Origin of the sequence: Rhizomonospora bruguierae, from assembly GCF_018397995.1 — a bacterium.
Classification (GTDB): Bacteria; Actinomycetota; Actinomycetes; order Mycobacteriales; family Micromonosporaceae; genus Rhizomonospora; species Rhizomonospora bruguierae.
In genome coordinates, this window is the sequence record NZ_BBQH01000080.1 from 1 (window position 1) to 56250 (window position 56250).

The 56250-nt window shown below is 72.8% G+C and carries 59 protein-coding genes and 3 pseudogenes (1 of these 62 only partly in view); 34 read left to right on the top strand and 28 right to left on the bottom strand.

The genetic code is table 11. The annotated features are described in order from the left end of the window. Window positions 1-190: pseudogene (locus KJS59_RS26230) on the top strand (glutamate--tRNA ligase); the annotation flags it as partial. 9 nt (window positions 191-199) lie between these two features. Here KJS59_RS26230 and KJS59_RS26235 read toward each other — a convergent pair. After that, window positions 200-1420 (bottom strand): hypothetical protein, encoded by a 1221-nt coding sequence (locus KJS59_RS26235; RefSeq protein WP_213455794.1) that lies wholly within the window; start codon window positions 1418-1420, stop codon window positions 200-202. Window positions 1421-1552: 132 nt separating this feature from the next. After that, entirely contained in the window at window positions 1553-1762 is a 210-nt protein-coding gene (locus KJS59_RS32350) for an AAA family ATPase (protein ID WP_213455796.1), read from the bottom strand. Between the two features lie 330 nt (window positions 1763-2092). Here KJS59_RS32350 and KJS59_RS26245 point away from each other — a divergent pair, with 330 nt between their 5' ends. Next, window positions 2093-2329: a helix-turn-helix domain-containing protein gene (locus KJS59_RS26245; protein ID WP_213455798.1), complete on the top strand. Its 237-nt coding sequence runs from the start codon at window positions 2093-2095 to the stop codon at window positions 2327-2329. A gap of 242 nt (window positions 2330-2571) precedes the next feature. Here KJS59_RS26245 and KJS59_RS26250 read toward each other — a convergent pair whose 3' ends face one another. Together KJS59_RS26250 and KJS59_RS26255 are read right to left on the bottom strand one after the other, a co-directional pair. After that, a complete protein-coding gene (locus tag KJS59_RS26250; RefSeq protein WP_213455800.1) occupies window positions 2572-3159 on the bottom strand; it encodes a DedA family protein in 588 nt (195 codons plus the stop codon). Beyond that, window positions 3156-3929 (bottom strand): MBL fold metallo-hydrolase, encoded by a 774-nt coding sequence (locus KJS59_RS26255; RefSeq protein WP_213455802.1) that lies wholly within the window; start codon window positions 3927-3929, stop codon window positions 3156-3158. Before KJS59_RS26255 ends, KJS59_RS26250 begins: the two co-directional genes overlap by 4 nt. Before the next feature lie 211 nt (window positions 3930-4140). Between KJS59_RS26255 and KJS59_RS26260 the strand changes: the two genes are divergently transcribed. The 12 genes from KJS59_RS26260 (at window position 4141) to KJS59_RS26315 (ending at window position 16664) form a co-directional block, all read left to right on the top strand. Next, window positions 4141-5328 carry a lytic polysaccharide monooxygenase gene (locus tag KJS59_RS26260; protein WP_213455804.1) on the top strand — a complete coding sequence of 396 codons (1188 nt, stop codon included), beginning with the start codon at window positions 4141-4143 and terminating at the stop codon, window positions 5326-5328. A 135-nt stretch (window positions 5329-5463) separates the two neighbouring features. Then, window positions 5464-5871, top strand: a complete 408-nt coding sequence (locus tag KJS59_RS26265) for a VOC family protein (RefSeq protein ID WP_213455806.1) — start codon at window positions 5464-5466, stop codon at window positions 5869-5871. Between the two features lie 332 nt (window positions 5872-6203). Continuing rightward, complete coding sequence (locus KJS59_RS26270; protein ID WP_213455809.1) at window positions 6204-8156, top strand: DUF1800 domain-containing protein; 1953 nt, start codon at window positions 6204-6206, stop codon at window positions 8154-8156. 7 nt (window positions 8157-8163) lie between these two features. After that, window positions 8164-9357, top strand: coding sequence for a DUF1501 domain-containing protein (locus KJS59_RS26275; protein WP_213455811.1), 1194 nt, complete (start codon window positions 8164-8166; stop codon window positions 9355-9357). Next, a complete protein-coding gene (locus tag KJS59_RS26280; RefSeq protein WP_213455813.1) occupies window positions 9354-10763 on the top strand; it encodes a ferredoxin reductase family protein in 1410 nt (469 codons plus the stop codon). Before KJS59_RS26275 ends, KJS59_RS26280 begins: the two co-directional genes overlap by 4 nt. Window positions 10764-10809: 46 nt before the next feature. Beyond that, window positions 10810-11304, top strand: coding sequence for an FMN-binding protein (locus tag KJS59_RS26285; RefSeq protein WP_213455815.1), 495 nt, complete (start codon window positions 10810-10812; stop codon window positions 11302-11304). A 43-nt stretch (window positions 11305-11347) separates the two neighbouring features. Further along, window positions 11348-12064: an FAD:protein FMN transferase gene (locus KJS59_RS26290; RefSeq protein WP_213455911.1), complete on the top strand. Its 717-nt coding sequence runs from the start codon at window positions 11348-11350 to the stop codon at window positions 12062-12064. A gap of 103 nt (window positions 12065-12167) precedes the next feature. After that, on the top strand, window positions 12168-13172 hold the full coding sequence (locus tag KJS59_RS26295; RefSeq protein WP_213455817.1) for a phosphotransferase: 1005 nt from the start codon (window positions 12168-12170) through the stop codon (window positions 13170-13172). Between the two features lie 128 nt (window positions 13173-13300). Then, window positions 13301-14506 (top strand): phosphoglycerate dehydrogenase, encoded by a 1206-nt coding sequence (serA, locus tag KJS59_RS26300; protein ID WP_249714915.1) that lies wholly within the window; start codon window positions 13301-13303, stop codon window positions 14504-14506. Between the two features lie 73 nt (window positions 14507-14579). After that, window positions 14580-15938: an FAD-binding oxidoreductase gene (locus KJS59_RS26305; RefSeq protein ID WP_213455822.1), complete on the top strand. Its 1359-nt coding sequence runs from the start codon at window positions 14580-14582 to the stop codon at window positions 15936-15938. A 166-nt stretch (window positions 15939-16104) separates the two neighbouring features. Next, window positions 16105-16353 carry a hypothetical protein gene (locus KJS59_RS26310; RefSeq protein ID WP_213455824.1) on the top strand — a complete coding sequence of 83 codons (249 nt, stop codon included), beginning with the start codon at window positions 16105-16107 and terminating at the stop codon, window positions 16351-16353. Further along, window positions 16347-16664, top strand: a complete 318-nt coding sequence (locus tag KJS59_RS26315) for a type II toxin-antitoxin system PemK/MazF family toxin (protein WP_213455826.1) — start codon at window positions 16347-16349, stop codon at window positions 16662-16664. The genes KJS59_RS26310 and KJS59_RS26315 overlap by 7 nt, the downstream gene beginning before the upstream one ends. Before the next feature lie 299 nt (window positions 16665-16963). Here KJS59_RS26315 and KJS59_RS26320 read toward each other — a convergent pair whose 3' ends face one another. Continuing rightward, window positions 16964-17287 carry a LamG-like jellyroll fold domain-containing protein gene (locus KJS59_RS26320; RefSeq protein ID WP_249714917.1) on the bottom strand — a complete coding sequence of 108 codons (324 nt, stop codon included), beginning with the start codon at window positions 17285-17287 and terminating at the stop codon, window positions 16964-16966. 486 nt (window positions 17288-17773) lie between these two features. Next, on the bottom strand, window positions 17774-17980 hold the full coding sequence (locus KJS59_RS26325) for a hypothetical protein (protein WP_213455925.1): 207 nt from the start codon (window positions 17978-17980) through the stop codon (window positions 17774-17776). Between KJS59_RS26325 and KJS59_RS26330 the strand changes: the two genes are divergently transcribed. Then, entirely contained in the window at window positions 17903-18664 is a 762-nt protein-coding gene (locus tag KJS59_RS26330; RefSeq protein ID WP_249714927.1) for an SDR family NAD(P)-dependent oxidoreductase, read from the top strand. The genes KJS59_RS26325 and KJS59_RS26330 overlap by 78 nt on opposite strands. A 122-nt stretch (window positions 18665-18786) precedes the next feature. Here the strand turns inward: KJS59_RS26330 and KJS59_RS26335 are convergent, their stop codons facing one another. Then, window positions 18787-19233 (bottom strand): SUKH-3 domain-containing protein, encoded by a 447-nt coding sequence (locus tag KJS59_RS26335; protein ID WP_213455832.1) that lies wholly within the window; start codon window positions 19231-19233, stop codon window positions 18787-18789. Between the two features lie 60 nt (window positions 19234-19293). Beyond that, window positions 19294-20538 (bottom strand): hypothetical protein, encoded by a 1245-nt coding sequence (locus tag KJS59_RS26340; RefSeq protein ID WP_213455927.1) that lies wholly within the window; start codon window positions 20536-20538, stop codon window positions 19294-19296. Window positions 20539-20619: 81 nt separating this feature from the next. Here KJS59_RS26340 and KJS59_RS32355 point away from each other — a divergent pair. The 3 genes and pseudogenes from KJS59_RS32355 to KJS59_RS26350 all read left to right on the top strand — a co-directional run. Beyond that, a pseudogene (locus tag KJS59_RS32355) lies at window positions 20620-21153 on the top strand (DUF4132 domain-containing protein); the annotation flags it as partial. A gap of 133 nt (window positions 21154-21286) precedes the next feature. Further along, window positions 21287-21829 carry a DUF7737 domain-containing protein gene (locus KJS59_RS26345; protein ID WP_213455929.1) on the top strand — a complete coding sequence of 181 codons (543 nt, stop codon included), beginning with the start codon at window positions 21287-21289 and terminating at the stop codon, window positions 21827-21829. An 85-nt stretch (window positions 21830-21914) separates the two neighbouring features. After that, window positions 21915-22103, top strand: a complete 189-nt coding sequence (locus KJS59_RS26350) for a hypothetical protein (RefSeq protein ID WP_213455931.1) — start codon at window positions 21915-21917, stop codon at window positions 22101-22103. 12 nt (window positions 22104-22115) lie between these two features. On the opposite strand, the gene KJS59_RS26355 is transcribed toward KJS59_RS26350, so the two are convergent. Genes KJS59_RS26355 through KJS59_RS26370 form a run of 4 tightly spaced genes read right to left on the bottom strand, consistent with a single transcriptional unit; the run spans window position 22116 to window position 25439 of the window. Continuing rightward, window positions 22116-22916, bottom strand: a complete 801-nt coding sequence (locus tag KJS59_RS26355) for a TrmH family RNA methyltransferase (protein ID WP_213455834.1) — start codon at window positions 22914-22916, stop codon at window positions 22116-22118. 3 nt (window positions 22917-22919) lie between these two features. Further along, on the bottom strand, window positions 22920-23822 hold the full coding sequence (locus KJS59_RS26360) for a hypothetical protein (protein ID WP_213455836.1): 903 nt from the start codon (window positions 23820-23822) through the stop codon (window positions 22920-22922). Window positions 23823-23830: 8 nt separating this feature from the next. Beyond that, window positions 23831-24949 carry an SPFH domain-containing protein gene (locus tag KJS59_RS26365; protein WP_213455913.1) on the bottom strand — a complete coding sequence of 373 codons (1119 nt, stop codon included), beginning with the start codon at window positions 24947-24949 and terminating at the stop codon, window positions 23831-23833. Between the two features lie 52 nt (window positions 24950-25001). Beyond that, window positions 25002-25439, bottom strand: a complete 438-nt coding sequence (locus KJS59_RS26370) for an NfeD family protein (protein ID WP_213455838.1) — start codon at window positions 25437-25439, stop codon at window positions 25002-25004. 259 nt (window positions 25440-25698) lie between these two features. On the opposite strand from KJS59_RS26370, the gene KJS59_RS26375 reads away from it, so the two are divergent. Further along, on the top strand, window positions 25699-27021 hold the full coding sequence (locus KJS59_RS26375) for a serine hydrolase domain-containing protein (RefSeq protein ID WP_249714929.1): 1323 nt from the start codon (window positions 25699-25701) through the stop codon (window positions 27019-27021). 11 nt (window positions 27022-27032) lie between these two features. Here the strand turns inward: KJS59_RS26375 and KJS59_RS26380 are convergent, their stop codons facing one another. Further along, window positions 27033-27848 (bottom strand): DUF3097 domain-containing protein, encoded by an 816-nt coding sequence (locus tag KJS59_RS26380; RefSeq protein ID WP_213455842.1) that lies wholly within the window; start codon window positions 27846-27848, stop codon window positions 27033-27035. Window positions 27849-27960: 112 nt separating this feature from the next. On the opposite strand from KJS59_RS26380, the gene KJS59_RS26385 reads away from it, so the two are divergent. Together KJS59_RS26385 and KJS59_RS26390 are read left to right on the top strand one after the other, a co-directional pair. Continuing rightward, window positions 27961-28749, top strand: coding sequence for a hypothetical protein (locus KJS59_RS26385; RefSeq protein ID WP_213455844.1), 789 nt, complete (start codon window positions 27961-27963; stop codon window positions 28747-28749). Between the two features lie 50 nt (window positions 28750-28799). Next, window positions 28800-29474, top strand: coding sequence for an FKBP-type peptidyl-prolyl cis-trans isomerase (locus KJS59_RS26390; protein WP_213455846.1), 675 nt, complete (start codon window positions 28800-28802; stop codon window positions 29472-29474). 88 nt (window positions 29475-29562) lie between these two features. Here the strand turns inward: KJS59_RS26390 and KJS59_RS26395 are convergent, their stop codons facing one another. The 9 genes from KJS59_RS26395 to KJS59_RS26430 form a co-directional block, all read right to left on the bottom strand. Continuing rightward, window positions 29563-30366, bottom strand: coding sequence for a phosphoribosylaminoimidazolesuccinocarboxamide synthase (locus tag KJS59_RS26395; RefSeq protein WP_249714931.1), 804 nt, complete (start codon window positions 30364-30366; stop codon window positions 29563-29565). Further along, on the bottom strand, window positions 30269-30895 hold the full coding sequence (locus KJS59_RS31475) for a hypothetical protein (protein ID WP_249714919.1): 627 nt from the start codon (window positions 30893-30895) through the stop codon (window positions 30269-30271). Before KJS59_RS31475 ends, KJS59_RS26395 begins: the two co-directional genes overlap by 98 nt. A gap of 91 nt (window positions 30896-30986) precedes the next feature. Further along, on the bottom strand, window positions 30987-31766 hold the full coding sequence (locus KJS59_RS26400) for an HAD-IIA family hydrolase (protein ID WP_213455850.1): 780 nt from the start codon (window positions 31764-31766) through the stop codon (window positions 30987-30989). Further along, window positions 31763-32806: a ferrochelatase gene (locus KJS59_RS26405; protein WP_213455852.1), complete on the bottom strand. Its 1044-nt coding sequence runs from the start codon at window positions 32804-32806 to the stop codon at window positions 31763-31765. The genes KJS59_RS26400 and KJS59_RS26405 overlap by 4 nt, the downstream gene beginning before the upstream one ends. A 57-nt stretch (window positions 32807-32863) precedes the next feature. Continuing rightward, a complete protein-coding gene (gene fabI, locus KJS59_RS26410) occupies window positions 32864-33634 on the bottom strand; it encodes an enoyl-ACP reductase FabI (protein ID WP_213455854.1) in 771 nt (256 codons plus the stop codon). 13 nt (window positions 33635-33647) lie between these two features. Further along, entirely contained in the window at window positions 33648-34352 is a 705-nt protein-coding gene (fabG, locus tag KJS59_RS26415) for a 3-oxoacyl-ACP reductase FabG (RefSeq protein ID WP_213455856.1), read from the bottom strand. 411 nt (window positions 34353-34763) lie between these two features. Continuing rightward, complete coding sequence (locus tag KJS59_RS26420) at window positions 34764-35714, bottom strand: VWA domain-containing protein (protein ID WP_213455858.1); 951 nt, start codon at window positions 35712-35714, stop codon at window positions 34764-34766. Next, the gene (locus KJS59_RS26425; protein ID WP_213455860.1) at window positions 35711-36640 is read right to left on the bottom strand and encodes a DUF58 domain-containing protein; all 930 of its coding nucleotides are present in this window, start codon (window positions 36638-36640) and stop codon (window positions 35711-35713) included. Before KJS59_RS26425 ends, KJS59_RS26420 begins: the two co-directional genes overlap by 4 nt. A 7-nt stretch (window positions 36641-36647) precedes the next feature. After that, window positions 36648-37766, bottom strand: coding sequence for an AAA family ATPase (locus KJS59_RS26430; protein WP_213455861.1), 1119 nt, complete (start codon window positions 37764-37766; stop codon window positions 36648-36650). Window positions 37767-38035: 269 nt separating this feature from the next. Between KJS59_RS26430 and KJS59_RS26435 the strand changes: the two genes are divergently transcribed. The 8 genes from KJS59_RS26435 to KJS59_RS26470 all read left to right on the top strand — a co-directional run bounded on the left by KJS59_RS26435 (window position 38036) and on the right by KJS59_RS26470 (window position 45321). Continuing rightward, window positions 38036-38233: a hypothetical protein gene (locus tag KJS59_RS26435; protein ID WP_213455864.1), complete on the top strand. Its 198-nt coding sequence runs from the start codon at window positions 38036-38038 to the stop codon at window positions 38231-38233. A 22-nt stretch (window positions 38234-38255) separates the two neighbouring features. Then, window positions 38256-38771: a PH domain-containing protein gene (locus tag KJS59_RS26440; protein WP_213455866.1), complete on the top strand. Its 516-nt coding sequence runs from the start codon at window positions 38256-38258 to the stop codon at window positions 38769-38771. Then, complete coding sequence (locus tag KJS59_RS26445; RefSeq protein WP_376771276.1) at window positions 38768-40291, top strand: PH domain-containing protein; 1524 nt, start codon at window positions 38768-38770, stop codon at window positions 40289-40291. The genes KJS59_RS26440 and KJS59_RS26445 overlap by 4 nt, the downstream gene beginning before the upstream one ends. A gap of 126 nt (window positions 40292-40417) precedes the next feature. Beyond that, window positions 40418-40813 carry a thioesterase family protein gene (locus tag KJS59_RS26450; protein ID WP_213455868.1) on the top strand — a complete coding sequence of 132 codons (396 nt, stop codon included), beginning with the start codon at window positions 40418-40420 and terminating at the stop codon, window positions 40811-40813. After that, window positions 40810-41643 carry an MBL fold metallo-hydrolase gene (locus tag KJS59_RS26455; protein WP_213455870.1) on the top strand — a complete coding sequence of 278 codons (834 nt, stop codon included), beginning with the start codon at window positions 40810-40812 and terminating at the stop codon, window positions 41641-41643. The genes KJS59_RS26450 and KJS59_RS26455 overlap by 4 nt, the downstream gene beginning before the upstream one ends. A gap of 135 nt (window positions 41644-41778) precedes the next feature. After that, entirely contained in the window at window positions 41779-43317 is a 1539-nt protein-coding gene (locus tag KJS59_RS26460; protein ID WP_213455872.1) for an aminopeptidase P family protein, read from the top strand. A gap of 97 nt (window positions 43318-43414) precedes the next feature. Next, window positions 43415-43666, top strand: a complete 252-nt coding sequence (locus KJS59_RS26465) for a hypothetical protein (RefSeq protein WP_213455874.1) — start codon at window positions 43415-43417, stop codon at window positions 43664-43666. A 257-nt stretch (window positions 43667-43923) separates the two neighbouring features. Further along, the gene (locus KJS59_RS26470; RefSeq protein ID WP_213455877.1) at window positions 43924-45321 is read left to right on the top strand and encodes a stress response protein; all 1398 of its coding nucleotides are present in this window, start codon (window positions 43924-43926) and stop codon (window positions 45319-45321) included. 181 nt (window positions 45322-45502) lie between these two features. Here KJS59_RS26470 and KJS59_RS26475 read toward each other — a convergent pair whose 3' ends face one another. Next, on the bottom strand, window positions 45503-45925 hold the full coding sequence (locus tag KJS59_RS26475) for a CBS domain-containing protein (RefSeq protein ID WP_213455878.1): 423 nt from the start codon (window positions 45923-45925) through the stop codon (window positions 45503-45505). 380 nt (window positions 45926-46305) lie between these two features. Between KJS59_RS26475 and KJS59_RS26480 the strand changes: the two genes are divergently transcribed. Further along, complete coding sequence (locus KJS59_RS26480) at window positions 46306-48381, top strand: glycosyltransferase family 4 protein (RefSeq protein WP_213455880.1); 2076 nt, start codon at window positions 46306-46308, stop codon at window positions 48379-48381. On the opposite strand, the gene KJS59_RS26485 is transcribed toward KJS59_RS26480, so the two are convergent. Next, window positions 48338-48721 carry a VOC family protein gene (locus tag KJS59_RS26485; protein ID WP_213455882.1) on the bottom strand — a complete coding sequence of 128 codons (384 nt, stop codon included), beginning with the start codon at window positions 48719-48721 and terminating at the stop codon, window positions 48338-48340. The two genes, KJS59_RS26480 and KJS59_RS26485, sit on opposite strands and share 44 nt — an antisense overlap. A 139-nt stretch (window positions 48722-48860) precedes the next feature. Here KJS59_RS26485 and KJS59_RS26490 point away from each other — a divergent pair, with 139 nt between their 5' ends. After that, window positions 48861-51683, top strand: coding sequence for an aconitate hydratase (locus tag KJS59_RS26490; RefSeq protein ID WP_249714922.1), 2823 nt, complete (start codon window positions 48861-48863; stop codon window positions 51681-51683). Here the strand turns inward: KJS59_RS26490 and KJS59_RS26495 are convergent, their stop codons facing one another. Then, window positions 51684-52454, bottom strand: a complete 771-nt coding sequence (locus tag KJS59_RS26495; protein WP_249714923.1) for a helix-turn-helix domain-containing protein — start codon at window positions 52452-52454, stop codon at window positions 51684-51686. A gap of 76 nt (window positions 52455-52530) precedes the next feature. Here KJS59_RS26495 and KJS59_RS26500 point away from each other — a divergent pair, with 76 nt between their 5' ends. Both KJS59_RS26500 and KJS59_RS26505 read left to right on the top strand, forming a co-directional pair. Beyond that, a complete protein-coding gene (locus tag KJS59_RS26500) occupies window positions 52531-52893 on the top strand; it encodes a nuclear transport factor 2 family protein (protein ID WP_213455886.1) in 363 nt (120 codons plus the stop codon). Between the two features lie 24 nt (window positions 52894-52917). Further along, window positions 52918-53163 (top strand): DUF2630 family protein, encoded by a 246-nt coding sequence (locus tag KJS59_RS26505; RefSeq protein ID WP_213455888.1) that lies wholly within the window; start codon window positions 52918-52920, stop codon window positions 53161-53163. Between the two features lie 84 nt (window positions 53164-53247). On the opposite strand, the gene KJS59_RS26510 is transcribed toward KJS59_RS26505, so the two are convergent. The 3 genes and pseudogenes from KJS59_RS26510 to KJS59_RS26520 all read right to left on the bottom strand — a co-directional run bounded on the left by KJS59_RS26510 (window position 53248) and on the right by KJS59_RS26520 (window position 56094). Then, the gene (locus KJS59_RS26510; RefSeq protein ID WP_249714925.1) at window positions 53248-54213 is read right to left on the bottom strand and encodes a serine protein kinase RIO; all 966 of its coding nucleotides are present in this window, start codon (window positions 54211-54213) and stop codon (window positions 53248-53250) included. Window positions 54214-54502: 289 nt separating this feature from the next. Continuing rightward, a pseudogene (locus KJS59_RS26515) lies at window positions 54503-55144 on the bottom strand (HAD family hydrolase); the annotation flags it as partial. 98 nt (window positions 55145-55242) lie between these two features. After that, on the bottom strand, window positions 55243-56094 hold the full coding sequence (locus KJS59_RS26520; RefSeq protein ID WP_213455892.1) for a carbon-nitrogen hydrolase family protein: 852 nt from the start codon (window positions 56092-56094) through the stop codon (window positions 55243-55245). Window positions 56095-56183: 89 nt separating this feature from the next. Between KJS59_RS26520 and KJS59_RS26525 the strand changes: the two genes are divergently transcribed. Further along, window positions 56184-56250: the 5' end (the start) of a TetR/AcrR family transcriptional regulator gene (locus tag KJS59_RS26525; RefSeq protein WP_213455894.1), read on the top strand. It continues 506 nt past the right edge of the window; only the first 67 of its 573 coding nucleotides appear in the window; its start codon is at window positions 56184-56186; its stop codon lies off the right edge, out of view.

Sequence of the window (56250 nt, forward strand, 5' to 3'; positions counted from 1 at the left end):
CGAGTCGCTGAAGCGCGCCGTCGAGGAGATCGGCACGGCGCGGGGGCTGAAGCTGGGCAAGGCGCAGGCACCGGTACGGGTTGCGGTCACCGGCCGTACCGTCGGCCTGCCGCTGTTCGAGTCGCTGGAGGTCCTCGGCCGGGAACGGACGCTGGCGCGTATCCGAGCCGCGATCGCCCGGCTCGGATAGCGGCTCCCGTCACGCGGCGCCGCTCCGCCGGGCGGGGACGGCGCCGCGTGCGGCACGGGGCGGTTCCAGGCGGCCGAAGCCAGTGCCGAGCAGTCGGTCGGCCGCCGCGAGCGCGGCCACCGCCACCCGCTGAAGTACCACGTCCGCTGGAAGGTGGGTCCGGTGGAGACGGATCGAGGCCACCATGCCGCGGGCACCCTGGTTGAGCTCGATGACCCCGTGGTGGCCACCCCGCGCTGCTGGTTCCAGCACACTGCCGTTCCAGCGCACTCCCAGCTCCGCCGCGTTCGCGGACTGGGGCGCGGGCAGGCGTAGCACGAGTTCCTCCGGTTCGTCGAAGACCTGGCCGAACCACCGTTCCGACGCACAGCCGTCGACGCCGGGTAGGTTGGCCCGAGCGACGATCGCGGCCGTATGGGCGGCGACGCGCACCATTGGCGGGAGCGCCTCGAATACGGAGGTGATTCGGGTGTTCAGGTCGGTCGGGCGGAAGCCGTTCCGGGTGAGGATGCCGTCGACGGAGAAGCCTCCCCGGTAGGCGAGACGGTCCCGTAGCCGATCACCCAACCACCTGGTCTGCGCGATCAACCCGGCCGGATCGGGAAGCGGCCAGGCCCCCGCACACAGGTACACACCGTCGTCGGGCCGGTGCGGCACCAGCAGTTCCAGCGGCGGAAAAGCCACGGTGGCTTCCGGAAGGACCAGCCCGTGCAGGCGGCACGGCGTCCCCCGCAGCGCTGGCAGCAGGCGTACCCGCAGCCGCTCGTGGCCCGCGTGAGGCTGACGGCCGCCCGTCCAGCGCCGGACGTCTCCACCCCCGGCCGATGGTGCCGCACCCCGACGCTGGCTGGATGCCACGCCGCCGACGCCGGCGAACTGACCACCGCTGAGCAACCGGCCTGGTTGGTCGAAGACGATCGACTCGGCCCGGGCCAGACCAATCGCGTCCCACAGGGCGTCAACCGTGCTCTTGTGCTCGAACATCGCCCAGCTCGGATGCTTGCCGCCGAGGTGCCGGCGGCTGCCCAGTACCGGTGGGTCGAGCGGGTCGGTCACCACCAGCCACGCGCGGCGGTCCGAATCGAACCGGTCGAGCAGCCGCGACAGTGACGAGTCGCAGGCGAGTGTGGCGAGTAACTCGTGCCGCGCAGTAACGAGCTGGGCCGCGCTCCTGCTGGCGGAGGCCGGTAGGAGGCGGGTGAGTTCCGGGCCGTCAAACGCGAGGACCAACGAGCATCGGGCCTAAGAATACAAACCACGCGTGAGTTCCCAAGGATTCTTCCGTTTGGAAGTCCAGCGATACCCCGCCGCCGTTCGGCGTACGGTGCCACAGCCGAATCTCACCGGTCTCAGGGTCTGTATCTAGGTGTAACGGACACGGTCACGACCCAAGACAAGATCCGCCTCAAACAGACTCGTCTCCTCACCGGAGGTGTCGTCAAGCTTGAAAGACTGCCGGGGAACCACCCCCGGCGTCTTGGCCCAATCGGCGAAAGAATCTTGTACCGCGTCACGCATGAGTCGGAACCCGCTGAGCAGGTTAGATTTCCCCGAGGCGTTGGCTCCGAACAAGCCCAGGACGGGTTGTACCGAAATATCACGACCTCGGTACCGGAGACCGATCTCTCGTCCCGCCCCCTCGTCTCTCTCGTCCCGCCCCCTCGTCGAATTCGGTCGTGATCAGCGACAGCTCATGCTCGTCACGGATAGACCGGTGGTTTGCTAGCCGGAACCGGATCAACACCGAACACCTCCTATCGAGACAGGGCCCTCCGTCCTGTCATCTACGCTGTGGCGCACAGAACCTGCGCGAAGAAGCCTATGACGCCGCCGCGCGGCGGACGCCAGCAAAGAACGAGGGACGGGCCGGCGGCGGGTACAAGCTGATCATGATTCGGACCGATGGGGGCGACCATGGCGACGGCGGATGTTGGGACACTGATCGAGCGCGCCAACCTGGCGGCGGGCCTCGGCCAGCGTGCCCTTGCGGACGCGACCGGGATCTCCCAGTCCACCCTGTCGCGGATCATCGGCGGCGAGCGGCGAGCGAAGCTCCCGGAGGTCGTGGCGATCGCGTGGGCGACTGGGCAGACCGTTGCCCAACTCACCGGCGCCGGGACGGCGGCCGACAGCGTTTAGTACGCGGCCCGGGCTACCGACGGCTCGGGCATGGAAGGCATGTGTCAGGCGCTTCTGCGCTTCATGGAACTGGACGACTACCTGGACGACCAGGCCATTCCTGCCACGATCTGACACGCGTGGAAGAGTGTGAACGCTGAAGCCGAGAGTCCCGCCATGCCGGCCCGGCGGGATCGTACGGATCGGCGGTCTATCCTCCCACGGGCGTCGCGCTCGGGAGGCGCTCGCGGCTACGGCGGGTGTCAGCTGGCTTCGGCGGAGGAGGGCTCGCGGTCGGCCCGGCGGCGGTTGATCCAGGAGACGAGTTGGCTGACGGCCACGATGAGCACGAGCGCCGCCACGATGCCCTCCCACGGCTTGGGGAAGATGGCGCCGCCGAGCAGCCCGATCGCGGCGTAGGTGGCGGACCAGAGCAGGCATGCGGGGATGTTGGCGATGACGAACCGGCGGGAGTGCACACCGGCGATGGCCGCGGCCAGCAGGACCGGGATGCGGCCGCCCGGGAGTAGGCGGGAGACGAGCAGCACGCTCACGTCGTGGTCGCGCAGCCGCTCGGCGGCGGGCTTGACGCGCTCCGGGTCGCGCAGCCAGCGCAGGGTGTGGGCGAGGCGGACGCCGCCCCAGCGGGCGAGCGCGAACGTGACCAGGTCGCCGAGGTAGGCGCCGGCCGCGCCGGTGAGGATCACCAGCAGCGTGATGATGCGCCCCTCCTCGTGGTACGCGAGGACGCAGGCGGCGCTGACGGCGGCGCCGGTGGGGACGATGGGCAGGACCGCGCCGAAGGCGACCACTCCGAGCAGCGAGGCGAGCGCGTCGAGGGGAAGGGTCACGGGGCGCGCCCGGTGGTGGCGTCCAGGGTGAGGCTCTCGCCGGGTGCGAGCACGCGCACCTGGGTCTGCGGGACGATCTGGCCGGCGTGCCGGGCGAAGTCGGTGCCCGGGGAGTGGAACAGGTCGGGGCGCATCCGTTCGCAGCCGACCGGCCAGAGCGTGCCGTAGTGCACGGGCACGGCCCAGGTGGCGCCGCAGCGGCGGACGGCCTCGGCGGCCTCGCGGGGGCCGAGGTGGCCGTCGCCGAGGGTGGGGCCCCAGCCGCCGACGGGGATCAGGGCCAGGTCGACGGGGCCGAGGCCGGCCATGCCGTCGAACAGGCCGGTGTCGCCGGCGAACCAGGTGGTGGAGGTGCCGTGGACGAGGTAGCCGAGGGCGGGTGCCCGGTGCCGGGACCAGGGGCCGCGGGAGCCGTCGTGCGCCGCGGGGACGGCGGTGACCCGTACCCCGTTGATGTCGGTCTCCTGGCCGGCCCGCAGTTCGACGCAGCGGGCGGCGGCCGCGGGGCCGAGGCGGCGGCCGATGAAGGCGGCGGCGCCGGCCGGGACGATCAGCCGGGTCGTGGGCGGCAGCAGCCGGATCGAGCCCAGGTGCAGGTGGTCGGCGTGCAGGTGGGAGACGAGGACGGCGTCCGGGCCGGGCACGGCGGGGCGTGGGCCGCGGCGGCGGCGCAGGTGGGCCACGCGCATGCCGAGCACCGGGTCGGTGAGCAGCCGGACCCCGGACTCCTCGATGCCGACCGTGCTGTGCCCCCACCACGTCACCCGCACCGCACCACCGTAACCCGGTGATCAGGGCGTCGCCGATCGCCACCTGTTAGTTGGAGTTCCAAACTATTGACAGTTCACATTTGCATGTGTGAATCTCTGCCCACGGCGTTGCCTCGCGCGGCGGCGCCGAGCGCCGCGGAGCCACCCATCCCTACCGGCGCGGCCGCGAGGGCAACGCGCCGCGCACGTTCACCCCTGACCAGGAGGCTCCATGCTCACCTACGTCCAGCGACCGACGGTGTACCGGCCGCTGACCGTCGTGGCCGCGATCCTGTTGCTGCTGGCCACCGCGCTGTCCACCGCCGCCTTCGCACACGGCTCGACGATCGACCCCATGTCGCGCAACTACGGGTGCTGGAAGCGCTGGGGCAACGACTTCCAGAACCCCGCCATGGCCACCCAGGACCCGATGTGCTGGCAGGCGTGGCAGGCCGACCCGAACGCCATGTGGAACTGGAACGGCCTGTACCGCGAGGGCGTCGCCGGCAACCACCAGGGCGCGATCCCCGACGGGCAGTTGTGCAGCGGCGGGCAGACCGGGGGCACCCGGTACGCCGCCCTGGACACCCCCGGCGCCTGGAAGGCGACCAACGTCAACAACAGCTTCAACCTGGTCGTGCACGACCAGGCCCGGCACGGCGCCGACTACTTCATGATCTACGTGACCAAGCAGGGCTTCAACCCGCTCACCCAGAAGCCCCGGTGGAGCGACCTCGAACTGATCACCAAGACCAGGAAGTACGCCCCCGGCGAGGGGCAGACCACGAACGACCCGGTCCTCAACGGCGTCTCGATCACGATCCCGGTCAGCGCGCCGGGGCGGACCGGCCGGCACATCGTCTACACGATCTGGCAGGCCAGCCACGCCGACCAGTCGTACTACTGGTGCAGCGACGTGATCTTCCCGGGCGGCCCAGCGGAGCCGACGACCCCGCCGACCACCCCCACGACGCCGCCCACCAGCCCGACCACGAGGCCGCCGACCACCCCGCCGACCACCAACCCGACGACGAGGCCGCCGACCACCCCGCCGACGCAGCAGCCGACCACCCCGCCCACGACCCCGACCCACGGCCCGACGCCGCCCCCGGGTGGCAACGCGTCCTGCTCCGTGGCGTACTCGATCGTGAACCAGTGGGAAGGCGGCTTCCAGGCGGACGTGAAGGTGACCGCCGGCGGCGCGCCGATCAGCGGCTGGACCGTGAAGTGGACGTACGCCAACGGGCAGCAGGTCAGCTCGTCCTGGGGCGCCACGCTCACCTCCAGCGGATCCAGCGTGACCGTGACCAACGCCGCCTACAACGGCAGCCTCGCGGCCGGCACCAGCACCACGTTCGGCCTGCTCGGCTCATGGGCCGGTAGCAACACCGCACCCACGCCCACCTGCACCGCCGCGTGAGGCGTCCGGGGACCGCCCGCCCGGCCCGCGGGCGGTCCCCGGATCAGGGCCACCCGGATGGCGGGTTGACACGATGGGGTACCCCTGGCGACGGTGTTGTGCGGACGGGGTGCTCGATCGTTGGAGGTGGCGGCGGTGGGCGTGCGGCGCGTGATCCTGGATATCCAGTCGGACGCCATCGAGGCCAGCCGCGACTTCTACGCGCTGCTCGGCCTGCGCCAGGTGGTCGACCGGGGCTGGGTGGTCACCCTGACGGCCCCGGAGAACCCGGAGGCGCAGGTCACGCTGATCGGCCGGGACGCGAACGCGCAGGCCCAGCCGGACGTCAGCATCGAGGTGGACGACGTGGACGCCGTGTACCGGGCGGTGCTGGCCGACGGCGCGGAGATCATCTGGCCGATCCAGGAGGACGAGAGCGGGGTGCGGCGCTTCCTGGTCCGCGACCCGAACGGCATGGTCGTCAACGTGCTGAGCGCGACGGCCGCGGGCACGCCGCCACCGGCGCCCGCCGAGCCGCCCCACCTGGGCCCGCCGTCCGCCTGATACGCGCGCCCTGCGGAAGCCGGCGTTATAAGCGCACGAAGGCCCCTCTGCCGTTACACCCGTTCGGCTTAATTGTTCCTTAAGTCTTTCGCGGCGCCGATCCGCTCGCACGGGCAGCGCCGGGCCGGGGCGGTTTCGCCGGGCCGCGCTTTCCGCCCGGATCGCCCCAATTCAAGATCACGCGGGAGCGCTTCCATAGAGATCAATCAAATTTAAGCGCCCCTTTGCGGCCCGGCCGACCGCATTGAATCCCGCCGCCGCGATGGCTACTTTCCGGTACCGGCACCGGCCGGGACGGGACCGCCGGTCCGTCGAGGTGGGGATCGATATCGATGGTCGAGCGCAGCGCGCCGCGCCGTTCACGGGCCGGGCGGGGCTGGCGCCCGGCGCACCGGGCGCCGCGGCGCGGCGGCCACGCCGGGTACGACTACGCGACCGGCACCACGCGCGTCATCGACCCGCACACCAGCCTGCACACCGACATCGAGGACGAACCGGGCGACGGGCCGAGCCGCCGCCGCGCCGTCCTGGCGCTCGGCGGCGCGGCAGCGGCCCTGCTCGGCGGGGTCGCGGCCGGCACCACGCCGACCGGGCGACGGGTGGCGGGCTGGATGGTCGGCGGCGCTCCCGACCCGACCGACGCGCTGGCCGCGCCGAAGTCGCGGGACACCGGCACCGGGGCCGAGTCCGACCGCCCGGCCGGGCAGCAGGCCAGCCTGGTCCGCACGTACGCGGCCGAGAACGAGAGCTACATGGGGTCGACCGCGGGCGCCGGGGTCGCCAAGAACACCCCCGCCGACGGGCGCGAGTACCCGAGCCCGGCGGCAGCCGCGGCGGCCACCAAGGTCACGGCGAACACCGTGCTGGCCAAGCACCCCGTGCGGCACCTGGCCGGCCGGGCGACGTTCGGGGCGACCCCGCAACTTCTCGCGGACATCCAGACCATGGGCATCGACGCCTGGCTGGCCCGGCAACTGGCGCCGGAGACCATCCCGCCGACCGAGGCCGAGGTGAAGCTGCCCGAGCTGGGCACGCTGCGGATGGGCGTGGCGGACCTGCGCCGCGACCGGCAGAAGCTCGCCGACCGGGGCATCCGCGCCGACGAGGAGGCGGCCGAGGCGACGATCGCCCGGCAGATCTGGTCGGACCGGCAACTGTTCGAGGTCATGGTCGACCTGTGGAACGACGTCCTGCCCGTGGGGCGGGACTTCGAACGGTCCGACGTGGTGCGCGCCGCGTTCGACCGGGACGTGATCCGCCGGTACGCGTTGGACAACTACCCGGACATGCTGGTCGCCGCGAACCGGCACCCGGCCCTGCTACGCGCCCTGGACCAGGCGTACTCGCGGGCCGAGGCGGTCAACGAGAACCTGGCCCGGGAGAACCTGGAGCGCTTCTCGGTCGGCGTGGACGGTGGCTGCACCGAGGTCGACGTGCGGCAGGCCGCGCTGATCCAGACCGGACGGACCGTGGTGGACGACCGGTACGCGTACCGGGCGGAGGACCACCACGTGGGTCCGATCAAGGTCATGGGGTTCGCGCACCCCAACCACACGGCCGGGGGCGGCGAGGAGGCGGGCGACGCGTACCTGCGCTACCTGGCGCTGCACCCGTCGACCGCGCGCGCCGTCGCGGTCGCCCTCGCCACCCGCCTCGTCTCGGACGTGCCGCCGCAATCCATCGTGGACCGGCTGGCGAAGCGGTACCTGGCGGCCAAGGGGCATATCCAGCCCGTCCTCATGACGCTGTTCTGCTCGTCGGAGTTCTGGGGCTCGGTGGGCCAGAAGGTGCGCCGGCCACGGGAGTACGTGGTCGCCACGTACCGGACGCTCGGCGTGCAGGCGAGGACGCCGGCCGCGTTCGAGGCGGACACGGGCAGCCGCACGGCGTTCGGCACCGGCCTGCGCGAGGTGCGACTCAAGCTCGCCGACCTGGGGCACGAGCCGATGACCGGCCCGGCCCTGGACGTGTTCGTGCCGTGGGCGACCGCCGGCGCGCTGGTCGGTCAGTGGAACGAGGCGCTGACCGCGGTCACCGGTGGGCGCGCGATGTTCACCTACACCGCGCCGGAGCGGCTCGTCGCCCGACCGCCCGCCACGGCGGGCGCGTACCTGGACGCGCTCGCCCGGCGTCTGGTCCACCAACCGCTGTCTGCCAGGCAGCGGGCGCTGATCCTCGGCGTGGCCGGCCTGCCGGAGAGCGCCCGGGTCGACGCGACCTTCAACGGCGCGATCGCCGCCGTGGCCCGCGCCATCCTCGCCTCCCCCCTGCACCACCTGCGATGAGGTACCGATGATTTCTGCGACCCGGCGCCAGTTCATGGCCGGCACCGCGGCGGCGGTGACCGCGGTGGCCACCGCCCAGGTCGCCGGCGCGCGGGCCGCGGCCGGCGCGGCGACCGGCGGCACGCTCGTACACGTGTTCCTCCACGGCGGCCTGGACGGGCTGAGCCTCGTCGCGCCCGCGAAGGACCCGGTGCTCGCGACGCTACGGCCGAACCTGCTGCTCGGGAGCGACTCGCTGCCGCTGCCCCGGGGCTTCCGGCTGACCGGCGCGTTCAAGCCGCTGGCGAGTTACCTGGGATCGGGGCACCTGGCGTTCATCCCGGGGGTCTCGGATCCGCGCATCTCACGCAGCCACTTCCAGGCACAGGATGTCTGCCACCTCGGCGGGCTGCCGGGCGAGACCGACGGCCGGGGCTGGCTGGACGCCCTGGTGAACCTGCTCGGCGGCGGTACCGTGCTGCGCGGCGTCGCCATCGGTGCCACGCTGCCCCGATCGCTGGTCGGCACCGGGAACGCCGCCGCGCTGACCGCTGTGGACTCGCTGCGGCTGGACGGTGACGCCCGGTACGCGGACGCGACCGCCGAGGCGCTGCGGGGCCTGTTCACCGGCATCGACCACCCGGCGGAGCACACCGTGCGCTCCGCCCTGGCCGCCGTGGAAACGGCCCGGCGGGTCGCCCCGCCGGCCGATGCGGCCGGGTACGACGGTGCCGCGGGTGCCGCACTGCGGCAGGTCGCCCGGCTCATCAAGGGCGGGGCCGGCGTGCGGGTGGCGACCGTCGCGGTCGGCGGCTTCGACACCCACGAGAACCAGGGCACCGGGCCGGGCGGCTACCTGTACGGCCGGCTGAACGACCTGGCCACGGCGCTGGCGGCGTTCTTCGACGACCTCGGCGACCGGCGGGCGGAGGTGACCGTGATGATCTCCAGCGAGTTCGGCCGGCGGGTAGCGGAAAACGGACGCGGCTGCGACCACGGCCACGGCGGCGTGATTTCCGTACTGTCCGGCAGGAGGCTGGCCGGACCGCTCCTGGGCGCCTGGGACGGCCTGGCCGAACTGGACAATGGAGACGTTCCGGAGTTCACCAACATGTTCGACGTGTTCGGATCCGTCGCGCAGGGCCGGTTCGCGTTGACCACCGGTGAGGTGCAGCAGATGTTCCCGCACCGCAGGTTCACACCGATCGAGCTGTACGCGTGAGCGCGGCCCGCCGCACCACCCGGCAGAGCCGGCGCGCCGCCACCGGCGTGGTGGCCCGCGCCGCCCGGCCGGCGGAGGTGCCCGCGCAGCGCGGCAGCGTGCCCCGGCACGCCGTCACCGCGATCCTGTGGATCGGGCTGGTCGCCGCCGTCGCGCCGTGGTGGGTGCAGACCAGGCCGGAGGATCTGGCCGGCTCCGGCGCGCTGCTGACCGCCGGCGGCCGGATCACCGGCCTGGTCGCCGGCTACCTGCTGCTCACGCAGGTGCTGCTGATGAGCCGGCTGCGCGTGCTGGACCGCTGGGTCGGCGAGGAGCGGCTGGTTCGGCTGCACCGCGAACTCGGCGGCGCGCTCGTGGTCGCGCTGATCTTCCACGTGGTGCTCACCGTGTACGGGTACGCCGCGCTGGACCGGGTCGGCCCGGTCCGGGAGAGCGTTACCCTGCTCACCGACTACGAGGACATGATCAGCGCCACGGTCGCCGGCGGGATCATGGTCGCCACCGGGCTGCTCGCGATCCGGTTCATCCGCAACGCCATGCCGTACGAACTGTGGAAGCTGCTGCACGCCACCACATACCTGGTGCTGCTGTTCGGGTACGGGCACCAGTTCGCGCTCGGCCAGCAGCTGTTCCGCCCCGGGCCGTCCCGAACGTTCTGGATCGGCCTGTACGGGCTGGTCCTGCTGTGCCTGTTCTGGGGCCGGGTGGTCGTGCCGCTGGGGCTGAACCTGCGCCACCGGTTCCAAGTGGCGGACGTGGTGGCCGAGAGCCCCGGCGTCATCTCCATCTACCTGACCGGGCGCCGCCTGGACCTGCTCCACGTGCGCGCCGGCCAATACTGCCGGTGGCGGTTCCTCACCTCCGGGTGCTGGTGGCAGGCGCACCCGTTCTCGCTGTCGGCCGCCGGTAACGGGCGCTGGCTGCGGCTCACCGTGAAGATCGTCGGCTCGCACACCGAGGATCTCCAGGACCTGCGCCCCGGCACGCGGGTCTGGACCACCCCGCCGGCCGGCGAGTTCACCGCCGAGCGGCGCACCCGCCCGCGCGCCCTGCTGATCGCCGGCGGCACCGGCATCGCGCCGATCCGGGCGCTGCTGGAGGAGTTGCCGGAGGGCGCCGCCGTGATCTACCGGGCGAAAGCCGTCGAGGACATCCTGTTCCGCCAGGAACTGGACTGGCTGGCCGACGCCCGCCGCGCCGACCTGTGGTACGTCCTGGGCGACCGCGACGATCCCGGGCCGCGCTCGGTCTTCACCGTCAAGGGACTGCGGCAACTGGTCCCCGACCTGGCCGCCCGGGACGTGTACCTCTGCGGCCCGGACGGGCTGATCCGCTCCTGCCAACGGATCCTGCGCCGGGCCGGGGTGCCCCGCCGGCAGGTCCACACGGCCGCCTTTGAATTTTGAGCCCCCGAGACCCGGCCGCTTTCGACCCTTCTAGGAGTCCACCCGCATGCGTCGCGCAGTTCTCGCCATCACCGGCCTGGCCGTCGGCACGCCGCTACTGGTGGCGCTGAAGCTCGGGGCGGCGGCCCCGCCGGCGACCGCCGACGCCACAGCCGCTTCGAACACGCAAGGGCCCACACCCACCGGCACCGGGAAGGGCGCCAAGTCGACGCCCACCAAGGCGGCCCCCACGAAGGCCCCCGCCAAGAAGCCGGCCGGCACCCGCACCGTCGCGGGCACCCCGCAGGACAGCCCGTACGGCACCGTCAAGGTTCAGGTGGTGCTCGACGGCAACAAGATCACCGACGTGCAGGCGGTCCAGCTGCCGCAGACCGAGCCGCGCTCGATCTCGCTGAACGAGCGGGCCATCCCCCAGCTGCGCAAGGAGGTCCTGGCGAAGCAGAGCGCCGACGTGGACACCGTCTCCGGCGCCACGTTCACCAGCGAGGGATACCTGAACTCGCTCCAGGCCGCCCTGGACGCGGCCGGGGTCGGTGCCTGAGGCGCGCCTGCTGCGCCCGGGCCTGCGCCGGGTGGAGCAGGTGATGGGCACCGCGATCAGCCTCGACATCGCCGACCCGCTGCCGCCGGAGCGCCTGGAGCGCCTCGCCGACCAGGTCTTCACCTGGATGCGCGAGGTCGACCAGCGGTTCAGCACCTACCGCGACGACAGCGAGGTCAGGCGCCTGGACCGGGGCGACCTGCGGGCCGAGGACGCCTCCGCCGGGCTGCGTCACGTGCTGGACCGGTGCGCCGCCCTCTGGCGCGAGACCGGCGGGTACTTCGACGCGCACGCCGGCGGCCACCTCGACCCGTCCGGCTACGTGAAGGGCTGGGCCGTGCAGGTGGCCTCGGACCGGCTGGCCCGCCTGGGCGCCGCCAACCACTGCCTGAACGCGGGCGGCGACGTCCGCGTCCGCGGCGTGGCCGAACCGGGCCGCCCCTGGCGCGTCGGCATCCGCCACCCGTGGGACCCCCGGCACACCTGCCTGATCGTCACCGGCACCGACCTGGCCGTGGCCACCTCCGGGGTGTACGAGCGCGGCCATCACGTCCTCGACCCGCACCCCGGCGAGCCGGCCACCGGCCTGCGCTCGGTCACCGTCGCCGGCCCCGACCTCGGCGACGCGGACGCCTACGCCACCGCCGCCCTGGCGATGGGCGTCCCCGGTCTGGACTGGGTGAGCCGGCTACCAGGGTACGAATGCGCCGTGGTCACGGACGACGGCGAGCTGTACCGCTCCCCCGGCCTGCCCACATAGGACTGGGGCGTGCGGCGGGGCGCCGGCATGCCCCGCCGCACGCCCCGCCCCGCCCCGCCGAAACCGTTGGCGGCGGCATCGTCCAAGCGCTTACTGTCGCCGGATGGCGCGGGGGACGGTGGACGTGGCGGATCTGGGCGGCCTGGTGCGGGAGGCGTTCGGGGCGGGGCGGCGGGCCGAGACGGTCGAGCGGCTGCGGGGCGGTACCGCGAAGGGCGTGTACCGGGTCCGGCTGGACGACGGCGGCACCGCGATCCTATACGCCTGGGGCGCCGCGGAGAGCTACTGGCCCGGCGCCGGCAACGAGGACCCCGCGCTGCCGTTCTCGGGCGCCAGCAGCCTGGACCTGTTCGTTGCCGGCCGGGCCGCGCTGGATTCGGCCGGGGTGCGCACGCCACGGGTGTACGCGGCGGACCGGGAGCGGAGCCTGGCGCTCGTCGAGGACGTGCGGGGCGGCACCCTGGAGGCGCTGCTCGAGCGGGGCCGGCATCCGGCGCTGGACGGCCTGGCCGCCGCGCTCGCGGCGATGCGGCAGCATCGGTCCGGCCGGCTCGGCAGGCCCAGCTACCCGGCCGGGCCGGCGGCGTCCTGCGCGCAGATCATCCTTGAGCGGGCGCTCAGGCAGCTCGGCGAGGCCGCCCGCCGGGTCGAACGGATCCACGCGGTGCGGGAGCGGGTGGTGGACACCCTGCACGCCCTGGCCGACGACATCCAGCCCCGCGACCGGTACGGGTTGGTGCACGGCGAACTGGGGCCGGACCACGTCCTCATCGACGCCGCCACCCAGGAGCCGGTCCTGATCGACCTGGACGGGGTGCTGTTCTTCGACGTGGAGTGGGAGCACGCGTTCCTGGAGCTGCGCTTCGGCGATCACTACCCGACCCTGCGGCTGCCGGGCCTGGACGAGGCGCGGCTGCGGCTCTACCGACTGGCGCAGGCGGTGTCGCTGGTCGCCGGGCCGCTACAGCTGCTCGACGGGGACTTCCCGGACCGCGCCTTCATGCTCCAGGTCGTGGAATGGAACATCGCCCGGGTGCTAGGGCTCTCGGACGGCGTCCAGGGCCAGATACCCGCGGGACGCCGTGCCGGGCCGGGTCCGACGCGATGACCTCGCGGACGGCCGGGAACAGCGCCTAAATTACCCGCCGTTACGGACGCCACAGCGGTACCACCGGGACCGGTATGTGGGAGCCGGTACCGTTGATCCGGCTCTGTCAAGCGAGTGATCGGGAAATCATGGACAAGGTACGTGTCCTGCTGCTGGAGAACATCCACCCGGACGCCGTCGCCCGGCTGGAGTCCGAGGGCTACCTCGTCGACACGCTGCCCGGGGCGCTGGACGAGGACGAGCTGATCGCGCGGATCAACGGCGTCCAGCTGCTCGGCATCCGGTCCAAGACGAAGGTGACCGCCCGGGTGATCGAGGCCGCGCCGCAGCTCGTGGCGATCGGCGCGTTCTGCATCGGCACCGACCAGATCGACCTGGCGGCGGCCTCCCGGTCCGGCGTGGCGGTGTTCAACGCCCCGTTCTCGAACACCCGCAGCGTGGTCGAGCTGGCCCTGGCCGAGATCATCGCGATGACCCGCCGGCTGACCGAGAAGAACAAGGCGATGCACGAGGGCGTCTGGGACAAGGCCGCCGACGGCAGCCACGAGGTCCGCGGCCGCAGCCTCGGCATCGTCGGGTACGGCAACATCGGCACCCAGCTGTCGGTGCTGGCCGAGGCGCTGGGCATGCGGGTCTACTTCTACGACACCGCGGACAAACTCGCCCTGGGCAACGCGCAGCGCTGCGACACCCTGGACGAGTTGCTGGAGATCGTGGACGTGGTGACCCTGCACGTCGACGGCCGCCCCGGCAACAGCGGCTTCTTCGGCGAGGCGCAGTTCGCGAAGATGCGCCCGCAGAGCCTGTTCCTGAACCTGTCCCGTGGCTTCGTCATCGACCACGCCGCGCTGCGCGAACACATCGCCTCCGGCCACCTGGCCGGCGCCGCCGTGGACGTGTTCCCGAAGGAGCCGAAGGGGCGCGGCGAACAGTTCCACTCGCAACTGCGCGGCCTGCCCAACGTCATCCTCACCCCGCACATCGGCGGCTCGACCGAGGAGGCCCAGGCGGACATCGGTGGCTTCGTGGCGAACAAGCTCACCATGTACGTGCGCGAGGGCAACACCACGCTGAGCGTGAACCTGCCCCCCATCGCGCTGCCGATGCAGGGCGCCCAGCACCGCACCGCCTACCTGCACGCCAACACCCCCGGCGTGCTGGCGCAGGTCAACAGCGTGCTCGCCGAGCACCGGGTCAACGTCGAGGGCCAGGTCCTGGCCACCCGCGGCGAGTACGGCTACCTGCTGACCGACATCGGCGCCGACTACGCCGACGAGGTGGTCACCCGGCTGGAGGCGATGCCGCAGACCGTCCGCCTGCGGGTCCTCTCGTGAGCGCGCGCAGCGCCCGGCGCCTGTCGGCCGGGGGCCGGCGGTCGCGCCACAGCCGCGAGCGCGGGCGGGCCCAGTGAGCGACCTTGTCGAGCGGCTGCGCGAGGTGGTCGGCGCGGCCTTCGTGCTCACCGACCCGGACCTGCGCGCCGGCTACGAGACCGACTGGACGGGCCGGTTCACCGGCGCCGCCCGCTGCGTGGTCCGCCCGGCCGACACCGCCGAGGTGGCCGCCGTGGTGCGGGCGTGCGCCGAGGCGGGCGTCCCGCTGACCGTGCAGGGCGGCAACACCGGCCTGGTCGGCGGCGGCGTCCCGGCCGGCACCGGCGACGTGCTGCTCAGCCTCACCCGCCTGACCGCCCTGGACGACGTCGACCCGGTCGAGGCCCAGGTGACCGCCGGCGCCGGCGTCACCCTGGAACGCCTCCAGGCCCACGCCCGCGCCGCCGGCCTCGACTTCGGCGTCGACCTCGCCGCCCGCTCCGCCGCCACCATCGGCGGGATGGTCGCCACCAACGCCGGCGGCATCCGGGTGCTGCGGTACGGCAGCATGCGCGAGCAGCTCACCGGCATCGAGGCCGTCCTGCCGGACGGCTCCGTCGTCAGCCGCCTCGCCGGCCTGGCCAAGGACAACACCGGGTACGACCTCACCCACCTGCTCACCGGCAGCGAGGGCACCCTCGCGGTCATCACCCGGGTACGGGTACGCCTGGTGCCGCTGCCGCCCGCGCGGGCGGTGGCGCTGGTCGCGGTGGACGGCACCGAGGGCGCCCTGTCCCTGCTCGCCGCCGCCCGCTCCCGGCTCGCCGCGCTCGCCGCCCTGGAGCTGTTCTACGCGGACGGCCTCGCGCTCGTACGCGCGCACGGCAACCTGTCGGCACCGTTCGCGCAGGAGTACCCGGTGTACGTGGTCGTCGAGGCGGCCGGCGCCACCGACCCGACCGACGACCTGTTGGAACTGCTCTCCGACTGCGACGCCGTCCAGGACGCCACCGTCGCCTCGGACGCCGCCGGGCGCGCCCGCCTGTGGGCGTACCGGGAAACGCACACCGAGGCCATCAACGCGGCCGGAGTGCCGACGAAGCTGGACGTGTGCGTGCCGCTCCGGGAACTACCCGGGCTGGTCGAGGCGCTACCGGCAGCGGTTGCCGCGGCTGCCCCCGAGGCCCGGACGATCGTGTTCGGGCACCTCGGCGAGGGCAACCTGCACGTGAACGTGCTCGGCGCGGGTGACCGGGCCGAAGAGGTCACGGACGCGGTGCTGAAGCTGGTGGCCGACCGGCGCGGGAGCATCAGCTCCGAGCACGGCGTCGGGCGGGCCAAGGCTCGGTGGTTGGGACTGTCGCGGGCGCCGCAGGAGATCGCGGCGATGCGTGCCATCAAGGGTGCCCTCGACCCGGCCGGCCTCCTCAACCCCGGCGTCCTGTTCCCCTAGGAGCGTGTCTGGGTCTGCCGGTTCATAGACGTTGGTCTCGATACCGTCGCGGCTCGACCCTGCCCTGAACGCGCTCGACTCATACCGGGCCTCGCAGGCGTAGGGCCGCCACCTTCCAGCCGAAGTAATCGGACCGGACGAAGGCGCCCACCGGTAGGATGAAAGTATGACCGTGAAGCTCAGCATCAGCGTGCCGGACGATGTGGCCGCCTACCTGCAGAATCAGGGCAACGCCTCGGCAGCCGTGACCGAAGCCGTCCGCCGCGTCCTCCCCGAGGCTCGGCGCGCGCGCCAGCGGGCGGCGGCGCAGGCATACGGGGAATACCTTCGCCACAGAACCGAACGGCGACTCGCGGACGATCAGGCATTGATTGAAAGCAGCAATGACATCGCGCTGCGTGACGCCCAGTGGTGAAGCGGGGCCAGATCTGGACCCTGCTGCGCGGAGGTAGCCAGTACCGCCTACTCGTCATCAGCAACGACGAGTACAACAGCGTCGAAGAACTGGCGATCTGGGCCCTCACAATCGTTCGCGACGTGCCGCACCCCAATCAGCTGGCCGTCCGCCTCGACCACGCCGATCCCCTCGCCGGCGCCTTCGTCAGAATCCATAGCGTCGTGCAGATCCTCGACCGCAGCACACTACGTGACAACCACGGCTTCGTCTCACACGAAACGATGACCGCAGTCGAGGAAGCCCTACGGGAGTTCCTCGAACTGCCATAACGCCACCGCCACAGACAGCGAAAGGTGCACGGCGAGGCACCGGATCGCGAGCTTTCACGACCAAGCAAGGCCGTGCCGATCGCGGACACCAGGCAAATACCGAAGCAACTTCCGGCGCTACCAATCGGATCTCAAACCCTCTTGCTACCAATTCCGCAGTCGCGTTAAATACCGAGCGGCTCCGCGGGCCCGGCGTACGGGGTCTGCCGGCGAACCGTCACCGTCTGGCCTCCAGGTCCTGGCCCCTCGGTCACCGATTCTCCCCGGACGAGTTCGCTGGTGCCCGGAGTCGCATGAGTCTACGAGTTGTACAAGCTGACAACGTCCGCGTCGGTCATGGCGCCCTGGAACACGGCTACGTCGTCGATGCCACCGATCCACTGGTCGACCAGCTGGCCCTGCCGGAGCGTACGGCCCACCAGCAGCGGCCCGGAGGACGCGAACGGCGTGAACGACACGTTCACCGTGTTGTTGAGTACCCCGTTGACATAGATTCGCAACTGGCCAAGGCCGCCGTCGTAAACGCCGGCCAGGTGGACCCAGACACCGGCTTCGGCGGGAGTTGCCGAGAAGACGCCCGCCAGATGAGTCCAGCGGCCCGCAACCGGGGCGCCGCCGTTCACACCGCTGCCCGATGCCCCGGGTGGCATCCGTTTCGTACATGTACGCACGCCACGCGCCGACCTGCGCCGAGTAACCGAGCGTCATGCGGGCGCCGATCGACCCGAGCAGCGACACCACCACCTGGTCGGAGGCGGTGTCGTCAAGGCGCACCCACGCCGCGACCGAGAAGTTCTCCGTGGTGTCCGCCACGGGTCCGCGCGCGTGCTCAGGTAGCCGGTGCCGTCGAGAGAGGCGGTCGCGACGCGCACGATCAGCCATGCCACACGCCCCACTCCCGCAGCGACAGTGGCAGAGACGATAAGCATCGATCTTCCGGCCGCGCTGCCCCTTTCGGACGCTGAGCTACCGGGCCGATACACAACGGCGTCACCTCTGATTGATTAGCTTGAATACTTGAGCCGAAACGAACTGACGCCATTACGTCAGTAATCGTCGCCATGTGATACGGGTCACACAGCAGGGTGCGACTCATCCCAAACAGCCTCTTACTGTCCCAATACCGCTATCTCGAACTTTTCGCTCGGCGGCAGCAGGACCCCGGCGCGGGGCGTGACGAGAAGCACCGCGGTGGCCGGCGCGGTCTTGGGTACGGTCGTGCCGTGGCGCTTGTACTGGTGACGGGGTCGGCGGATGGCATCGGGCGACGGACGGCCGCGGATCTGATCCGCGCCGGGCACCGCGTCGTAGTGCACGGACGCAGCGACCGGCGGGCCGACGAGACCCTGTCGGCGCTGCCCGACGCGGCCGGCGCGGTGGTCGGCGACCTGACGTCGCTGGACCGAACCCGGGCGCTGGCCGAGGCGGCGAACCGGCACGGCGCGTTCGACGTGGTGATCCACAATGCCGGCCTGGGCGGCCACCCGGAGCGGGTGGTGACCGGGGACGGGCTGGAGCGGATCTTTCAGGTCAACGTGGTGGCGCCGTATCTGCTCACGGCGCTGATGCACCCCCCGGCGCGGCTGGTGTACCTGACGTCCGGGCTGGAGGAGCGGGGCGTGGCGGACCTGTCGGACGTGCACTGGGAGCGCCGCGCCTGGAACGGCATGCAGGCGTACAGCGACTCGAAACTGTACGACGTGGTGCTGGCGTTCGCGCTCGCGCGGCGGTGGCCCGGCGCGCTGAGCAACGCCGTCGACCCGGGCTGGATCAAGACCAAGCTGGGCGGCCCGAACGCGACGGACGAGCTGCCCGAGGGCGCCGAGACGCAGGTGTGGCTGGCCACATCGGACGACCCGGCGGCCCGGGTGACCGGGCGGTACTTCAAGCGCCGCCGCGACCTTCGCGCGAACCCGGCCGCCTACGACGAGACCGTCCAGGAGGGACTGCTCGCCGCCTGCGCCGCCATCACCGGCGCCCACCTGCCGTCGGGGCGATAAGCCACACACGGCCCACCGCATCCGCCGCCCTCACACCCACCATCGATCTTGGGGTCGTGCTGGGCGACAAGTGCCACTTCTCGGGTCAGGATAGGCACCACAGAGAGGGTGGCGGGGAGCGGCTAGACGGGGTTGCCGTGGTCGTCGACCAGGGTAAAGGGTTCACCGCGGACCAGGCGCACGATCGCCTGCTCCGGCGTCGGGCCGACGAGGAACTCGCCGGCCTCGTGCAGCAGGAAGACCCGGCCGTCGGCGGCGCAGGCGATATCGCTCTCGCCGTCCTCGTACCAGGCCAGGGGGAACACCGGTACGCCCAGGTCGGCGGCGAACTCGGCGAACAGGTCCACCAGGACGCGCCCCCGCAGCGGCCAGAACCGCACGTCGAAGCCGCCGCTGGCGGAGCCGATCCGCCGGAGTTGACGGAAGGCGAGGCCGCCGAACTCGTCGAGCAGCGCGCGGGCCACCGGGTGGACGGGCAGGGAGCCGGGTAGCTGCCGCAGCCAGGTCGCCACGCGGTCGCTAACATCGCGCCCGGCGTACCACCCGGCGGCGGTCAGGACCCGACGCACGTCCTCGGGGAGTCTCCCGGTCCGATCCGTCGCCCCCACCTCCCCAGCCAGCCAGCCTGCCTATCGTAGGCAGCCGCGGGGACCGGCGGATGACCAAAATGGACGACCCAACCCGGCCGCCCGGAAGGCCGCTTTGCTCCGCTTCCCTACATGAAGCCAGGTCGAGGATCTCGACGAGGTGATCGACCTGCGTTGGGTGTCCACGATGGCGTTCATCCGGCTCGTCCCGCTGGTCGGGGGGTGACCGTGGCGAGCTGGGTGCCCCTGCTGCCGCCGCTGACCGAGGCGGAGAGCGCCGGGTACGCCCGCGCGGTCGAGAGTGCCGGCGAGTTGGCGGCGACCGCGATGGCGGCGGCGCACGCGGCGTACCCGGGGCGGCACGATGCGGCCCTGGCGGCGCTGCGGATCCACGCCGACGCGGTGGCCAGCCTCGGGCCGCCGGCCACCCGCCACGACCTGCCGATCATGCTCGTTGCCCGGCATGGCGTCCGCTGGTCCCGCACGGATCTCGTGTGGAGCCTGCATCTGCTCGCCACCGAGCATGGCCTCGAGGATGGGGTCGCGTACCAGTTGCCGGCCACGATCGCGGCCGGCCTGGAGCGCCAGCCGCTCGACGGTCTCGCACCCGCCCTGCGGGCCGTGCTGCGTCAGGTGGCGTGCAGCCAGGTCGCCACCAGCGTCCGGCAGGAGCTGGTGCGCCAGTTCGGCATGGGTGTCGACCGGGCGATCGGCAGCACCGTCCCGGCACACCTGCTGCACCCGGGTGACGCCTTCGGCCCGGCGACGAAGGCCGCGCTCGTGGACGTCCTCGCCGCGCCCGGCGTGACCGAGGCGCTCCTGCACGCCGCGTCGCTGGGCCGACCGGTACCGTCCGCCAGGTGGCTCCGCGAGGCGGAACCACTGCTCGCGCCCGCGGCGGGAGCCGTGCGCGCGGTGCTCGAGCGGTTCACGGCGTTCGAGGGTCACGTCCACTCCGACACGGACGTGCTGCTGCGCGGGCTCACCTGCCTGCTCAGCCTCGACCCGGCCGAGGCGGCCACCATCCTCATCGGAGAGGTGGCGCGCGCCGCCGGCGGGGCCGTCCCCCGCTCGCCGGGCGACCCGTACGCGCCGCGCACCGCCGCCGCCGCGGTGGAGGTGCTCACCGGTCGCGGCGGCGACGAGCCGGTCAGGGTGCTGGCCCGGCTCTCGATCGGCGTCAAGAACAAAACGCTGCTCACCGGGGTCCAGGCGGCGCTGGAACGGCTGGGCGCGCTGCGCGGCTGGCAGCCGGGCGAGGCGCTGGAATTCGCCGTCGACGACCACGGGCTGGCCGGGGCGGGCCGCAGGAGCTGGAGCGCCGAGGGCTACTCGATCGTCGTCGAGCTGGACGGGGAGCGGGCACGGCTGCGGGTCGACCGCGACGGTAAGCCGCTCAAGGGCGTCCCGGCGGCGCTCCAGCAGTCACCCGCGCTGGGTGAGGCGCGGGATCTGGTCAAGCGCATCGGCAAGACGCTCGGCCAGGAGCGGAGCCGGGTAGAGGCGCTGCTCGGCCAGGACCGCGTCTGGTCGGCGGTGGAGTGGTTGCCGCGCTACCTGGAGCACCCGGTCACCTCGGTGTTCGGTCGCCGGCTGGTCTGGGAGACATCGACCGACTCCCGGAACTGGACCGCCGGGCTGCCCGAGCAGCGCGACGGCGGGTGGACGCTGCCGGGGCTGTCGGCCGCGAGCGAGGTCCGGCTGTGGCACCCGGTGCTCGCCGACGTCGACGAGGTGGCCGCCTGGCGCGACCGCGTCGCCGCGACCGGCCCGCGTCAGCCGTTCAAGCAGGCGTTCCGCGAGGTCTACCGGCTCACCCCCGCCGAGGAGCGCACCGGCACCTACTCCAACCGCTTCGCCGGCCACATCCTGCGGTACCGCCAGGCCAACGCGTTGATGCGCACCCGGGGCTGGCAGGCCGGCTACCTCGGCGCCTGGGACGGCGGGGGCGACAGCGAAGCGACGAAGCTGTTCGGGGGCGGGGCGTGCCTCGTTCTTCCACGAGGCGACGGGCGAGGTCGACCGCGACGACGACGTGCGGTACTGCGCGACCGATCAGGTCCGGATCGCCCGGCGGGACGGCGCGCTGTGGGCGCTCGCCCCGCTGGCCGAGGTGCCGCCACGGGTGTTCAGCGAGGTCATGCGGGATGTCGACCTGTTCGTCGGGGTCACCTCAATCGCCACCGACCACACCTGGGTCGACCGGGGCGAGGACCGCTTCTGGGAGTACTGGTCGACGGCGAGCACCGGCCCGCTGAGCGCCTCGGCCGAGGTGCGCCGCGACGTGCTGGCCCGCCTGCTGCCGAGGCTGCGGATCGCGCCCCGCTGCGAACTGCGGGAGCGGTACCTACGCGTGCGGGGCGACCGGCGGATCTACAAGATCCATCTGGGCTCGGGGAACATCCTCATGGAGCCCAACGACGCCTACCTGTGCATCGTGCCCGAGCGGGCGACGACCGGCCCGGTGCGGCTGCCGTTCGACGACGACCAGATGCTGTCCATCATCCTGTCGAAGGCGATGCTGCTCGCCGACGACGAGAAGATCACGGACCGGACGATCCTGCGTCAACTGGCCTGACCGCGGCTCGCCCGCCGGGCACCCGGCCTACGCTCGGTGGTACACCCGACGCGGACGACCCCCTACCGACTTGGCGGAGGTCAGCATGCGGCCCTGGTACATCCTCCTGGCACTGCTCTGGATCCTGCTCGCGTTGTGGCCGGCGGCCATCGCCAACCGCAAGGGTCACAGCTTCATCGGGTTCCTCATCCTCGGTCTCATCTTCTGGCCCGCGACGCTGGTCGCGGCGTTCCTCGTGCGCGACCGCGGCCGCCCGTACGCCGTCCGGCGTTAGCGCCGGGCCGGCTCAGGCGTCGTCGCGGGACAGTTCCCAGAAGGCGACGGCCGACGCGGCGGCCACATTGAGCGAGTCGACGCCGCGGCGCATGGGGAGGATGACCCGCGCGTCGCTGGCCTCGACGGCCCGGCGGGACAGCCCCGGGCCCTCGGCACCGAGCAGCAGGGCGGGGCGCTCGCGGTAGCGGGGGTCGAGGCGGTTGAGCGGGACGGCGTCCGGGGCGAGGGTCATCGCGAGCACGGCGAAGCCCGCCTCGCGGACCGCCGCCAGCGCGTCCGGCCAGGGTTCCAGTTTCGCGTACGGGACGGCGAACACCTCGCCCATGCTGACCCGCACGCTGCGCCGGTACAGCGGATCGGCGCAGGACGGGGAGAGCAGCACCGCGTCGACGCCGAGCGCCGCGGCGCCGCGGAAGATGGCGCCGAGGTTGGTGTGGTTGTTGACGTCCTCGAGGATCGCGACCCGGCGGGCGGCGGCGAGCACCTCGGCCGCGGTGGGCAACTCCCGGCGGTGGAACGAACCGAGCACGCCGCGGTGCACGTGGAAGCCGGTCGCCTTCTCCAGCACGTCCTGGGTGGCCGCGTACAGCGGCGCGCCGGGCAGATCGGCAAGCTGGTCGGCGCGCTTGGCGTCCACCAGATAGGACCGCGGCCGATAGCCGGCCCGCAGTGCGCGGCGCAGCACCAGTTCGCCCTCGGCGATGAACAGCCCGTGCGGCGGCTCCCACCGGGTGCGCAACTCCACGTCGGTGAGGGCTCGGTAGTCGGCGATCCGCTCGTCGTCGGGGTCGGTGATCAGCTCCACCGGCACGTCTCAGCTCCCGGCCGGCTGTAGCCGGCAGACCCGGCGCAGCATGGTGTCGAGGGCGTTCCGGTCCGCGTCGCTGACCACGATCTCGGTGTAGAGCTGTTCCATTTCGCCGTCGCCTGATCCTCGTTGGCTCAGCGTGACCCAGGCGGGGAACACGAACGGCTTCTTGATCTCGGCGAGGGCGTGCTGGTCGCACCGGCCGGGGGTGGCGGTCACCGGGATGGCCAGCCGCCGCTGGCCGGGCGCCAGGGTACCCAGCGGGCGCGGGCCGGGGGCATCGATGGTGTACATGATGCTGCCGGTGAGGTCGTCGACCCGCACCGCGGTGTCCTCCTCGCCACGGTCCACCACCAGGTTGCCGTGCAGCCCGCCCGGGTACGCCGTCCAGTCTCCGAAGTGGATGGACGCGGCGCGGTGCAGCCGGGCCGCCTCGCAGTCCAGGTGCAGGAGCTTGTCCAGCATGGGGTTCGGGTCCGCCAGGGCGAGCCGCAGGCTGCGCGCCTGGCCGCCCTCCGGGGCCACGTCGGCGACCACGGTCGACGCGGCCGCCCGGGGTGAGGTGTGCACGCCGTCGCAGCGCCCGGTGCCGAACGGGACCGGCACGTCGACGCGCAGCCCGTTCGGCGGCAGCAGCGCGTCGACCGTCACCGGCCCGGTCCCCTCGAAGGAGGGCAACTCAAGGTCGACGCGGGAGACGCGCACCGGCAGCGGACCGTCGTTGTGGAAGGCGACCTCGACCGTGCGGGCGACCTCGTCGGTGCGGTACTGCTCGACGCTGACCCGCAGCGCCAGGCCCGCGCCGGCCGGCTCGGAGCGCTCGCGCAGCGCCGCCACCGCGCCCACGGCGACGGCGGCCGCGGCAACCGCCGCGACCGCCGTCACCACAACGGTCCTTCCGCGCCCCATCCGGTGGATTATGCGCGATCACGCTCCTGCTCGGGCTGCCCGGTGAGCGTGCCGGGCGGGGTGGGCTCCGGCGCCGGCAGCCCGGCCGGACCGGTGTTGCCGCCCCTGCTGACCTGCGCCTCGGCGGCGCGCACCTGGTCGGTGACCTCCTTGGCGGCGCGCGCGGCGGCCTCGGCCGCCGCGGCGGCCTCCTGCTCGACCTCCCGCGCCGACGGCCCGGCTGGCTCCGCGACCGGCTGGTCGTCCGCGGCCGAGGTCAGGCCGCCCAGTGCGCCACCCAGCCCTTCGAGCGCCTTGGTCAACTCGGCCGGCACGATCCAGACCTTGTTCGCCTGCCCGTTCGCAATCTGCGGCAGCGCCTGGAGGTACTGGTACGCCAGCACCTTCTGGCTCGGGTTGGCCTGGTGGACCGCGTCGAACACGGTGCGGATCGCCTTGGCCTGGCCCTCCGCCTGGAGGATGCGGGCCTGCCGGTCACCGTCCGCCCGCAGCACCGCCGCCTGCTTCTCGCCCTCGGCGGTGAGGATCTGCGACTGCTTGTGACCCTCCGCGTTGAGGATCGCGGCCCGCCGGTCCCGCTCGGCGCGCATCTGCTTCTCCATCGAGTCGCGGATGCTCGGCGGCGGCTCGATGGCCTTGATCTCCACCCGGGTGACCTTCACGCCCCACCGGCCGGTGGTCTCGTCCAGCACCACGGACAGGTGCCGGTTGATCTCCTCGCGGCTGGTCAGCGCGCGCTCCAGGTCCAGCGAGCCGATCACGTTACGCAGCGTGGTGACCGTCAACTGCTCGATCGCCTGGAGGAAGTTGGAGATCTCGTAGGTCGCCTTCACCGGGTCGACCACCTTGAAGTACAGCACCGTGTCGATCGAGACGACCAGGTTGTCCGAGGTGATCACCGGCTGGGGCGGGAAGCTGACCACCTGCTCGCGCAGGTCCACCTTGGTCCGCACCGCCTCGATGAACGGCACCAGCAGGTTCAGGCCCGGCTTGAGCGTGCGCTGGTAGCGGCCCAGCCGCTCGACCACGTCGTTGCGCTGCTGCGGAACGACGCGCACCGACCGGAACAGCGTGATCACCACCGTCAGCGCGATGATCGCGACGACCGCGGCGATCAGGTACTGCAAACCCTCCACCGTTATCCCTTCAATCTGTCTATTCGTCCCGCATCGGGTCGGTTCACTCGTCGCGCCACACCATGGCGGTGGCGCCCTTGACCTCTATCACCCGCACCCGCTCCCCCGGCTCCATCACCTGGGTCGCGTCGTAGGAGCGGGCAGTCCACAATTCGCCGTCGAGCTTCACGAGCCCGGCCTCGGCGCTGACCTCCTCGAGCACCAGCCCGACGGAACCCTCGAGCGCCGTCAGCCCGAAGGGCGTCTGCTCCGGGTCCGACTCGGCGGTGCGGTGGCGCCGGATGACCGGTCGAACCAGCCCCAGCGCCAGCACCGACACCAACGCGAACACCAGCACCTGCACGGGTTGCGAAGCGTTCAACGCCGCCGCCACGGCCGCCGCGGCCGCTCCACCGGCCAGCATCAGCAGCACGAAGGTCAGCGTGAACAGCTCGGCGACCGCGAGCACCGCCGCCAACACGATCCACAGAACCGCCTCCATGCGTCGATCGTGTCACGTCTGTGCACCCTCCGGCCATTACTGGGTACCGGGCGTCGTACCGGACGTACCAGGCGTCACAGCGTCGTACTCCCGCCACAACCGCGACGCCGGAGCCGGTCCGGCGGTTAGGGTGCCCAGGAGGGTGACCATCAGGGGTCGGCCCGGCCGAGAGGGGACTTCCGCCACCGTGTCCGACGCGCATCCGGTCACCGCGACCACCCAGCACCCGGCCGGCGGCGACGCGGCTGCCCGGCCCGCCCTGCTGCCGGAGACGAGCCGGCGGGTTGACGAACTGGTGGCCGAGGCGCAGAGCAAGGGGCGGGCGCCCGCGGTGGTGGCCGGCGTCGTCCGGGACGGTGGACTGGTCCACTTCGCCGCCGCCGCCGACGGCCCGCCGCCGGGCCCCGACGTCCAGTTCCGGATCGGCTCCATCTCCAAGACGCTCACCGCCGTGCTCGCCCTGCAGCTGCGGGACGAGGGCGCGCTCTCCCTGGAGGACCCGCTGTCCCGGCACGTCGCCGGCACCCCGGTCGGCGGCGTGACGATCCGCCAACTGCTCGCCCACGTCGCCGGCCTCCAGCGGGAGCCCGAGGGCGACTGGTGGGAACGCTGCGCCGGCACGGACATCGAGACCATGATCAAGCAGCTCACCCCGGACAAGCTCGCCCACCCCCCGCACCGCACGTTCCACTACTCGAACCTGGCGTACGGGCTGCTCGGCGCGGTCCTGACGGCCAGCACCGGCACGTCGTGGCTGGACCTGGTCACCGAGCGGCTGCTCGCCCCGCTGGAGATGACCCGCACCACCTACCAGGCCACCGAGCCGTTCGCCCGCGGCTACGTCGTGCACCCCGCCCACGGCGCGCTGCGCGAGGAGCCCCGCCACGACGCCGGCGCCATGGCGCCCGCCGGGCAGCTGTGGTCAACCACGGCCGACCTGGCGACGTGGGCCGCGTTCCTCGCCGACCCGGCCCCGGACCTGCTCGCCCCCGGCACCGCCGCCGAACTGCGCGCCCCGGCCGTCATCGCCGACCCGGACGCGTGGACCGCCGGGCACGGCCTCGGCGTCCAACTCTGGCGCGACGGCGAACGTGTCTACGTTGGACACAGCGGCTCCATGCCGGGGTACCTGGCAATCCTGATGACCCACCACCCGTCCCGCACCGGCGTGGTCGCCTACGCCAACGCGTACACGCTACGCGGCAACGGCAGCATCGTGGGGCTGGGGCGCCGGCTGCTCACCGCCGTACTGGACAGCGAACCGGCCGCCCGCCCGAAGCCGTGGCGCCCCGGCACCCCACCCCCGCCCGAGGTCGCGCCGCTGTGCGGCCGGTGGTGGTGGATGGGGCGCGAGTACGAGGTGGGCTGGGACACGCAGGCGCCCGAACTCCTGATGACGCCGCTGACCAACCCGGGCGCCAAGCCGTGGCGCTTCACGCCCGAGGGCCCGGACCGCTGGCGCGGCAGGTCCGGCGAGAACGACGGCGAGATCCTGGCGGTCCGCCGCGACCCGCACGGCACCCCGGTCGCCCTGGACATCGCCACGTTCATCTTCCACCGCAGTCCCGACGAGGAACCGTAGCGCCGGACCGGCTACACCTCGCCCACCGTCACGAAGTCGATGAGGCGCTCGACGGCACCGATCAGCGGCGTCTCCACATCCTGGTACGACGAGACGCGGGAGAGGATGAGCCGCCACATGTCGGCGGGGTCGGCCACCCCCAGGGCGGCGCAGACGCCCTCCTTCCAGGGCCGGCCGGGCGGCACCACCGGCCACGCGTCGATGCCGAGGCGGACGGGCCGCACCGCCTGCCACACGTCCACGTAGGGGTGGCCGGTGACCAGGACGTGCGGGGAGGTCACCGAGGCGACGATGCGGCTCTCCTTGGAGCCGGGTACCAGGTGGTCGACCAGCACGCCGAGGCGGCGACGCGGGCCGGGGGCGAAGTCGCGGACGGCGCCGGCCAGGTCGTCGATGCCGGCCAGGGGCTCCACGACCACGCCCTCGATCCGCAGGTCGTCACCCCAGATCCGCTCGACCAGGGCGGCGTCGTGGCTGCCCTCGACCCAGATGCGGCTGGCCTTGGCGACCTGCGCGCGCACCCCGTCCACGGCGATGGAACCCGACGCGGTGCGGCGCCGGACCGGCTCGGCGGGCGCCGCGGCACGGGGACGCCGCAGCGTGACCACCTCGCCGTCGAGCAGGAACGCCGCCGGTTCGAGGGGAAAATTGCGGCGCCGGCCGTGCCGGTCCTCCAGAACCACCGCGCCGTGCTCGAAGCCGACCACCGCGCCGCAGAAGCCGGAGTCGGCGTCCTCGACCACCAGATCCGGATCGGCGGCCACCTCCGGGATGGCGCGGCGGCGGCGCCAGTCGCCGGACAGCACGTCCTCGCTGTACCTCCCCATGGGTGTCGAAACTAACCCTGTCCGCCCCGCCGATCCGGGCGGCGCGCCGGTTGGGCGACCGGCTCGCGTCGTGCCGAGACAAGGCGCGCGCACAGCACGTACCCTTGCCTGCATGTCCCCCGCAGCAGGCGCGACGACCCTGGTGACCCGCCGGTCGACCCGGTTCGTGGCCTGGGTGCGCGCGTGGCGCGCGGGCCTCGTGCCCTTCGACGAAATCGCCGACGAAATCGCCGGCGAGGAGGAGCACCTGGTCGCGGACGCGCCCGGCGCGTGGATGGACGTCTCGCTAACCCAGGCGCTTCCCGCGCTGTCCCGGCTGCACCCGGACGAGATCCGCCTGGTCCTGCCGGCCCCCGGCGACCCGCGCGGGCTGCCCGGCCCGGGCCCGTTCGCCGGTGCCGCCCTGCTCGCCGGCGAGGGTGTGATCGCCGGCGAACTCGGGCTGGTGCCGGAGGTGCGCACCCACACGTCCGGCTCGGGCGACGAGTTCGAAACCGTCCTGTGGCGGGTGTTGCCGCTGCCGGCCGAGCCCCGCCCGGCCCACCTGGAGCCGACCACCGCGGAGAGCGAGTCGGACCTGTCGGTCGCGCTGGCCGAGGCCACCGCCCAGCTCACCCGGCTGGACGTGGCGCAGTGGCGCCCCGAACTGGCCGGCGCCCTCGCCGCGCTGCGCAAGCCCGACGCCGGCACCGACCTGCCGCCCGGCTTCGACCCGCGCGCCCGCCGCCTGTACGCGCGCGCCGCCGTGCTGGACCGGGTGCTGGCGCTGGCCGGGCACACCGCGCCCGGCGGCGCGATCAACAACCACGAGGCCCAGCAGCGCGACGCCGCCCTGCGCCCGCTCACCGCCGCCTGCCGCCGCGCCCTCGTCGCCGCGTGCAACGCCCCACTCGCGACCTGAACACGCCGCTACCGGTACCGTGTGGGGCGCCGCCGAGGGCGCAGACCAACATGGGAGTCGATGTCGTGAGCGAGCAGGAAACGGCCCAGCCGATGACCAAGGGGCAGAAGCGGGCCGCGGCCCGGGAGGCTGCCCAGCGCGCGGCCGCGGCGCGCAAGCGGCGGCAGTCCCAGCTCGGCGCCCTCGCCGGCCTCGCCGTCGTGGCCATCCTGATCGGCGTGTTCGTCGCGTTCGGGCCCGGCAAGGGCGGCTCCCCCGACACCGCGTCGGCGCCCGGCACCGCGGCCACCACCGAGGCCCCGGCGGGTAACGAAGCCCCGGCCGCCACGTTCCCGCCGCTGCCGCCGGGCGCCGACCCGGCGCTGGCCACCAAGCCGGTGGTCAAGGCCGGCACCGGCAACCTGACCAAGCTGCAGGTCACCGAACTGATCCAGGGCACCGGCCCGGCCGCCCAGGCCGGAAACCAGGTGCTGGTGAACTACGTCGGCGTCACGTACAAGACCGGCGAGGAGTTCGACTCGTCCTGGAGCCACTCCCAGCCGTACCCGGTCCCGCTCGGCCAGGGCCGGGTCATCCCCGGCTGGGACCAGGGCCTGCTCGGCGCGAAGGTGGGCAGCCGGGTCCAACTCGACATCCCGGCGGACCTGGCCTACGGCGAGAACCCGCAAAACGGCGCACCCGGCGGGGCGCTCCGCTTCGTGGTCGACATCCTCGCCGTCCAGTAGCGGCGCCATCCGCCGAGTATCAGCGAGATCTTGGTACGGACACGCCGATTCTGGGCAGATCCGTACCACGATCTGACGCGGGACCCTTCTACCAGGCCTTGCCGGTGATGCGTTCGTACACGTCGACGTATCGGTCCCGGGTGGCCGCGACGATGTGGTCCGGGACCTCGGGCGCCGGGGGGCGCTTGTCCCAGCCGGTGCCGGCGGCCCAGTCCCTGACGAACTGCTTGTCGAACGCGTGCTGGGGCCGGCCTGGCGACCAGTCGTCAGCCGGCCAGAATCGCGACGAGTCCGAGGTGAGCACCTCATCGCCGAGCGTCAGCGTGCCCTCCGGCGACCAGCCCAGCTCCAGCTTGGTGTCGGCGATGATGATTCCGCGCGAGGCGGCGATCTCGGCGCCTCGCCGGTAGACCTCGATCGTGATGCGGCGCAGCTCCGCGGCGACGTCCTCACCTTCCTGCGCGACAACGTCCTGGAAGGTGATGAACTCGTCGTGCCCCTCGGTCGCCTTCGTCGTCGGCGTGAAGACGGGCTCGGGCAGCTTCGACGCCTCGACTAGACCGGGGGGCAGTGGCACCCCGGACACGGCACCGGACTTCTCGTATTCCTTCAGCCCGAGGCCGGCGAGGTACCCCCGGGCGATGCACTCGACCGCGACCATGGTGAGGCGCCGGCACCGGATGGCCCGCCCGGCGAACTCCTCCGGCACGTCCGTCGCGGAAATGACGTGGTTGGGCACCAGGTCCGCGAGTTGCTCGAACCACCACAGGCTGAGCGCGGTCAGCAGTTTGCCCTTATCCGGTATCGGAGTCGGCAGGACGACATCGTAGACCGACACACGATCGGAGGCCACCAGGATGACATCGCCGCGGTCGAGGTAGACATCCCGCACCTTGCCGGAGTGAAGAAGCTGCACCGTTGCCCCTAATCCGTGATCTCGTAGTCGTTCCCGACACCGACTCGCCGTTGACGGTAGTCCCCGCCGAGTGCATCGCTACAACGAGGGGGTCGGCGATCTCCGGCTTGAGGTTCGCCCGCCAGAACTTCTTGTCCGGGCGCACGTACTGGCGTCCGTCGACGACAAGGATCTCCATGCCGCCGTTACCGATGGACACCCGGCCGCCGAGGTTCTTGTCGTCCACCTTGATGTCGAACTTTATCCGCCCGTTCCCGGCGTCGATGTCGCCCACGATCCGGTAGGTCCGGACGCTCGTCAGCGCGGCCACCGCGCGCTGGAGCACCTGCGCCGGCGCGAGGATCGCGATGCCGTTGTCGGTTGGGGTGGGTGTGGGCGTGACGGTGGGAGTCGCGGTCATTGTCGGGGCGGCCGACGGTCGGCCGGCACCGTCAACGCAACCGGACAGCAGCGCGACGGCCGCGGCTACCGCGATCAGGCGTGGTTGGACCGGCATCGTCCTCATGAGACCCTCCGAATGCGACGCCACAATGAATGGGCCGAAGGCGACCATGAAACGACGCCCGGAATACCGGGTGTCAATGAATTATGTGGGATCAGACTTCATCCAGAAGATCCGCCACCGACGCGACGACCCGTGAGGGCCGGTACGGGTAGCGGTCGACATCCGCCCGGGTGCTGATTCCGGTCAGGACGAGAATCGTCTCCAGGCCGGCTTCCAGGCCGCAGAGCACGTCGGTGTCCATTCGGTCGCCGATCATCGCGGTGCTCTCCGAGTGCCCCTCGATGGTGTTCAGCGCCGAGCGCATCATCATCGGGTTCGGCTTGCCGACGAAGTACGGCTCGACGCCGGTCGCCTTCGAGATCATCGCCGCGACCGAGCCGGCGGCCGGCAGTGCGCCCTCGCTGGACGGGCCGGTGGCGTCGGGGTTGGTGCAGATGAATCGGGCACCGCTGTCGATGAGCCGGATGGCGGTGGTGATGGCGGAGAAGCTGTAGGTGCGGGTCTCCCCCAGCACCACGTAGTCCGGCTCGTAGTCGCTGAGCACGTAGCCGACCGAGTGCAGCGCCGTCGTCAGCCCCGCCTCGCCGATCACGTACGCGGTGCCGTCCGGCCGCTGGTCCGCCAGGAACTGGGCGGTGGCCAGCGCGGAGGTCCAGATGCGCTCCTCCGGCACGTCGAAGCCCATGCGGGTGAGCCGGGCCTGTAAGTCGCGCGGGGTGTAGATGGAGTTGTTCGTGAGGATCAGAAACGGTTTGCCCGACGCCCGCATGCGGGCGACGAACTCCGGCGCACCGGGGATCGGCACCCCTTCGTGGACGAGCACGCCGTCCATGTCGGTGAGCCAACTCTGGACGGGCTTGCGCGAGGTCATGGGGTCTCCACGGAGGTCGGGCGGCGCGGCGGGGCGCAGCAGCCCTCGGGGCAACGGTGCCAGAGCGGCAGCGTACCGAGCCGCTGCCCCGGCTCGACGTCGAACAGGCCGGTGGTGACGCTCCGCTCGGCGACCAGGTCGCCGATCATCGCCACGAAGCGCGGGTCGGTGCCCGGCGTGCCGGCGCGGGCGAAGCCGAGGCCGAGCTTCTGCGCGGTGGCGGCGGCCTCGCTGTCCAGATCCCAGATCACCTCGAGGTGGTCGGAGACGAAGCCGATCGGGCTCACCACCACCGCCGTGGTTCCGGCCTCCGCGAGCGCGGCCAGGTGGTCGTTCACGTCCGGTTCCAGCCACGGGACGTGGGCCGGGCCGGAGCGGCTCTGCCAGACGAGGTCCCAGGCGAGGCCGGGGGCGGCCCGTCCGGCGACCAGCGCCGCCGTCTCGCGCAACTGCGCCTCGTACCGGCCGCCGTCGGGGCCGGCGGTGCGCGCCGCCGACAGCGGGATCGAGTGCGCGGTGAACACGATCCGCGTGGTGGCCCGCTGCGCCGGCTCCAGCGTCGCCAGGGCGGCCCGGACCGCGTCGGCGTGCGGCTCGACGAAGCCCGGGTGGTCGTGGAAGTGGCGCAGCTTGTCGATCTCGGGCGCGTCGGGGCCGACGGCGGCCCGGGCGGCGACGATGTCGTCCAGGTACTGGCGGCAGGACGAGTACCCGCTGTAGGCGCTGGTCACGAACGCCACCGCCCGCCGCACGCCGTCGTCGCGCATCTGCCGGACGGTGTCGGCCAGCATCGGCGTCCAGTTGCGGTTGCCCCAGTACAGGGGCAGGTCCAGGCCGCTGCCGGCGATGGCCGCGAGCAGGTCGCGGCACTGCTGGTTGATCGGCGAGACGCCGCCGAAGTGCCGGTAGTGCTCGGCCACCTCGGCCAGCCGCTCCGGCGGCACCCCGCGACCGCGCGTGACGTTCGCCAGGAACGGCAGCACGTCGTCCGGTCCCTCGGGGCCGCCGAACGAGACCAGCAGGAACGCGTCGTACCCCATGAACCCCATCTTGCCCCGGTACCGTCCGGGCGCCCTCACCAGGGCCCCGGACCGGCGCTAGGCGCCGACCGCGTGGTAGCCGCCGTCGACGTGGACGAGTTCGCCCGTGGTCGCCGGGAACAGGTCCGAGACGAGGGCGAGGCACGCCTTCGCGGCCGGCTCGGTGTCGGTGAGCTGCCAGCCCAGCGGCGCCCGGTCACCCCACGACTCCTCGAACGCCTCAAAGCCGGGGATCGACTTGGCGGCCATCGTGCGCAGCGGGCCGGCGGAGACCAGATTGCTGCGGATGCCCTTCGGGCCGAGGTACTTGGCCAGGTACCGGGACGCCGATTCCAGGCCCGCCTTGGCCACGCCCATCCAGTCGTAGACCGGCCAGGCGACCGTGGCGTCGAAGGTCAGCCCGACGATCGCGCCACCCGGCTTCATCAGCGGCAGCGCCGCCATGGCCAGCGACTTGTACGAGTACGTGGAGACGTGCACCGCCGTGGCGACGTCCTCCCACGGGGCGTCCAGGAAGTTGCCGCCCATAGCGGTCTGCGGGGCGAAGCCGATCGAGTGGACCACGCCGTCCAGCCCGTCGACCTGCTCGCGCACCCGGTCGGCCAGGCCAGCCAGGTGCTCGGCGTTGGTGACGTCCAGTTCGATGACGTCGCCGACCGGCTGCGGCAGCCGCTTGGCGATCCGCTCCACCAGGCTCAGCCGGCCGAACCCGGTCAGCACGACGGTGGCGCCGTACTCCTGGGCGAGCTTGGCGATCGAGAACGCGATCGACTGGTCGGTGATGACGCCGGTGACCAGCAGCCGCTTGCCTTCGAGCAGTCCAGACACTGTCCAACTCCCTCTAGTGACCCATGCCCAGGCCGCCGTCGACCGGGATGACGGCGCCGGAGACGTAACCGGCGGCGTCCGACGCCAGCCAGGTGACCACGCCGGCGACCTCCTCCACGGCGGCGAACCGGCCGGCCGGGATCTGCTTGCGGTACTCGGTCTTGCGCTCCTCGGGCAGCGCGGCGGTCATGTCGGTCTCGACGTACCCGGGCGCGACCACGTTCGCGGTGACGTTGCGGGTGCCCAACTCGCGGGTGATCGAGCGGGCCATGCCGACCAGGCCGGCCTTGCTGGCCGCGTAGTTGACCTGGCCGGGGCTGCCGAGCAGCCCGACCACCGAGGAGACGAAGATCATCCGACCCCAGCGGCCGCGGACCATCCTCGTGGCCGCCCGCCGGGCGCAGCGCCAGGCCCCGGTCAGGTTCGTGTCCACCACCCGGGTGAACGACTCCTCCGACATCCGCATCAGCAGCGTGTCGTCGGTGACGCCGGCGTTGGCGACCAGCACCTCGACCGGGCCGAACTTCGCCTCCACCGCGGTGAACGCGGCGTCCACGGCGGCACCGTCGGTGATGTCGCACTGGACACCGAACAGCCCCTCCGGGGCCCCGCTGCCGCGGTGCGTCACGGCGACCCGGTCGCCCTGCTTGGCGAACGCCTGCGCGATCGCCAGCCCGATGCCCCGGTTTCCCCCGGTCACGAGCACGGTTCGGGCCACGTCGTCCCCCCAGCGGTAGTAGTCGCAGGAAGACTAGTACGGGGGGCGGCGGGCGCGCGGGGTGGGCGCAGGGGTGTACTGTAATCCCGGCTTTTCCGCCCGGCACGCGTCTTTAGGAGGTGATCGCTGTGCGAGATAGCGATCCCCCTAGTCGTGGCCGGGTCCTTCGCCGGTCGCGCTAGCACGTGTCTTAGCGCCGCACCGGCACCGCCTCCCGGCCCGACATCAGGTGTGCGTCATTCCCCCGCCACGCCGTCATGTCCGGAGCCCCCCATGAGCCGATACGCCGCACCGCTGGGCTTCACCCTGGCCGCCGCCTGGGTCCTCGTCATCTTCTTCCTGGTCAGCTCGACCCCGTGAGGCGACCGGCCCGGCCCACACGGGACCGGGCCGACCGCACCAGGTCGCCGCCTACACCAGCCTGGACGTCCACACCAGACCCGCCGCCGCGCCCGCCAGGGCGAGCAGCAGGGCGATCCCCGCGTACCAGTGGGTCACCTCCCGCGGGACCGTCCGGTGCCCGATCGAGGAGCCCATGTCCTGGTACACCTTCTTCAGCTGGGACAGCGAGGCCGCCTCGTAGAAGAAGCCGTTGGTGCTCTCCGCGAGCTGGGCCAGCGACTGCCGGTCGACCGGCACCCGCTGCACCTGGCCGGCGATGTCCACCACGCCCTCGTCGGTGCCGAACGCGATCGTGGAGACCGGCACGCTCGCCGCCGACGCGGCCGCCGCCGCCTCCTCGATGGAGCGGCCGGCCGTGCGGTAGCCGTCGGAGAGCAGCACGATGCGGGCCGGCGGGGCGCCGTCGGCCCCGTCCGCGGGCACCGAGCGGATCGCCTCCAGGCTGGTGAACACCGCCTCGCCGGTGGCGGTCGCCTCGGCGAGCTGGAGCCCGTCGATGGCCTGGGTCACGGCGGAACGGTCCTTCGTCGGCGAGACGAGCACGTTCGCGGACTTGGCGAACGACACCAGTCCGAGGTTGTAGGTGGCCGGCAGCTCGGCGACGAACTGCTTCGCCGCCTCCTGCGCCGCCTCGAGCCGGTTCGGCGCCACGTCGTCGGACTGCATGGACAGCGACACGTCGATCGCCAGCATCACCGTGGCCCGCTCCAGGGGCTCCTCCCGGTCGATCGAGGGACGGGCCATCGCCGTCGCCAGCGTCAGCATGCTCAGCAGCAGCAGCGCCGCCGGCACGTGCCTGCGCCAGCCCAGACCCTTGGGTACCAGGGTGCGCAGCAGCTCGACGTTGGTGAACCGCACCGCGTACGCGCGGCGGTGCAGTTGCCGCCAGACGTACAGCCCGGCGAGGGCCACGACCGGGATGACGGCGAGCAGCCACCACGGCTGCAGGAAACGAATCATCGGGTAGTTCCTCGGGTGCGTGCGTGCCGCTGGGCGGCGACGAAGCGGACCATGTCCAGCAGCCAGTCGGAGTCGGTGCGCAGCCGCAGGTGGCCGGCGCCGGCACCGCGCAGCGCGCCGGCGATCGCGGCCCGCTGGGCGGCGGCGGTCTGCGCGTACCGCTGCCGCAGCTTCGGGTCGGCGGTCTGCACCTCGTGGCCGCGGCCGGTCTCCGGGTCGACCACCTCGAGCACGCCCACGTCGGGCAACTCCAGCTCGCGCGGGTCGACCACCTCGATGGCCAGCACCTCGTGCCGGACCGCGAGCTTGCGCACCGGCCGGGCCCACTGCTCGACCGGCGCCATGAAGTCGGAGATCACCACCGCCTGACCGCGGCGCCGGGGCGGGCGGTTCAGCGCGTCCACGAGCGCGCCGAGGTCCCCCCGGCCGGGGCGGCTCGGGGTGCTGGCGAGCGCCCGCAACAGCCCCTGGGCCTCCTTGCGCCCGGGACGGGCGGGCAGCCGCCGCACGTCGCCGCCGGTGCCCGGATCGCCGCTGGCGACGACCGCGCCGATCCGGTTGCCGCCGCGCACGGTCAGGTGCACGATCGCCGCGGCCGCGGAGATCACCAGTTCGCGCTTCAGCCACCTGCCAGTACCGAAGTCGAGGCTGGCCGACATGTCCACCGCCAGCCAGCTCTCCAGTTCCCGGTCCGCCACGGTCTGGCGCACGTGCGGCAGCGTGGTGCGGGCCGTCACCGGCCAGTCCATCCGGCGCACGTCGTCACCCGGCCGGTACTCCCGGGACTCGCCCGGCTCGGTGCCCGGCCCGGACAGCAGCCCCAGGTAGTCCCCCTGGAGCAGGCCGTCCAGCTTGCGGGTCACCATGAGCTGGAGGCGGGACAGGACGGCGTCCGCCCGCGCGTCGTCGACCGCCGGCGGGCTCATCGGCGGCTCACTGCAGCCGGCCGCCGCCGCCGGCGGCGGGCCACCCGGCGCCGCTGACCGGGGACGGCGGCGGCGGGCTGGCCTGCTGGCGCGGCGCCACGGTCGGCAGCGGCACGGTGGCCAGCACGCGGGCCACGATCTGGTCCGCCGGCACGTCGTCGGCGAGCGCGTCGTAGCTGAGCACCAGCCGGTGGCGCAGGATGTCCGGGGCGATGTCCTGCACGTCCTGCGGCAGCGCGTAGTCCCGGCCGCGGAGCAGGGCCAGCGCCCGGGTGGCCCGGACGATGCCCAGCGACGCGCGCGGCGAGGCGCCGTACTGGATGAGCTGCGCCACGTCCGGCATGCCGTGGTCGGCGGGGGCCCGGGTCGCCAGCACCAGGCGTACCGCGTAGTCGACCAGCGCGTTGTGCACGAACACCTGGTCCGACTTCTGCTGCAGGGCGATCAGGTCGGCGGAGGTGAGCACCGGGGTCGGGGTGGGCGGCGCCACGCCCATCCGGTACACGATCTCCCGCTCCTCGGCGTCGGTCGGGTACCCGACGAGGATCTTCATGAGGAACCGGTCCCGCTGCGCCTCCGGCAGCGGGTAGACGCCCTCCTGCTCGATCGGGTTCTGGGTGGCCATCACCAGGAACGGGTGGGGCACCGGGTGGGTCTCGCCACCGATGGAGACCTGCCGCTCGGCCATCACCTCGAGCAGCGCCGACTGCACCTTCGCCGGCGCCCGGTTGATCTCGTCGGCGAGCAGGAAGTTCACGAAGACCGGCCCGAGTTCGACGTCGAACTTCTCGTTGGACTGCCGGTAGATCCGGGTGCCGACGATGTCCGCGGGGACCAGGTCCGGGGTGAACTGCACCCGGGCGAACGAGCCGCCCACGACCGTGGCCAGGGTCTCCACGGCGAGCGTCTTCGCCACCCCCGGCACGCCCTCGAGCAGGCAGTGGCCGCGCGCCAGCAGCGCCACGAACATCCGCTCGACCATCCGGTCCTGCCCGACAATCACCCGCTTGACCTCGAACAGGGCGCGCTCCACGAGGGTGGCGTCCTCGGCCGGGGTGCTCGGTGGCCCGCTCGCCGGTTCGCCGGCCTCGGATGCGGGCGTCGATGGGTTGGTCGGATGGGCCACCCGGTCCTCCTGTGCGAATCGACGGTGACGACCCGTCAAGCCTCTCACCTCACCCAACCTCTCGGGTGGCGAGCACGGCATTGCCGGCGAGGGTCGTACGACACGGATTGGCGTCGCCGACCGTCAACCGGGTTGCGGGATCCGACCAAAACGGCACGTCACTCGGGTAGACACGAGGGGCGCAAGCGTGTGTACGATTCGAACATCGCCGGGCGGCTTCCCCCGTGGCCGCCCGGCGTTTTCCATACCCACCTCCTAGACTTGCCGCCGTGGGTGACCCCCTGATCTGTTCCGCGAAGGGGTGCCGCGCGCCCGCCGCGTGGGCGCTGCGCTGGAACAACCCCAAGCTGCATCCGCCCGAGCGGCGCAAGGTGTGGCTCGCCTGCCCCGGGCACCGCGAGTCGCTGGGCGCGTTCCTGTCCACCCGCGGCTTCCTGCGCGAGGTCGCGCCGGCCGACGCGGGATGATCCCGTCGAATACGCTCGTTGGGTGACCGCCGAACCCCACAGCGCCCCCCGCAGCGCCCTTCAGCCATGGCCCGAGACCGTCGCCTGGCGGCCGGTGTCGCCTCGGCTGATCGTCATCGAGCTGCTCGGCCTGGCGATCGGGCTCGGGCTGCTGCTGGTCGCCGCCCTGGTCGCCTGGGCGATCAGCGGCTCGAACTGGTTCGGCCTGGCCGTCGCCGCGATCATCGTGCTCGCCGCGGTCCGCGCCGCCACGATCGTCCGGGCGGTCCGCGCCTGGGGCTACGCCGAGCGCGACGACGACCTGCTGGTCCGCCACGGCCTGCTGGTCCGCCGGTTGTCCATCGTGCCGTACGCGCGGATGCAGTTCGTGGACGTCACCGCGGGCCCGCTGGAGCGGATGTTCGGGCTGGCCACCGTCCAGTTGCACACCGCCGCGGCGGCCAGCGACGCCCGGGTGCCCGGCCTGGCGCCGGCCGAGGCGTCCCGGCTGCGGGACCGGTTGACCGCGCTCGGCCAGGTCCGCGCGGAGGGGCTGTGACCGATCCGGTCCGGTTCGGCGGCGGGCCCGACGCCCACGACTCCCCCGGCGCCGCCGGCACTCCCCCCGCCCCCACCCACGGTGTGCCCGGCGCTCACGGTGTGCCCGGCGGCGGCCCCGGCGCGCACGCTACCCACGGCGTGCCTGTCGCGGGGCCCGAACCGCGCCGGCGGCTCGCGCCGCTCACCCCGCTGCTGCGCAGCGCCCGCCTGCTCGCCCTGCTCATCGCCGGCATCTCCTGGCGCGGCTTCTCCGAGCTGGGGCTCAGCAAGTTCCTGCTGGTGGTGGCGCTCGGCCTGGTCGGGCTGATCGCGCTGTCCGTGGTGAGCTGGTGGGTCACCGGGTACCACGTGGTCGGCCGGGAACTGCGCATCCACGAGGGCCTGCTGTGGCGCCGCACCCGGGCCATCCCGCTGGAGCGCCTCCAGTCCGTCGAGGTGGTCCGCCCGCTCCTGGCCCGGCTCGGCGGCCTCGCCGAACTGCGCCTGGAGGTCGTCGGCGGCGCCAAGACCGAGGCGCCGCTGGCCTACCTGTCCGTGGCGGACGCCGCCACCCTGCGCACCCGGCTGCTCACCCTCGCCGGCCACGCCGCCCCGCCCGCGCCCGCCGCCGGCGCCGCCACCGCGGGCACGCCCGCCCCGGCGGCCGCCGCCGACCCCGGGCGGTTCATCCACCGGGTCGACAACCACGACGTATGGCTGAGCCAGTTGCTCACCCCGCAGGCCTGGTTCACGCCGCTCGCCCTCGGGTTCGTCCTCGTGCAGTTCCTGTTCGAGCACACCTGGGGCTTCATCGCCCTGGCCAGCACGCTCACCGCCATGGTCAGCGTGATCCAGCAGCCGGTCCGCCGGGTGCTCACCGACTGGGACTTCCGCCTCGCCGCCGACCACGCCGGCCTGCGCCTGCGCCACGGCCTGCTGGAGACCCGCAGCCAGACCGTCCCGCTCAACCGGGTCCAGGCCGTCGGGCTGACCTGGCCGCTGCTGTGGCGTCCCAAGGGTTGGCTGCGCGCCCGCCTCGACGTCGCCGGCATCGGGCACGACCGCGCCAGCCAGGAGAACCTCCGCTCCGGCCGGCTCCTGCCGGTCGCCACCGTCGACACCGCCCGCCGGGTACTCCCGGAGGCGCTGCCCGGCGTCGACCTGGCCAACCTGCCGGTGACCCCGCCCCCGCCCCGCGCCCGCTGGCTCACCCCGATCGCCCGCCCCGCCGCCGGGCTCACCGACCGGGTCTTCGTCACCTGGGACGGCCGCCTCACCCGGGAACTGGTGCTGGTCCCGTACGCGCGCATCCAGAGCGTGCGCGTGGTTCGCGGGCCCGTCCAGCGCCTGCTCGGGCTGGCCACGGTCCACGCCGACACCGCCGGCTCGCTGGCCGCCGCCGCCCGCTACCGCGACCTGGACGAGGCGTGGGCGATCGCCGCCGACCTCGCCAACCGCGCCCGGGCCGCCCGCGCCGCCGCCGCTCCCCCGACCCCACCCGCGTCCACCTGGGACGCGAGCGGGGGCGGCGCCCGCTAAGCCGGGCGAGGGGCCGCGGCGGGCCTGCCATACGCGACGGCAGCCCGCCATACGCGAGTCAGGCGGAAACGTCGGCGAGCCCGGCGGTCAGGCCCCGACGGCGGTCGCAGCGGCTAGGGTGGCGGTATGGAGCGGGAGGCCACGTTGACGGCGGGTCTGGCGGCGCGGGTGGAGCTGACGGTGACCGACGGCGACACGGCCCAGGCGGTCGGCTCGGGTGACGTGCCGGTGCTGGGCACGCCGCGGGTGCTGGCGCTGGCCGAGGCGGCAACCGTGGCGGCGACCGCCAGCCAACTGCCGCTGGGCGCGACGACCGTCGGCACCCGGGTGGAGTTGGAGCACACGGCGCCGACCGCGGTGGGGCACACGGTGGTCGCCGAGGCCCGCCTGACCAAGGTGGACGGCCGCCGGCTGACGTTCGAGGTGACGGTCGCGCAGGCGGAGCGGCCGGTGGCCAGCGGGCGCATCGAGCGGGTCCTGGTGGACCGGCAGCGCTTCGTCAGCGGGGCGTTCGCCGGATGACCGCCACCGGCTTCGCGGAGGTGGCCGCCGGCGTCTACGCGCTGCGGTACCCGGTGTACGACGTGACGGTGACGCTGGTGGTCGGCGACGACGCGGCGCTGGTCGTCGACACGCTGTCCACGGCGGAGCAGGCCACGGAGCTGGCCGAGGCGGTCCGGCGGGTCACCGCGCACCCGTGGACGGTGGTCAACACCCACCATCACTTCGACCACGCGTTCGGCAACGCCACGTTCGCCGCGGCGGGGGCGCCGGTGTGGGGCCACGAGGGTACCGCCAACCGGCTCAACGCCGGCGGCGAACGAACCAAGCGCGAGCTGTCCGAGGAACTGGCGGACGCCCAGCCGGAACTGGCCGCCCAGATCGCGGCGGTGCGGGTGCACCCGCCGGAGCGCACGGTGCACCAGGAGGCGACGCTGGACATCGGTGGCCGGCGGGTCACCCTGCGGTTCCTGGGGCGCGGACACACCGACAACGACCTGGTGGTCGCGGTCCCGGACGCGGACGTGCTGGTCGCCGGGGACCTGGTCGAGTCCGGCGGCCCACCGGGCTTCGGGGACGCGTACCCGCTGGAGTGGGCGGACACGGTGGCCGGCCTGCTGCGCATGACCGGCCCGGGGACGGTGGTGCTGCCCGGCCACGGCCCGCCGGTCGACTCCGCCTTCGTGCTGGCCCAGCACGCCGACCTGACCCGGCTGGAGTGGCTGATCCGGGAGGGGCACGCCAACCACTCCCCGGTCGAGGCGGTGGCCGCGCGGTCCCCGTTCGGCGTCGAGACGTCACTGCCCGCGGTCCGCCGCGGCTACGCCCTGCTGGACGGCACCCTCAGCTGACCGGCGGATGGCCGGGCCGGCGCGCGGTGCCGGCCCCGTCGCCCGCGCTACCGGGCAGGTGGGCGCGGTACGGTGCGAGGAGGGTCGCTACCGCGGCCCCAACTGGCGGCCGCCACCAGCGGGAGGAGCGGGCACATGAACGACGAGCAGGGCATCCGGGATACGGTGGCGGCCGGGGGTGGCGAGCAGCCGCGGGAAGCGACGGCGGTGGTGCCGGAGGTGTCGGAGAACGCCCAGGGCGACGGCACCGAGGCGCACGACCCCGACTTCCCGGAGAAATTCCTGGTGCTCATGCGCACCGGCTGGCGGGAGGACCCGCTGGCGGTGACCCCGCGGGACGAGGCGCCGCACTACAGCAAGCGCCGCGCCGCCCTGTCCGCCGCGTTCCCCGGTGAGACCATCGTGATCCCCACCGGCGGGGAGAAGGTCCGGGCGAACGACACCGATTTCCCGTTCCGCCCCGGCAGCGACTTCGCCTACCTGGTCGGCGACCACGACCCGGACAGCGTGCTGGTGCTGCGACCGAACGGCGGCGGCCACGACGCCATCCTCTACGCGCGCCCGCGCTCGTCTCGCGAGACGGACGAGTTCTTCCGCAGCCGGCACGGCGAACTGTGGGTCGGCCGCCGGCACACGCTCGCGGAGAAGTCCACCGAACTGGGCATCGAGACGGCGGACCTGCGCGAGTTGGAGTCCGCCCTGAACGACTGCGCGCCGGGGCGCACCCGGGTCCTGCGCGGCCTGGACTCCACGGTGGACAAGGCGGTCCGCCCGGCGGACGGCGACGGCGGGCGGGACCGCGAACTGGCCGCCGCGATCGCCGAGGCGAAGCTGGTCAAGGACGAGTGGGAGATCGCCCAGCTCCAGGACGCGATCGACGCCACGGTGCGCGGCTTCGAGGACGTGGCCCGCATCCTGCCGGCCGACCGGCCGGTGGCCGAGCGCCTGATCGAGGGCGTGTTCGGGCTGCGCGCCCGGCACGACGGCAACGAGGTCGGGTACAGCTCGATCGTCGGCGCCGGCCGGCACGCGACGATCCTGCACTGGATCCGCAACGACGGGCACACCGCGCCGGGCGAGTTGCTGCTGATGGACATGGGCGTGGAGAACCGTCACCTCTACACCGCCGACGTGACCCGCACGATCCCGGTCTCCGGCACGTACACCCCGCTGCAGCGGCAGGTCTACGACATCGTGTACGCCGCGCAGCAGGCCGGCATCGACTTCATCCGGCCCGGCGTGAAGTACATGGACATCCACGAGACCTGCATGCGGGTGCTCGCCGAGGGCCTGGCCGACCTGGGCGTGCTGCCGGTCAGCGTGGAGGAGGCGATGGCCAAGGAGTCCACGGTGTACCGCCGGTGGAGCCTGCACAGCTTCGGCCACATGCTCGGCATCGACGTGCACGACTGCGCGCGGGCCCGCAAGGAGATGTACCGGGACGGCACGGTCGCCGAGGGGTACGTGCTCACCGTCGAGCCGGGCCTGTACTTCCAGCCGGAGGACGACCTGGTCCCCGAGGAACTGCGCGGGATCGGCGTGCGCATCGAGGACGACGTGCTGGTCACCTCGTCCGGCGCGGTGAACCTGTCCGCCGGCCTGCCCCGCCGCTCCGACGAGGTGGAGGTCTGGCTTGCCGCCCAGCGCGAGGCCGGCCCCCGCCTCCCCGGCTGAAGCGGGTCAGCGCCGGGCGGCGACCCGGCCGCCCGCCGGTGTGACGGACCGGCCGTTTCGGCCACGGCACGCCCCCACCTGCGGTTAGCGTCGTTGCGTGGCCGAAGGCTTGCTCCCTGGCGATGTCGTGGCGGTGCGGGTGCTGGAGCGGCACCCGTGGGGGCTTGACGTTGCCGTGGCGCAGCGGTCCGAGCAGATCGGCTTCGTCGAACCCAACATGATCGGCGACGGGCACCTGGCCGGGGTGGAGGAGTTCCCTCCCCCCGGCCGGGTGCTCGACGCGACGTACCTGGGCGACACCGAGCAGGGCCTGCTGCGGTTCAGCCTGAACCCGGCCGACCGCCCGTAGCCCGCAGGCGCCAGCATGTCGCGCCGCACCTGATCGCCCATCGATGGGCCAAGGTCTCGCACAGCCGCTTTCAGACGTGCCCTATCTTGCGCGACGTCAGCTGGCGATCACCGGATACGCCGGCCTCTGTGGACAGACGAGCGGCGGCCTCAGCCACACGGGCAGTAAATGTCGAGCGGTCGGGCACATGAACAACACGTTATCCGCAGGCGTCTCGATGTAGCTTCCTGGCAACTCACGCTCACAAGGAGTCAGTGGTGACGGAAGAAACTTGGCTCGCCGCACGCCTCATCCCGACCTCGGGCATCAACGGAGCGGAGGAGCAGGAACGCCGAGCTACATCCGCCCTGCTCGCCGTTATGAGCTCGGTCCGGGAGTTCGGCCGGGCCTTGCTTCAACCTCTCGGTGCGCCCGCGGGCCAGGTCCGCACCTACATCGAGGTGCCGTTCAAGCTCGACGACAAGCAGGCGATCCCGGACGGCCTGATCCGCGTGAGCCGGGGGCAGCGCGAGTGGACGGCGCTCGTGGAGGTGAAGACCGGCGGCAACGAACTGCAGGCCGAGCAACTCGACCGCTATCTCGACATCGTCCGTGAGCAGGGCTTCGATGCGCTGATCACTATTTCGAACGAGATCCCGGCGGTGCCCGGACAGCACCCGACGCGGGTGGACAAGCGAAAGCTCAAGAAGATCGCGCTGTACCACCTGCCATGGACGGAGATCCTCACCGCGGCGGTGATGCAGAAGGAGTACCGGGGTGTGGCCGACCCGGACCAGGCGTGGATTCTCGGCGAACTGATCCGCTACCTCGAACATCCGAAGTCAGGTGCGCTGGAGTTCGGCGACATGGGGCGTGCCTGGGTTCCCGTGCGTGAAGCGGTATCGGCGGGCACGATCCGGGCCAACGACCCGACCGTCAACGAGGTCGCCGGGCGGTTTGACGCGTTACTGCGCTACTCCTGCCTACGCTTGGGGCGCCGGCTCGGCACGGAGGTTGTGCCGGCGCTGACCCGCCGCGACCTGGCCGAGCCAGCGGCGCGAACCCAGGCGCTGGCCACCCAACTGGCGACCGCTGGCGTGATGACGGGCGGACTCAAGATCGTCGGTGCCGTGGGACCGCTCTACGTGACGGCGGATCTGAGGGCGGGGCAGATCATCTGCCACGTCGACGTGGAGGCGCCCCGCGAGGGCCGCCCGACAACCCGGGTCAACTGGCTTCTTCGCCAACTCAGGGCCGCCCCCGAGACCCTCCGCCTGGAGGCGTTCATCATGCACGGGCGCGGCGCCGGCGCAGCTGACCTGCTACGCAACGTCCGTGAGGACCCCAACTTGCTCATCGCGGATCCGCGAAGGGAACTGCGGTCCTTCCGGGTCGCGCAGTCCGTTGTGGCCGGAACCAAGCGGGGGACGGGCCGGGGCAGCTTCATCGACTCGCTGCTTGATGCGGTCGACGACTTCTACGAGCAGGTCGTCCAGGTTCTCAAGCCGTGGATGCCCGCGCCGCCCCGGCTGCGTGTCCCTGAGGACTTCGTTCCGGCGCAGCCCGATATGGACCCAGACCTCAGCTCGACCGCCATTTCCTCGCAGGATGGCCCCGAGCCGGCGCCCCGTCCAGCGGCGCACAACGCACCTTCGCCACCCGCACCGGCAACCTGACCCACTGACGCTTGTTCATCGCGGCCGGGAACCGGGTCGATGATCCGGTCCCGGTGCGGTGCGCTCACACACGGGGGCCGGGGCACATTCGTCATCCGCTCCTGCCGAGAAGACTGCGGCGAGGAATCGCTGGCAACGGGATCGGTCGGGGCAGTGACTCCGGCCCATCTGCCCGCCGGCGCTAGTTGTTCGGTTCGTCGGCGCTGATGTCGGCGAGCACCGCGTCGGTGTCGTCCTCGATGACCAGCGACAGGTCGCCGATGGACACGATGCCGATGAGGCGGCCGTTGTCGATGACCGGCAGCCGGCGCACCGAGTATTCGCGCATCAGGTCCGTCGCGGTGGTGACGTCCTCGTCGGCGGCGACGCCGACGACGCCGCGGGTGACGATCTGGTCGAGGGTGGCGGACTCCGGGTGCAGGTCCTCGGCGATGCCGCGGACCGTGATGTCGCGGTCGGTCACGATCCCGAGCACCTGGTCGTCCATGGTGACGATGACGTCACCGACGCCGGCGTCGCGCATCTGCTGGGCCGCGGCCACCAGGGTGTCGCTGGCGTCCATGGTCAGCGGCTCGGCCGTCATCACCTCGCGCACGGTGGGCATGGCTGGCTCCTCATGGGTTGGGTTGGGCATGTCATACCCAGGCCCACCAGCGGAAAACAGCCGGCCATGCGCACCGGAAACCTCGGCCGTCAGGCGCGCGGTATGCCGACGCGGATGCGGGGCCGCGGGGGTGGAGAACGAGAAGCGGTACGAGTCCGCGGGCACCGTGGCGGGTACGCGTAGCAAGCGGCGCTGGCGGGCACTTCTTCGGTCGTCTGCGCCGTACCGTACCGACCAAAGAAATCGGCCAATATGTCCAGCTCAGTTGCCGTTCCCATGGGAGGCGTCGGCTCCGCCCGGGGCGCCGGCGAACCCTGGCGCCCCGCACGGCGCCGCCGCGGTGCCCCGGCCCGCGCGCCAGCACGCGTCCCGGGGGTCCGATGAAGATCCTGTTTCTGATCGGCGACGCGTTCGGCATCGGCGGGACCATCCGCACCACGTTCAACCTGGCGCGGGCGCTGGCCGCGCGGCACGAGGTCGAGATCGTCTCGATGTTCCGGCGGCGGGACGTGCCGCACCTGGCGCTGGACCCGGCGGTGCGGCTGATGTCGCTGGTGGAGGTGCGGGAGAACCATCCCGACTTCGCCCGGGACGATCCGCGGCGGGGCCGCCCGCCGCGGGTGTTCCCGCCGGGCGAGTTCCGGCGGCGGGACTACGACCTGCTGGTGGAGCGGCGGGCGGAGGCGTACCTGCGGGGCAGCGACGCGGATGTGGTGATCGCGACCCGGGCGGGGCTGATCGCGTTCGTGGCGCGCTTCGCGCCGGACCGGATGATCCGGATCGGGCAGGAGCACCTGACCCGGGCGATCAACCCGCCGTCGCTGCGGCTGGCGATGGCGCGGCACTACCAGCGGCTGGACGCGTTCGTGACGGTGTCGGCGGCGGACGCCGAGGACTACCGGCGGCATTTGCGGCTGCGCCGCACCCGGCTGCTGTTCATCCCGAACTCGGTTCCCGCGCCGCCGCTGGCGCCGTCCGACGGGCGCCAGGAGCTGATCGTGGCCGCCGGGCGGCTGGTCCGCAGCAAGCGGTACGACGTGCTGATCCGCGCGTTCGCGAAGGTGGTGGCGGAGCGGCCGCGGTGGCGGCTGCGGCTGTACGGCGCGGGCGAGCAGAGCGCCGACCTGCGGGCGCTGGTCCAGGAGTTGGGGCTGTACAACTCCGTCCTGCTGATGGGGCCGCACCAGGCGATGGAGTCGGAGTGGGCGAAGGGGTCGATCGCGGCGGTGACCTCGGACAAGGAGCCGTTCGGGATGACCCTGGTGGAGGCGATGCGCTGCGGCACGCCGGTGGTCAGCACCGACGCGCCGCACGGGCCGGCCGAGATCCTGTCGGACGGGGTGGACGGCCGGCTGGTGCCGCCGGAGGACGTGGACGCGGTCGCCGGCGCGCTGCTGGAGCTGATCAACGACCCGGCGGGGCGGTCCCGGATGGCGGCGGCGGCGCTGCGCACCGGCGAGCGGTACGACCCGGCGGCGGTCGCGGACCGGTATGAACGCCTGTTCGGCGAGTTGGCCGAGGCGAAGGGTGCGCGCGCCCGCACCGGCGCGGGCCGGATGGCGCTCGCGGTGGCGCCGATGCTCGGCGTGTTCGCGACCCTGCGCGGCACGGCGGGGGCGCTGCGCCGGCGCGAACCGGGGGCGCGGGTGGGCTTCGCCCGGCGCCCTGACGAGCGGATGGTGTTCGGGCCGGCACCGCAGGGCGGCCTGCTCACCGCGGACTGCGCGATGTCCGCCACCGACACGGTCGTGCTGCGCCTGCCCGCGGGGGTCACCGGGCGGATCGTCTGCGTCGACGGCGCTGTCGAGCACGCGGTGGACGCCGCGCCCGAGACCCCGCTCACGCTTCCCGACGGCACCTGGCTGGTCTTCCACGACGGGTCCGGTCACAAACCGGGGGGCGGCGGGGGGCGGGAGCCGGTGCTGGCCGGCGTCCGGGACACGCGCCCGCTGTTGGACCAGCCGGGCGACCGGGTGGCGGTCGCGCTCCCCCACCGGCGCAAGGACGCGCAACTCGCCATCCGGGTCTGGCGGCGGGCCCGGCACGCCGAGGTGGGCGACGTGCAGGTGTCGGACGGCTCGGTCACCGTGACCGGCCGGCTGATCGGCACCGATCTGGGCGGCGCGCCCGCGGTGGTGCTGCGCGCCCGGGAGGAGCCGGCGGTCACCCGGCGGGTACCGGCGCGGGCCACCGGCGGTGCGGGGTTCACCGCCGAGATCCGGTATGGGCCGCTGGTCGAGCGCCGGTGGGTCGCACACGACGCCTGGGACGCGTTCCTCGCCACCCCGGCGGGCGAGGTCCGCCTGGCCCGGCTGCTCGACGACGTCTTCGACAAGAAGGCCGCCTACGCGTATCCGGCGACGCCGGTCGGGGCGGCGCGGGTCCGGCCGTACTACACGGACGGCAACGGGTTCAGCCTGCTGGTGTCGGGTCCGGTGCCGGGTCCGTCGGGGTGAGGAATTCCAGCCGGTTGCCGTGCAGGTCCTCGCTGTGGAACCGGCGCATGCCGGGCAGTTCGTCGTTGTTCCAGGTCACCGGGTAGCCGGCGGCGGTCAGCCGGGCGGCCAGGCCGTCCAGGTCCGGCCAGAGCAGGCCCGGGTGCGCCTTGCGGGCCGGGCGGAAGGCGTCCTCCACGCCGAGGTGCAGTTCGATGCCGTGCCCGGTGAACCAGGCGCCGCCGCGGGCGGCGAGGGCGGGGGGCTTGGGCTTCTCGGTGAGGCCGAGCACGCCGACGTAGAACTCGCGCAGCGCGGGCTCGCTCCCGCGCGGGCAGGCGATCTGCACATGGTGGATCATGCCCTCAGCGTTCCAGGGCTTGCGCGGAATAGCAAGACGGACGTACGGTTTAGTACCGGTAAGCCTCGCCTTACCGGGCCATCGATACGGTGCGTGCGCGAAACTGCATGACACGGACAGGACTGCGAAGGAGCACGACGTGGCAAGCCTCGACAGCTTCGGTGCGAAGAGCCAGTTGCGCGTCACCGACCCCCACGGGGGAGACGCCAGCTACGACATCTACCGGATCGACGCGGTGGCCGGCCATGAACGCCTGCCCTACAGCCTGAAGATCCTGCTGGAGAACCTGCTGCGCACCGAGGACGGCGCGAACATCACCCAGGAGCACATCCGCGCGCTCGGCGGGTGGGACCCGGACGCCGAACCCAGCGTGGAAATCCAGTTCACCCCCGCGCGGGTGCTGATGCAGGACTTCACCGGCGTGCCCTGCGTCGTCGACCTCGCCACGATGCGGGAGGCCGTCCGGGACCTGGGCGGCGACCCGACCAAGGTGAACCCGCTCGCCCCCGCCGAACTGGTCATCGACCACTCCGTCATCGCCGACGTGTTCGGCCGGGCCGACGCGTTCGAGCGCAACGTGGAACTCGAGTACCGGCGCAACCGCGAGCGGTACCAGTTCCTGCGCTGGGGGCAGAGCGCGTTCAACGAGTTCAAGGTGGTCCCGCCGGGCACCGGCATCGTCCACCAGGTCAACATCGAGTACCTGGCCCGCACCGTGTTCGCCCGGGGCGGCGTCGCCTACCCGGACACCGTGGTCGGCACCGACTCGCACACCACGATGGTCAATGGCCTGGGCGTGCTGGGCTGGGGCGTCGGCGGCATCGAGGCCGAGGCGGCGATGCTGGGCCAGCCGGTCAGCATGCTGATCCCGCGCGTGGTGGGCTTCAAGCTCTCCGGCGAGCTGCCCGAGGGCACCACCGCCACCGACCTGGTGCTGACCATCACCGAGATGCTGCGCAAGCATGGCGTGGTCGGCAAGTTCGTCGAGTTCTACGGCCCGGGCGTGGCCGCCGTGCCGCTGGCCAACCGGGCCACCATCGGCAACATGTCCCCCGAGTACGGCTCCACCTGCGCGATCTTCCCGATCGACGAGGAGACCGTGCGGTACCTGCGCCTCACCGGCCGCCCGGCGGACCAGGTCGCGCTCGTCGAGGCGTACGCGAAGGAGCAGGGCCTCTGGCACGACCCGGCCGCGGAGCCGGCGTTCTCCGAGCGGCTGGAACTGGACCTGTCCACCGTGGAGCCGTCGCTGGCCGGCCCGAAGCGCCCGCAGGACCGGGTGCCGCTGGGCAACGCCAAGACGCTGTTCCGCGGCGCGCTGACCGACTACGTGGCCGCCGACCAGCCCAGCGACGAGGGCCTGGCCACCCAGGTGGACGAGTCGGTCGCCGAGACGTTCCCGGCCAGCGACCCGCCGGCGTACGGCGCCGGGGAGAACGGCGAGGGGGCCGCCCGCGACCTCGAGTCCGCCGCCGCCGGGGCGGGCGGGCGGGCGTCCAACCCGATCAAGGTGACCAGCGAGGGCGTCGAGTACGAACTGGACCACGGCGCCGTGGTGATCGCGGCGATCACGTCCTGCACCAACACCTCCAACCCGCAGGTGATGGTCGGCGCCGCGCTGCTGGCGAAGAAGGCCGTGGAGCGCGGCCTGTCCCGCAAGCCGTGGGTCAAGACCACGCTCGCGCCCGGGTCCAAGGTGGTCATGGACTACTACCACCGGGCCGGCCTCACCCCGTACCTGGAGAAGCTCGGCTTCAACCTGGTCGGCTACGGCTGCACCACCTGCATCGGCAACTCGGGCCCGCTGCCGGAGGAGATCTCGGCGGCGGTGAACGAGGCCGACCTGGCGGTGGTCTCGGTGCTCTCCGGCAACCGCAACTTCGAGGGCCGGATCAACCCGGACGTGAAGATGAACTACCTCGCGTCCCCGCCGCTGGTGGTGGCGTACGCGCTGACCGGCACGATGGACATCGACCTGGTCAACGAGCCGCTGGGCGAGGACCAGAACGGCGAGCCGGTCTACCTGCGGGACATCTGGCCGACCGGCATCGAGATCGAGGACGTCATCGCCAGCGCGGTCGCGTCGGAGATGTTCAGCCGGGACTACGCCGACGTGTTCGCCGGCGACGAGCAGTGGCAGGGCCTGCCCACCCCGACCGGCGACACCTTCGCCTGGCAGGACGACTCCACGTACGTGCGCAAGCCCCCGTACTTCGAGGGCATGACGGCCGACCCGCGCCCGGTCGAGGACATCGCCGGCGCCCGGGTACTGGCCAAGCTGGGCGACTCGGTCACCACCGACCACATCTCGCCCGCCGGCTCGATCAAGGCGGACTCGCCCGCCGGCCGGTACCTCAGCGGGCACGGCGTCGAGCGGCGCGACTTCAACTCGTACGGGTCGCGGCGGGGCAACCACGAGGTGATGATCCGGGGCACGTTCGCGAACATCCGCCTGCGCAACCAGATCGCCCCCGGCACCGAGGGCGGCTTCACCCGGGACTTCACCCGGGACGACGCCCCGGTGACGACGATCTACGACGCGGCCCAGAGCTACGCCGCCGCCGGCACCCCGCTGGTGATCCTGGCCGGCAAGGAGTACGGCTCCGGGTCGTCCCGGGACTGGGCTGCCAAGGGCACCATGCTGCTCGGCGTCCGGGCGGTCATCGCCGAGTCGTACGAGCGGATCCACCGCTCCAACCTGATCGGCATGGGCGTACTGCCGTTGCAGTACCCCGCCGACAGCACCGCGGAGTCGCTCGGGCTGACCGGCGAGGAGACGTTCACGATCATCGGGGCGACGGCGCTGAACGAGGGGCACACCCCGCGCACGGTGCGGGTCAGCACCGACACGGGGGTGGAGTTCGAGGCGGTGGTCCGCATCGACACGCCCGGCGAGGCCGACTACTACCGGCACGGCGGCATCCTGCAGTACGTGCTCCGCAAGATGCTGGCGGCCGGGTAGCTACCGGCCCCGCAGCACCTGCGCGGTCGCCGCGTCGGCCGGGAAGAACGACTCGATGAGCAGCTCCGAGACGGTCACGTCGAGCGGCGTGCCGAAGGTGGCGAGGGTGCTCACGAAGGCGAGTTCCCGGCCGTCGTGCCCGATCCGCAACGGCACCGCGAACTGGCCCGGGCCCGGCGTCTCCACGTCGGGTTCGGGCCGGTCGCACGGGTAGGCCCGCAGCTCGTCGTACAGCCGCGCCAGGTCGCCGTCCCCGGTCGCGGCGACCTGGCGGGCGAGGCCGCGCAGCAGGTGCGCCCGCCACTCGCCCAGGTTCGCGATCCGCGGCGCCATCCCCTCCGGGTGCAGCGTCAGCCGCAACGCGTTCACCGGCGGCTCCAGCAGGTGCGGCTTCGCGCCCGCCAGGAACATCTCACAGGCCGCGTTGCTGTCGACGATGTTCCACAGCCGGTCCACCACCAGCGCCGGGTACGGCTCGTGGCCGGCCAGCACCTGCCGCATCGCCGCCGTCACGGCCGCCATGGGCGGGGCGTCCAGCGCCGACTCCGGGAACGCCGGCGCGTAGCCGGACGCCACGAGCAGCACGTTGCGCTCCCGCAGCGGCACGTCCAGCCGTTCCGCCAGGTGCAGCAGCATCTCCCGGCTCGGGGTCGCCCGCCCGGTCTCCAGAAAGCTCAGGTGCCGCGTCGAGACCCCCGCCCGGTTCGCCAGTTGCAGCTGGGTCAACCGCCGGCGCACCCGCCAGTCCCGCAGCATCTCCCCCACCGGCATGGGCCCACGGTACCCGCGCACCCGTTACCCGCCAGGTAATCGACGGCATGACCGGTCCGCCGGCACGCTGGGCCGCATGAACGCCAACGAGATCGTCGACCGCTACCTCGACGCCTGGAACGAGACCGACCCCGACAAGCGCGCCGCGGCCGTGGCCCGGACCTGGACCGCGGACGCCACCTACACCGACCCGCTGGCGGCGGTGGCCGGCCACGACGGCATCGCCGCCGTGATCGCCGGCGCCCGGGAGATGTTCCCCGGCCTCCGGTTCACCCTCGCCGGGCCGGTGGACGCCCACCACGACGTGGTCCGCTTCACCTGGCACCTGGCGCCGGAGGGCGGCACCGAACCGGTCGCCGTCGGCTTCGACGTCGCGGTCCTGGCCGAGGACGGGCGCATCCGCGCGGTCCACGGCTTCCTCGACAAGGTCCCCGCCTGACGCCAGCCGTGCGAGGGTGGGGACATGGATGAGAAGCCGGTCCTGCACCGCATCACGGAACTGGTCGAGGAGGAGCACCGCCTGCGGGCCCAGGTCCAGGCCGGGGCGCTGTCGGCGGCCGAGGAGCAGCAGCGCCTGCGGGAGGTGGAGGAGTCGCTGGACCAGTGCTGGGACCTGCTGCGCCAGCGCCGGGCGGCGCGCGACGCCGGGGCGGACGAGGGCAACGCCCACGTCCGGGACCGCGAGCAGGTCGAGCGGTACCTCCAGTAGCCCTCCCCGGGCGGGGATCGGGGCGGGGGTAGCGGGGCGAGGGCGCCGGGCGGCGTGCCCGGCGCCGGCCCCCCGTCCCGGCGCTCACCGGAGGCCCGCCTCCTCCCGCAACAGGGCGGTGAGGGCGTCCCGGTTCGCCCACGGCGCCCCGGGTGGCAGCCCGTGTGCGGTGAACCAGGTGCTCACGTTGCGCACGTCCCGGGCGAGGAAGTCCGCGCCCTGGGGGTTGGCGACCACGTCCACGATCTGCGGCAGGTCGATGAGCACGAGCCGGCCACGGTGCACCAGCAGGTTGTACGCGGACAGGTCGCCGTGGGCGAGCCCCGAGCGGGCCAGCACCACCATCGCGTCGACCAGTTGCGTCCACAGGTCGGCCAGGTCGGCCGGGTCGGGGCGCAGTTGCGCCAGGCGCGGTGCGCCCTGGCCGGTCTCCGGGTCGCCGATGAACTCCAGCATCACTTCCGTCCCGCTGAGCTGAACCGGGTACGGCACGGTGATGGGGGCGGGAGCGTCGATGCCGGCCTGCGCGGTGGCGGCGGCGTGTTCCGCGTTGATCTGGAAGAGCCGGGCCAGCGCGCCGAACTCGGCCGCCGCCCACTGCCCGGCGATGACCTGCCGGCCGAACGCGGTGCGCCCGGCCATCGCCCGGTTCTCGCGGGAGCGGCGCATCCGGCGCCCCTCCAGGTAGCCGGCGTCGCGGTGGAACAGGCGGTGCTCGCCGTCCCGGTAGCGCTTGGCCGCGAGCAGGCACTCCCGGTCCGTGCCGGGCACGGCGCGCCGGACCAGGTGTACGTCCGCCTCCTTGCCGGTCTTGAGCACGCCCAGTTCGGTGTCGACGGCGGCCAGGTCGGTGACCAGCCAGTCGGGGTGCGGTTCGGGGCCGTGCACGGCACCGTCCCAGGTGGACCACCGGTCCCCCTCGGGGGGCGGGTCGGTGTCGGCGTTGGTGTCGAAGGCGGCGGCGCGGGGGCCGCGCTTGGCCTGGTACGGCGCGTCTTCGAAGCTCAGGTCGTCGGTGTCGGGGCCGCGGCGGCGGCGGGCGGATGGCACGGTGGGAACTCCCGGGTCGAAAGGAAGGAGGACAGGCGGAAGCGCCGGACAATCACGGCCATGTCTCCTCCTTCCTTCCGTCGGGCACGCGGCCCGAGCCATCACGTCGCGGGGACTGTCCCACCCCGGCCCGGGCGGGCGCAACGCATTTACGCCGAGGGGTTCAGGTGCGCCAGCGATCCGGGGGCGGCGCGGCGCGCTGCGGCACCCGGGACCGTGGATGCTGCTGGGGCGGATGCTGCTGGGGCGGTGGAGGCTGGGGCCGGCGCGGGGGCGGGGCGGTGGACTCGGCATCCAGCACGGCGGCGACGGCCTCGATCAGGCCGTCGGCGGTGCGGGTGGGGGCGTACCGGTTCTCCAGCCAGGGGCGGCCGCGGTGCAGCCACACGCTGGGCAGCCCCATCGCGGCGGCGCCGCCGATGTCGGCCTCCGGGCTGTCCCCCACCACCCAGGCGCCCAGCAGGCGCATCCGCACCTTCTGCGCCGCCATCGCGAAGATCCGCGGGTTCGGCTTGCTGACGCCGGCCTCCTCCGAGATCACCCAGTCCGCCACGTACCGGTCCAGGCCGGTGCGGCGGATCTTCGCGTCCTGCTGCCGCACGGCGCCGTTGGTCACCAGCACCGGAATCCAGCCGGCGTCGTCGGCGATCCGCAGCGCGCACGCGACCAGCGGGTCCAGCCGGGTGTTGGCGACCACGCCCTCGTGCAGCGCGTCCACGATGTCGATCGACGGGACCCGCAGCCGGTACCGGTCGCGCAGCGCGTCGGCCACGTCCCACCGGTCGGTGAGCCCGTCCGCGTCGACCGAGAGCAGCCAGTCGAGATCCTCGGGCGGTGCACCGATGCCGGCCAGGAAGTCCCGCGCCCAGGCCCGGAATGCCCCGGCACGGTCCAGCACCGTGTTGTCGAGATCGAGGAGCAACAGGGGCACGCCGGCACCCTACGTGACATCGACCGCCCAACAACAGTCCCTGCGGCATCCGCGAAACGCTGTCTGACCAGTCAGTAATCTCCGCGGCCCGGAACGGCTCAGGCAACCAGGGCCCGACGGGGCCCGCCCTGGCCCGGCAGGCGGTCGGTGAGCATGGTGTGCGCGGTGCGGACCCGGTCCAGTTCCGCGGGGAGCAACCGCGCGGTGACCACGGCGGATCCGCTGTCCGCCGCCCGCGCCAGTGGCCGCCCCTCGGGGTCGTAGACGGCGGCGCCGCCGTTGAAGCGCCACGGCTGCGCACCGTCCACATTGTTCGCGAAGGCGACGTACATCGTGTTGTCCAGCGCCCGCGCCGCGTAGTAGAGGTCCCGGCGGTGCTCCGAGCCGGCCAGGTACCCGCTGGGGCACAGGTACCCGTGCACCGAGTCCTCGGCCGCCGCCCGGCCGTGCTCGGGGAAGCAGCCGTCATAGCAGACACCCAACCCGAACCGCCAACCGTCCACGGTGAGCGTGCTGCCCGCCGCGCCGGGAGTGAACAGTGAGTTCTCGTCCGGCCCCCACAGGTGCTGCTTGTCGTAACCGACGGTGACGCCGCCCGCACGATCCACGATCAGCGCGGAGCAGGTGCGCCGCCCGTCCGGGTGGCGGACCGCGGCGCCGACCACGGCCACGACGCCGCCGGCCCGCGCGGCCGCGGACAGTGGCGCGAGGCGGGGGTCCGCGACCGTGCCGTCCGCGGCGGCGTGCACGTCGGTCGCCGGGTCGGCCAGCGCCGGCGGGTGGTACGCGGGCAGGAACAGTTCCGGCAGGACGGCGACCCGCGCGACCCGGCCCGCCGCCTCGGCGACGAGGGCGGCCGCGGCGGCGGCGTTGCCGGCGACGTCCCCCGGTACCGGCTCGGCCTGGACGGCGGCGACGGTGATCGGGGCTGGGGGCAGCGGCGCGGGCATGGGATCATCGTGCCACCCGTCCGGCTGGACGATGCAACAAGCCGTACGTACGGATTGCATCGCGGCCCCCGACCTGTCACGATCGGGCCGTGCCGAGGGTGAGTCAGGAGCAACTCGACGCCCGCCGACGGGAGATCCTCGGCGCGGCCCGTTCGT

Excerpts from the sequence above, each read along its gene's own strand:
- serA (WP_249714915.1), top strand. The coding sequence starts at position 13,301 with ATGGACAAGGTACGTGTCCTGCTGCTGGAGAACATCCACCCGGACGCC.
- KJS59_RS26270 (WP_213455809.1), top strand. The coding sequence starts at position 6,204 with ATGGTCGAGCGCAGCGCGCCGCGCCGTTCACGGGCCGGGCGGGGCTGG.
- KJS59_RS26290 (WP_213455911.1), top strand. The coding sequence starts at position 11,348 with ATGGGCACCGCGATCAGCCTCGACATCGCCGACCCGCTGCCGCCGGAG.
- KJS59_RS26425 (WP_213455860.1), bottom strand. The coding sequence starts at position 36,640 with ATGAGCCCGCCGGCGGTCGACGACGCGCGGGCGGACGCCGTCCTGTCC.
- KJS59_RS26475 (WP_213455878.1), bottom strand. The coding sequence starts at position 45,925 with ATGCCCACCGTGCGCGAGGTGATGACGGCCGAGCCGCTGACCATGGAC.
- KJS59_RS26500 (WP_213455886.1), top strand. The coding sequence starts at position 52,531 with ATGAACGCCAACGAGATCGTCGACCGCTACCTCGACGCCTGGAACGAG.
- KJS59_RS26370 (WP_213455838.1), bottom strand. The coding sequence starts at position 25,439 with ATGGAGGCGGTTCTGTGGATCGTGTTGGCGGCGGTGCTCGCGGTCGCC.
- KJS59_RS26520 (WP_213455892.1), bottom strand. The coding sequence starts at position 56,094 with ATGCCCGCGCCGCTGCCCCCAGCCCCGATCACCGTCGCCGCCGTCCAG.
- KJS59_RS31475 (WP_249714919.1), bottom strand. The coding sequence starts at position 30,895 with ATGAGGACGATGCCGGTCCAACCACGCCTGATCGCGGTAGCCGCGGCC.
- KJS59_RS26460 (WP_213455872.1), top strand. The coding sequence starts at position 41,779 with ATGAACGACGAGCAGGGCATCCGGGATACGGTGGCGGCCGGGGGTGGC.
- KJS59_RS26310 (WP_213455824.1), top strand. The coding sequence starts at position 16,105 with ATGACCGTGAAGCTCAGCATCAGCGTGCCGGACGATGTGGCCGCCTAC.
- KJS59_RS26385 (WP_213455844.1), top strand. The coding sequence starts at position 27,961 with ATGTCCCCCGCAGCAGGCGCGACGACCCTGGTGACCCGCCGGTCGACC.
- KJS59_RS26485 (WP_213455882.1), bottom strand. The coding sequence starts at position 48,721 with ATGATCCACCATGTGCAGATCGCCTGCCCGCGCGGGAGCGAGCCCGCG.
- KJS59_RS26455 (WP_213455870.1), top strand. The coding sequence starts at position 40,810 with ATGACCGCCACCGGCTTCGCGGAGGTGGCCGCCGGCGTCTACGCGCTG.
- KJS59_RS26245 (WP_213455798.1), top strand. The coding sequence starts at position 2,093 with ATGGGGGCGACCATGGCGACGGCGGATGTTGGGACACTGATCGAGCGC.
- KJS59_RS26405 (WP_213455852.1), bottom strand. The coding sequence starts at position 32,806 with ATGGGGTACGACGCGTTCCTGCTGGTCTCGTTCGGCGGCCCCGAGGGA.
- KJS59_RS26495 (WP_249714923.1), bottom strand. The coding sequence starts at position 52,454 with ATGCCGGTGGGGGAGATGCTGCGGGACTGGCGGGTGCGCCGGCGGTTG.
- KJS59_RS26360 (WP_213455836.1), bottom strand. The coding sequence starts at position 23,822 with ATGGGGCGCGGAAGGACCGTTGTGGTGACGGCGGTCGCGGCGGTTGCC.
- KJS59_RS26260 (WP_213455804.1), top strand. The coding sequence starts at position 4,141 with ATGCTCACCTACGTCCAGCGACCGACGGTGTACCGGCCGCTGACCGTC.
- KJS59_RS26450 (WP_213455868.1), top strand. The coding sequence starts at position 40,418 with ATGGAGCGGGAGGCCACGTTGACGGCGGGTCTGGCGGCGCGGGTGGAG.
- KJS59_RS26285 (WP_213455815.1), top strand. The coding sequence starts at position 10,810 with ATGCGTCGCGCAGTTCTCGCCATCACCGGCCTGGCCGTCGGCACGCCG.
- KJS59_RS26480 (WP_213455880.1), top strand. The coding sequence starts at position 46,306 with ATGAAGATCCTGTTTCTGATCGGCGACGCGTTCGGCATCGGCGGGACC.
- KJS59_RS26380 (WP_213455842.1), bottom strand. The coding sequence starts at position 27,848 with ATGGGGAGGTACAGCGAGGACGTGCTGTCCGGCGACTGGCGCCGCCGC.
- KJS59_RS26350 (WP_213455931.1), top strand. The coding sequence starts at position 21,915 with ATGCGGCCCTGGTACATCCTCCTGGCACTGCTCTGGATCCTGCTCGCG.
- KJS59_RS26390 (WP_213455846.1), top strand. The coding sequence starts at position 28,800 with ATGGGAGTCGATGTCGTGAGCGAGCAGGAAACGGCCCAGCCGATGACC.
- KJS59_RS26295 (WP_213455817.1), top strand. The coding sequence starts at position 12,168 with ATGGCGCGGGGGACGGTGGACGTGGCGGATCTGGGCGGCCTGGTGCGG.
- KJS59_RS26275 (WP_213455811.1), top strand. The coding sequence starts at position 8,164 with ATGATTTCTGCGACCCGGCGCCAGTTCATGGCCGGCACCGCGGCGGCG.
- KJS59_RS26400 (WP_213455850.1), bottom strand. The coding sequence starts at position 31,766 with ATGACCTCGCGCAAGCCCGTCCAGAGTTGGCTCACCGACATGGACGGC.
- KJS59_RS26420 (WP_213455858.1), bottom strand. The coding sequence starts at position 35,714 with ATGATTCGTTTCCTGCAGCCGTGGTGGCTGCTCGCCGTCATCCCGGTC.
- KJS59_RS26505 (WP_213455888.1), top strand. The coding sequence starts at position 52,918 with ATGGATGAGAAGCCGGTCCTGCACCGCATCACGGAACTGGTCGAGGAG.